This is a genomic window from Kitasatospora sp. NPDC101183 (assembly GCF_044767945.1).
Classification (GTDB): domain Bacteria; phylum Actinomycetota; class Actinomycetes; order Streptomycetales; family Streptomycetaceae; genus Kitasatospora.
Window position 1 is genome coordinate 334,703 of the sequence record NZ_JBIWOW010000005.1, and the last position, 48,106, is coordinate 382,808.

At 70.9% G+C, this 48,106-nt stretch carries 34 protein-coding genes (1 of these 34 only partly in view); 16 read left to right on the forward strand and 18 right to left on the reverse strand.

The features are described 5' to 3' along the window. From ACIRRS_RS09080 to ACIRRS_RS09115, 8 genes are all read right to left on the reverse strand, one after another. Window positions 1–1,593 carry the 5' portion of a TniQ family protein gene (locus ACIRRS_RS09080; protein ID WP_402966977.1) on the reverse strand. It extends 282 nt beyond the left edge of the window, so only the first 1,593 of its 1,875 coding nucleotides appear in the window; its start codon is at window positions 1,591–1,593; its stop codon lies beyond the left edge, outside the window. Next, entirely contained in the window at window positions 1,593–2,849 is a 1,257-nt protein-coding gene (locus tag ACIRRS_RS09085) for an AAA family ATPase (RefSeq protein ID WP_402966979.1), read from the reverse strand. Before ACIRRS_RS09085 ends, ACIRRS_RS09080 begins: the two co-directional genes overlap by 1 nt. After that, the gene (locus tag ACIRRS_RS09090; protein ID WP_402966981.1) at window positions 2,846–5,089 is read right to left on the reverse strand and encodes a transposase; all 2,244 of its coding nucleotides are present in this window, start codon (window positions 5,087–5,089) and stop codon (window positions 2,846–2,848) included. The genes ACIRRS_RS09085 and ACIRRS_RS09090 overlap by 4 nt, the downstream gene beginning before the upstream one ends. Continuing rightward, a complete protein-coding gene (locus ACIRRS_RS09095; protein WP_402966983.1) occupies window positions 5,086–5,922 on the reverse strand; it encodes a TnsA-like heteromeric transposase endonuclease subunit in 837 nt (278 codons plus the stop codon). Before ACIRRS_RS09095 ends, ACIRRS_RS09090 begins: the two co-directional genes overlap by 4 nt. A 156-nt stretch (window positions 5,923–6,078) precedes the next feature. After that, window positions 6,079–7,716 carry a UvrD-helicase domain-containing protein gene (locus ACIRRS_RS09100; protein ID WP_402966985.1) on the reverse strand — a complete coding sequence of 546 codons (1,638 nt, stop codon included), beginning with the start codon at window positions 7,714–7,716 and terminating at the stop codon, window positions 6,079–6,081. Then, window positions 7,704–9,707 carry an ATP-dependent nuclease gene (locus ACIRRS_RS09105; RefSeq protein WP_402966987.1) on the reverse strand — a complete coding sequence of 668 codons (2,004 nt, stop codon included), beginning with the start codon at window positions 9,705–9,707 and terminating at the stop codon, window positions 7,704–7,706. Before ACIRRS_RS09105 ends, ACIRRS_RS09100 begins: the two co-directional genes overlap by 13 nt. 312 nt (window positions 9,708–10,019) lie before the next feature. Then, entirely contained in the window at window positions 10,020–10,211 is a 192-nt protein-coding gene (locus tag ACIRRS_RS09110; RefSeq protein WP_402966989.1) for a hypothetical protein, read from the reverse strand. A 31-nt stretch (window positions 10,212–10,242) separates the two neighbouring features. Continuing rightward, on the reverse strand, window positions 10,243–12,936 hold the full coding sequence (locus ACIRRS_RS09115) for an ATP-dependent RecD-like DNA helicase (protein ID WP_402966991.1): 2,694 nt from the start codon (window positions 12,934–12,936) through the stop codon (window positions 10,243–10,245). 830 nt (window positions 12,937–13,766) lie between these two features. On the opposite strand from ACIRRS_RS09115, the gene ACIRRS_RS09120 reads away from it, so the two are divergent. The 4 genes from ACIRRS_RS09120 to ACIRRS_RS09135 are packed head-to-tail and all read left to right on the forward strand — an operon-like array spanning window position 13,767 to window position 19,978. Further along, window positions 13,767–14,630 (forward strand): TnsA-like heteromeric transposase endonuclease subunit, encoded by an 864-nt coding sequence (locus ACIRRS_RS09120; RefSeq protein ID WP_402966993.1) that lies wholly within the window; start codon window positions 13,767–13,769, stop codon window positions 14,628–14,630. Next, window positions 14,627–16,906, forward strand: a complete 2,280-nt coding sequence (locus ACIRRS_RS09125) for a transposase (RefSeq protein ID WP_402966995.1) — start codon at window positions 14,627–14,629, stop codon at window positions 16,904–16,906. Before ACIRRS_RS09120 ends, ACIRRS_RS09125 begins: the two co-directional genes overlap by 4 nt. Further along, a complete protein-coding gene (locus tag ACIRRS_RS09130; RefSeq protein WP_402966997.1) occupies window positions 16,903–18,168 on the forward strand; it encodes an AAA family ATPase in 1,266 nt (421 codons plus the stop codon). The genes ACIRRS_RS09125 and ACIRRS_RS09130 overlap by 4 nt, the downstream gene beginning before the upstream one ends. Next, complete coding sequence (locus ACIRRS_RS09135; protein WP_402966999.1) at window positions 18,161–19,978, forward strand: TniQ family protein; 1,818 nt, start codon at window positions 18,161–18,163, stop codon at window positions 19,976–19,978. Before ACIRRS_RS09130 ends, ACIRRS_RS09135 begins: the two co-directional genes overlap by 8 nt. Before the next feature lies 1 nt (window position 19,979). On the opposite strand, the gene ACIRRS_RS09140 is transcribed toward ACIRRS_RS09135, so the two are convergent. After that, a complete protein-coding gene (locus tag ACIRRS_RS09140) occupies window positions 19,980–20,492 on the reverse strand; it encodes an Imm21 family immunity protein (protein ID WP_402967001.1) in 513 nt (170 codons plus the stop codon). 323 nt (window positions 20,493–20,815) lie between these two features. Here ACIRRS_RS09140 and ACIRRS_RS09145 point away from each other — a divergent pair, with 323 nt between their 5' ends. The 4 genes from ACIRRS_RS09145 to ACIRRS_RS09160 are packed head-to-tail and all read left to right on the forward strand — an operon-like array spanning window position 20,816 to window position 27,283. Then, window positions 20,816–22,534, forward strand: coding sequence for an acyclic terpene utilization AtuA family protein (locus ACIRRS_RS09145; protein ID WP_402967003.1), 1,719 nt, complete (start codon window positions 20,816–20,818; stop codon window positions 22,532–22,534). Continuing rightward, window positions 22,531–24,129, forward strand: a complete 1,599-nt coding sequence (locus ACIRRS_RS09150; RefSeq protein ID WP_402967005.1) for an acyl-CoA carboxylase subunit beta — start codon at window positions 22,531–22,533, stop codon at window positions 24,127–24,129. The genes ACIRRS_RS09145 and ACIRRS_RS09150 overlap by 4 nt, the downstream gene beginning before the upstream one ends. A gap of 11 nt (window positions 24,130–24,140) precedes the next feature. Beyond that, window positions 24,141–26,114, forward strand: a complete 1,974-nt coding sequence (locus tag ACIRRS_RS09155) for an acetyl/propionyl/methylcrotonyl-CoA carboxylase subunit alpha (protein WP_402967007.1) — start codon at window positions 24,141–24,143, stop codon at window positions 26,112–26,114. Next, window positions 26,111–27,283, forward strand: coding sequence for an acyl-CoA dehydrogenase family protein (locus ACIRRS_RS09160; protein ID WP_402967009.1), 1,173 nt, complete (start codon window positions 26,111–26,113; stop codon window positions 27,281–27,283). The genes ACIRRS_RS09155 and ACIRRS_RS09160 overlap by 4 nt, the downstream gene beginning before the upstream one ends. A gap of 893 nt (window positions 27,284–28,176) precedes the next feature. Here ACIRRS_RS09160 and ACIRRS_RS09165 read toward each other — a convergent pair. The 3 genes from ACIRRS_RS09165 to ACIRRS_RS09175 form a co-directional block, all read right to left on the reverse strand. Beyond that, window positions 28,177–29,313, reverse strand: a complete 1,137-nt coding sequence (locus ACIRRS_RS09165; RefSeq protein WP_402967011.1) for an FAD-dependent oxidoreductase — start codon at window positions 29,311–29,313, stop codon at window positions 28,177–28,179. A 168-nt stretch (window positions 29,314–29,481) separates the two neighbouring features. Continuing rightward, on the reverse strand, window positions 29,482–30,180 hold the full coding sequence (locus ACIRRS_RS09170; protein WP_402967013.1) for a class F sortase: 699 nt from the start codon (window positions 30,178–30,180) through the stop codon (window positions 29,482–29,484). Continuing rightward, window positions 30,167–30,859 (reverse strand): hypothetical protein, encoded by a 693-nt coding sequence (locus tag ACIRRS_RS09175; protein WP_402967015.1) that lies wholly within the window; start codon window positions 30,857–30,859, stop codon window positions 30,167–30,169. Before ACIRRS_RS09175 ends, ACIRRS_RS09170 begins: the two co-directional genes overlap by 14 nt. Before the next feature lie 235 nt (window positions 30,860–31,094). Here ACIRRS_RS09175 and ACIRRS_RS09180 point away from each other — a divergent pair, with 235 nt between their 5' ends. From ACIRRS_RS09180 to ACIRRS_RS09190, 3 genes are all read left to right on the forward strand, one after another. Continuing rightward, window positions 31,095–32,696 carry an AMP-binding protein gene (locus ACIRRS_RS09180; protein WP_402967017.1) on the forward strand — a complete coding sequence of 534 codons (1,602 nt, stop codon included), beginning with the start codon at window positions 31,095–31,097 and terminating at the stop codon, window positions 32,694–32,696. Window positions 32,697–32,776: 80 nt separating this feature from the next. Then, window positions 32,777–33,397 (forward strand): TetR/AcrR family transcriptional regulator, encoded by a 621-nt coding sequence (locus tag ACIRRS_RS09185; RefSeq protein WP_402967019.1) that lies wholly within the window; start codon window positions 32,777–32,779, stop codon window positions 33,395–33,397. A 148-nt stretch (window positions 33,398–33,545) separates the two neighbouring features. Next, entirely contained in the window at window positions 33,546–36,011 is a 2,466-nt protein-coding gene (locus ACIRRS_RS09190) for a SpoIIE family protein phosphatase (RefSeq protein ID WP_402967021.1), read from the forward strand. An 89-nt stretch (window positions 36,012–36,100) separates the two neighbouring features. Here ACIRRS_RS09190 and ACIRRS_RS09195 read toward each other — a convergent pair whose 3' ends face one another. The 5 genes from ACIRRS_RS09195 to ACIRRS_RS09215 form a co-directional block, all read right to left on the reverse strand. Next, a complete protein-coding gene (locus ACIRRS_RS09195) occupies window positions 36,101–37,657 on the reverse strand; it encodes an MFS transporter (RefSeq protein ID WP_402967023.1) in 1,557 nt (518 codons plus the stop codon). 29 nt (window positions 37,658–37,686) lie between these two features. Next, the gene (locus ACIRRS_RS09200; RefSeq protein ID WP_402967025.1) at window positions 37,687–38,256 is read right to left on the reverse strand and encodes a TetR/AcrR family transcriptional regulator; all 570 of its coding nucleotides are present in this window, start codon (window positions 38,254–38,256) and stop codon (window positions 37,687–37,689) included. A gap of 149 nt (window positions 38,257–38,405) precedes the next feature. Next, window positions 38,406–38,798, reverse strand: coding sequence for a cell division protein SepF (locus ACIRRS_RS09205; RefSeq protein ID WP_402967027.1), 393 nt, complete (start codon window positions 38,796–38,798; stop codon window positions 38,406–38,408). Between the two features lie 292 nt (window positions 38,799–39,090). After that, complete coding sequence (locus tag ACIRRS_RS09210) at window positions 39,091–39,606, reverse strand: DinB family protein (protein WP_402967029.1); 516 nt, start codon at window positions 39,604–39,606, stop codon at window positions 39,091–39,093. Between the two features lie 62 nt (window positions 39,607–39,668). Continuing rightward, a complete protein-coding gene (locus ACIRRS_RS09215; protein WP_402967031.1) occupies window positions 39,669–40,400 on the reverse strand; it encodes a TVP38/TMEM64 family protein in 732 nt (243 codons plus the stop codon). Window positions 40,401–40,545: 145 nt separating this feature from the next. Between ACIRRS_RS09215 and ACIRRS_RS09220 the strand changes: the two genes are divergently transcribed. From ACIRRS_RS09220 to ACIRRS_RS09235, 4 genes are all read left to right on the forward strand, one after another. Further along, complete coding sequence (locus tag ACIRRS_RS09220; RefSeq protein WP_402967033.1) at window positions 40,546–41,646, forward strand: hypothetical protein; 1,101 nt, start codon at window positions 40,546–40,548, stop codon at window positions 41,644–41,646. Window positions 41,647–41,795: 149 nt separating this feature from the next. Continuing rightward, on the forward strand, window positions 41,796–42,899 hold the full coding sequence (locus ACIRRS_RS09225; protein WP_402967035.1) for a hypothetical protein: 1,104 nt from the start codon (window positions 41,796–41,798) through the stop codon (window positions 42,897–42,899). 144 nt (window positions 42,900–43,043) lie between these two features. Continuing rightward, window positions 43,044–44,102 (forward strand): YncE family protein, encoded by a 1,059-nt coding sequence (locus ACIRRS_RS09230; RefSeq protein WP_402967037.1) that lies wholly within the window; start codon window positions 43,044–43,046, stop codon window positions 44,100–44,102. A gap of 108 nt (window positions 44,103–44,210) precedes the next feature. Beyond that, window positions 44,211–45,317, forward strand: a complete 1,107-nt coding sequence (locus tag ACIRRS_RS09235) for a YncE family protein (protein WP_402967039.1) — start codon at window positions 44,211–44,213, stop codon at window positions 45,315–45,317. A gap of 91 nt (window positions 45,318–45,408) precedes the next feature. Here the strand turns inward: ACIRRS_RS09235 and ACIRRS_RS09240 are convergent, their stop codons facing one another. Then, window positions 45,409–46,650, reverse strand: coding sequence for an MFS transporter (locus tag ACIRRS_RS09240; protein WP_402967041.1), 1,242 nt, complete (start codon window positions 46,648–46,650; stop codon window positions 45,409–45,411). 92 nt (window positions 46,651–46,742) lie between these two features. Here ACIRRS_RS09240 and ACIRRS_RS09245 point away from each other — a divergent pair, with 92 nt between their 5' ends. Next, window positions 46,743–47,957 carry an ROK family transcriptional regulator gene (locus ACIRRS_RS09245; RefSeq protein WP_402967043.1) on the forward strand — a complete coding sequence of 405 codons (1,215 nt, stop codon included), beginning with the start codon at window positions 46,743–46,745 and terminating at the stop codon, window positions 47,955–47,957. Window positions 47,958–48,106: the final 149 nt, after the last annotated feature.

The window sequence follows — 48,106 nt, forward strand, 5'->3', positions numbered from 1 at the left end:
CAGCCGGTCCAGGACGGCCTGCCATTCGTCGGGCCGGAGGTGCCAGAGCGTGAGGTTGAGCCTGCGGTGGTGGTAGTCAACGGGCTTGGGGAGGCCAGCGATGTGCCGGGCGAGGACTTCGAAGGCCTCGGCGAGAGACTGCTGCTGGTCCTGGCGGCGGTGGTGGTCCCGCGAGGTGCTGGACAGCCTGTTGTCGGACGTGTGGACCCAGGAGGCGGGGATCCCCAGGAGCCTGGCGGCATCCGGCAGCGAATCGCCGGTCGCGGCCCGGACGAGGTGGACGGCCGCCGTGCGACGGAACGTCTCATTGACCGAGTCCTGCCATGACTTCTCGGCGCCGTGCTCGAACAGGATGCTCATCCAACTGCCGGGCAGACGTTGGGGGATGTGTTCAGGCAGGTAGCCGCGATTGCCGACCGGGAATGAGGGACCGGCGAAGGGCCTGGGCAGTCGCTTCCTGGGAGGCTTGGGGATACAGGTGGCAGCGGCGTGCTCGACGTCGAGCCGGGTCGCAGGTGAGCACTGTTCCTTCAGCCGGGTCCAGGTCTGTCCCCAGGTGCTGATCGACTGGGGCACCGCGGCCGAGAGGAGGCGATCGAGGTTTTGCCGAAAGACGGTGCGGGGCTGATCAAGGAGGGCGTCGGCCATGCCGAGCAGAGCCGCGGTGGCCTCGGGCCCGGCCGGTGGAGTGTCCCATCGCGCGGTGGTTGCAACAGCGGCTCGGCGGTCCAGCAGCGCGTCCAGGCCCGGCGGAAGGTCAAAGGGCGCATGGACGGCGGCGCGCGGCCAGGTCCCGGCGACGATTGCGGCCATGACCTGCAAGTCACTGATCCTGGCCGCAGCGGCTGGCTCGGTTCCTGACACCAGGACGTCGAGGATCTTCGCCTGAAGTGAAGCGAGTTGGGGGGTGAGTGGGCGGGCGGCGGTGCTGTCCAGACGTTCGCCGCAGGCATGGGCTTTCGCATTGGCGAGGACACCGTTGCGGCACTGAGTCGGATGGAGTCCGGGTGCGCTGAGCGCCGACAGGAGCAGGCGCCGCCTGTCCCAGCTGTGAGGGCTGAACGGGGGGTTGCGGCATGAGGGGCAGAGGTGTTCCAGCAGGACACCGTGTTCCAGGCAGGCGAAGACGGTCGCGAGGCGCCAGTGCAGCTTCCAGGGCCCGCCGTGGCGGTTCTGGACGTCGCTGCCGTCGCCCGCGAGGCACTGGGGGCAGTATCGGCTTGAGGTCAGCAGCAGCCAGGGCGGGACCAGCAAGCGGGAGTGCCGGTTGCCGCCGGGCCGCTTCAGAGCCTCGGTGACCGCGGGATCGCGGCCGATGAACCGCTGCAGAGTCAGCGCCTGGGCCTCGTCGGTAGTCAGCCGCGTGAGGCGGGCGAAGGATTCCAGCAGGCCCGGTTGCAGCATCAGCAGGTGTCTCACCGGCGCGGCGTTCGACGTGTTCTTGCTGTTCGTCAGGCCGGCCAGACGCATGAGTCGCCCCGGGTCCTGGTCGAGGCGGTGGGAGAGCCGCAGGATGAAGCCGGGCAGGCTCTCGTCGGGCAGCGGGATGAGACTGCGCGGCAGCGGGTGCAGTCCGTCCAGTGGAGCCAGCATCAGAGCGTCGCTCCGACAGCGCGTGGGCCGCCGTCATCGTAAACGGTGTTGCGCGCCCGCTTGCGGGCTGCGGGCTGATGGTTCGCTGCTGGGGCAGCCATGGCGGTGTTGATCACAGGAATCTCGCCGGCATCCGGGTCCCGGCTGGGGTCGTCGAGGCTGAGGACGATCTCGTCCAGCAACTCCTCGTCCAGCAGCTCGCGTTCGCTATCGATGGCTTCGTGGGCTCCGTCCTCGATGAGGCGGGTCAGCAGGCCGACGACGCCGCCGGTGCGGCGCATCAGGTATTCGGGCATGGTGCCGTCCGTGAGCATTCCCGGTCTCGCGTCGAACAGCCGCAAGCCGTCCTCGATGCCGGCGAGGTGGTCCTGGAAGGCCTGGATCTGCTTGGGAGTGGTATAGCGGAAGCGGTCGAGGTCGACTAGGTCGAAGCGCCGTTCGGTCTGGGTGGGTTCCAAGCCGAAGGTTCGGGCGCTTTCGGAGGGTGGCATCACCCACTGGCGGTGGCGGGCGTCCCATGTAGCCTCCCGCAGCAAGCCGGAGCCGGGGATGTCGACGCCGACCAGGACCAGAGTGACGTTGATGCTCATGAACGCCCGGATGAGGTCGAGGACGTCCTGATCGTCCGCGCGGTGCATCCGCAGGCGGGTGATGTCGTCGAGGATCAGCGCCTGCACTCCGTGGTCCTTCACCGACTGGGCGACCTGCCGGACCAACTCGGGTAGCGTCAGACCCTTCGTGGGGGCGCCGAAGAAGTCCAGGATCGCCTGGCAGGTGCTTTTCGGCTTCGCCGTCACCGGGGTCTGGACGTATGCGACGGGGGCGTGAAGGTCCCGGCGCGGGTTGACGTGGGCGTGCAGGTCCAGCCACTGATCCTCGAAAGAGGCGGCGACCTCACACGTGGTCTCGGTCTTGCCGTGGTAGCCCAGGCCGTTGACCATCACTCCGGAGAGCGTGGAGGAGTTCCGCTTCCACGCGTTGTTGTTGATCCTGCGGTTCACCAGGCGCGACACCTTGAGTGACATCGGTGTCTCCTGCAGGGGCAGGTTCACGTGGGTTGCGGTGCGGTGCATGTTGTGAATCGCCTGGTCCCGCGGGCTCATCGTCCGCCACTGGTCGATCGTGATTACCGGTGCGGGTGCGAACCTATGCCGCGTGGTGCGGAATTGCTGCCAGCCCTCGAAGGTGTCCCTGCGGAGCGGCTTGTTCTCCAGCAACTCGGCCAAGACCTCGGCCGAGCTGGGGCCGTCACTCACACGTTCTCCCTGGTCGCCCCGGTTTCGCTGTCGTCGTCCGGCAGCAGGAACAGATTTCGTCGACGCAAGGAATCGCCGAGGCGGGGCGGCGGCGTCGGCCGGCCCGTGACCGCGGCCTCGCGCCGACGGCGCCGGTCGGCATCCACCGCCGCCTGGACGCCTGCAGCCTGGTGCGGCCAGGGGACCACCTTGGCGTCCGAGGTCTCGCTGATGGCGGGCGCTGGCGGCCCAGGCCGGTCGGCGGCGGCCTGCGCGGCCTGGGTGGCCTGGCGCGAGCGCGCGGTCTTCTCCCGCTTGGTCATCTGCGAGGGCCAGTCGGCCACCGGGATCACTGAACCGAGGATCTCCAGCAGCACTGGAAGCAGTTCGGCATCCGCGAGCGGCTTCAGCCCGCGCCTGCGGACCTCGCCGAGGAGAGCTTGGGCATTGACGTCGGAGAACGCCGGGACCTCGCCCTCGGGCGGGAGCCCGGTCCAGCGCAGGGCGTGCCACTTCTCCGGGTCGTCCGGGTCCTGGAAGAACACCTGGCGCCGGTCCCTTCGGTCACTGCGGACAACCCACCGTCCCTTGCGCCGGCCGCCCCGCGGCGACGGGCCGCGGAAGCGGTCCTCGCCCAGCACCGGGTCGTAGTAGTAGAGCCCGAGGATCTTCACCCCCCGATTCGGATGGATCATCACGTGGTGGGAGCGCAAGACCTTGTAGTAGAGCTCCGGCGCGGGGATCTCCAGGTCGAGGCCGCCCTGCGCGGTCGCGGCCGCGAAGAGCGAGTTCGGGCTGTGCTTCTCGCCCGGCGCCCAGCTCGGCGCGTACTCGCCCAACTCACGCCGCTGCCAGACCCTCACAACCCAGGTCGCGATCAGGTGTTCCATCTGCTCGATCGTTAGCACCGCGTCGGCCTCCGGGTCCGCGCCGCAGTCGGCGACGTCGGTGCCGGTGAACCCGAGCAGGTGCTCCAGCAGCAGGGTCTTGACGGATGAGAACGCCCGCTCGACTGCGTACTTGTCGTGCGCCCGCAGCGTCCGGGCCGGCAGGATCGTGCAGCCCAGTGCTCCCTCGGCGGCGACGATCTCGTGGTTCTTGTAGGGGCCGCCGTGGTCCGTGGTGACCGTCTCCGGTGCGAAGAACGGCAGGGCCGCAACCCGGTGGCCGGCGAACTCGGCAACCAGGGTGGCTGGGGCGCCCGGGTAAGGCCACTCCATGTCCTCACCCCAGCCCTCGCGCATCGGCAGCGGCATCATCACGTCCCGCAGCAGCATCGCGATGTCCACCGACGTGTCCGACACGAGCGTGAGGCGAAACGCGACGATCGAGTGCGTGTAGAGATCCAGGGCCAGCGACAGGACCACGGACACCGCCTCGCCGAACACGTGCTCGCGGACCTTCACCGGCAGCGGCGTCGAGTCCAGCGCGACGACCTGTCCGGGCCGGTGGACCACCACCCGCCGCCCGGCCTCGGCGATCTCGGCGGTGCGGACATAACGCTGCCGGGAGCCGTCCGGCCCGAACAACTCCCGCCAGACCCGTGCCAGTGTCTTGCGCCCCGGAATGTCGCCGGCGGGGAAGTCGGGAAACGTCTCGTGGACGTACTGACACATCAGCCGGTGGCGGGCCATCATGCTCATCCGCGACCGGCGCAGGAACTCCGTGCGGACCGCGAAGATTGCCTCCCGGATCTCTTCCGTCACCGTCGGGTGCCCGCCGCCCCGCCGGGTCCAGCGGCCGTCCGCACAGGCCAGCACGACGTCCTCACCAGGCTCCCGGCTGCCTAGGCGCTCCAGCGTCCGGAAGCTCAGGTACTCAAGCCCCAGCCGCTTCGCCTCCCCGGGCGGCATTTCCTTGATCTCGCGGGTCTTGGCCCGGCGGCGGTCCTTGAGGAGGGTCGTCGCCGGGTCGAAGCCCGGCCTCGGCTCGTGTCGCAGAGCCCGCTCCGCGCTCCCGCTGCGATAGCCGGTCTCCGCCTCCAGCACGTGCTCCGCCCGCAGCCGAGCCCGCACCAGTTGGTCTTCGGTCAGGTCGGACAGCAGGACCGGCTGCCGCGGGACCGCAGGACCGTCCTCAACCGTCGCTGGCCGCAGGCATGGGTGGTTCACCAGCCAGCGGAGTGAGCGTCGTTCGCGTTCGCCGTCCGGACCTGCCAGGACGATCCGTCCCAGGTGCAGCTCGATCTCCTCGACCGTCCAGTCAATATCGTCCAGCCGCAGTCCCGTCCCCGGCGCGACCAACACGGCGGCCCGGCTCACGACCGCCCCCGGACGGTCGGCTGCCCGAGCCAGACGACGGATCCATTCTGAAGCGGCGAACCGAGGTCCACTCCCAGGCGCCGGTGCCAGAGCAGATGGACCGCCTCAACCCGGGCCAGGGCCGGCCACTCGGTCGATCCCACCAGCTCGGCGAAGGACCGCAGGCGTTCAGCGGCCACGGCCAAGAGCTGAGGCTGCAGGCCCAGCAGGTCCTTGCGGGGGCGGCGCCTGGCGGACAGCGCGTCCAGCACCCCCTGGACGTGCGGCCGCCAGCCGCCGACGACGGTGTAGCGCCAGCCCGCCGCGGCAGCGACCTCCCGCGTAGCGGCGAACTTCACCGCATCCTCGTCCTGGACCAACTCCGCCGGCCGGACGTCGAACAGCCAGTTGCCGTCCGGCATGAGCGCCAGAAAGTCCGGGATGTGAGCCGAGCGGCCGCCTGTGTACTCGAAGTCCAGGCGGAACGGCTGCGGCAGCACCTCCCGGGCCCTTACGAAGTCCAGCCCCCGTAGCAGGGCCCGCTCCTCCAGCGACTCGAAGCCGTGCTTTCTGCCGGTCGAGACCATCGGCTCCAGCCCAGGCCGATTCCGCTGCCGGGCTCGCCAGGTGAACCGGCGGACCGGCTGTGAATCCAGTACCGGCACGCTCTCCAGATCCCGCACCGGCCAGACGACCTGGCTGCCGTCGATCAACCAGGTCGTCGGCCAGCGTCGTGGCCAAGAGGGGTCGAGCACCAAGTTCTGGCGGAAGTCGGCATCGCCCGTGAACGGTGTGACCAGCTCCGCCAGATCGCACACATCGGAACGGAGCTCACTCCCGGTCGTCGCACTCATGCGGCAAGGACACCACTTATGCCAGAGCGGTGCGATGGAGATCCCCGAAAGAGGACGCCGATCCGATGATGGTCATCCCAACGAGTGAACGATGCTGGCGGCGCGCGACTTGTAGCGGCCAGTGTTGACGTGAGCTGGCAGCCCCTCGGGTATGGCTCAGCGATGGATAGTGCCTGAAGCAAACCAGTCGTGGAGCGTGGATTCTGCCCCGTCTGGGAGATCGCTGATGAATACCACTGCCAGGCCGTGCTGGGCCCGCGAGCAGCAAACGTAGAACAGGTTGCGAGAGCGCTCGGTACGGTCGGGTTTGTCGGTGCCGGCGAGCATCTTGCCGATGCTGTACCTGTTCCAGGCGAGGTCGTCGATCACCACGACGACGTTCTCGAATTCGTCGCCCTTCACACCGTGTTGAGTGGAGAACGGTGTCAGTTCATCTATGAAGTGAGTGACGCTGATGAGTTCCCGGTAGGACACGTCACGGATGTTGTTCGAGAAGTCCGCTCGTCGCTTGCCACGCTCATCCAAGTCTTCTGCGGTTCTTCGGCGTTCGAGGTCTTTGAGCTTTCCAGGCATGGCGAGGAGGTGGCCGTCGGCCATGAGGTCGAGCACGTCGCCGATGGTGCCGGTCGTGCGTACAGCGTCGAGCTCACGGATGGCCCCGCTGATAGCCCGCTTGTGGGCGTGGCGGGTGATCCGTGTCCGTCCCTCGTCCAGCAGGTCGGTCAGCCCGGCGAGGTCGTGGTTGCGGAAGGCGGCGCACATGGCCTCGACGCGTGTGAGGTACTGGATGTAGGGCTCCTCGCGGGCCATGAGGTCGTCGGGGCCGTAACGGCCCAGTTGCCGGTACCGTTCGAGGAGGTTGGCGTACTCGAGCGTGCCTGCGATCCCACGGTGGGTGAGTAGCAGGTACTTGCTGTTCTCCCGTGCCCAGCCGTTCCGGGCGAGCGTTGCTTCCGCAGCGGTGAGTCGTTCTGGACCGGCCGGGATGCCGCTGTTGAGAAACAGATGAACCTCGCCTGTCTGCTGTGTGCCGACCGCATCCTGGATGAGCCCAGGCCGCATCCGGTTCAGCACCTCGACGACGGGAGGCGAGCACCGGTAGTTCTCGTGCTTGGTGATCTCGGTGAGCAGGTCGGGTCGTTTCACCGCTCCGACGCCGGACTCGTAGATCTTCTGCATGGAGTCGCCGAAGAGTCCGATCACGCATTTCTCTGGGCCCGCAGCTGCCAGGTGGTCCAGCAGGAGCTGCATCGTCTTGGGCGAGGTGTCCTGGTACTCGTCAACGAAGATGACCGGGTACTTGCTGGTGATGATCCGTATGAGCTTGGGATGGGCCTTGACGAGCCCGTGCGAGAGCGCGATGACGTCGTCGTGGGAGATGCGCCCCTCACTCAGCCTGCGCCCGCGGTCGGAATACTCGATGGCGGGGGGCGTGGGGACCTCGTCCAGGTCTTCAGGTTTTTTCAAGTCCTTGTTGTACTTGAGGATCTGCTGCCAGAGCTCGCGCTGGTAGGGCTGGATTGCGCTCCAGAGGAATTCATGGATGGTGCCTACATCGACGAGGGGGTCCGCGGCGATGCGTTCGATAATCTTCCTTTTAGCTCCGTTTGTGTACGTGATGCAGGCGATGCGACGGCCGTGCGCCTCGAGGTCTGCGCGTTGGCGTGTCAGCAGGTGCTGAAGGGCGCGAACCAGGGTGGTCGTTTTGCCGGCGCCGGCCCCTGCTTCGACGAGGAAGCTGCGCCGAGCCTCCAACTCCACTGCGACGGCTTCGAGGGTTTCTAGGCGAGCCATTGCAGTCCCTCCGCGATGTAGCGGGGCACGGTCCAGTCGTTGAGGAGCATGATGTCAAAGGCGAAGTCGGTCTTGTGATCGCTGAGACGCTGGGCGATGTCGTAGGCCTTGACTTCGATGTCGTTGGGAGCGGGGTCGGCGCCAGCCTCCTTGACGAAGGCGGTTTTGAGAGCGAGTTGGCGGTAGTTGCGGGCGAGGAGTTCTGCGTTGGCGATGATGAAGGCGTCCTCGAAGCTCCGTGCACAGGTTCCCGACTCTCGCTCGGGGATCTGATAGGCGACGCGGACGTGTCCCTGTTCCTTGCCATCCGGGGCGACGGCGAGAAGTTCGGCGACGTTGGACTTCGCGGGTAGCCAGTTCTTGAGCGTTGAGTTCGCGGTGACCGTTTGCCCGTTGCCAGGAGGGCATGCAACGCGATGCCTGGAGCAAACGGAGTCGATGTCGGTGATGACGAGAGTCTTGACGTTCAAGAAGGCGAGCAGTTCCCGGAATCGGACTGCGTAGGCGTCGCCGACCTCGATGACTGACACGTACTGGTGTAGCAGCTCCTTCGCGCACCGCTTCGCCATTTCGGGCAGGAGCAAGCGTTCTGCCGTGCCCTCAATTAGGATCACCTTGTCGGCGAAGAACATGTCGCACCGGTGCAGGACCATGTACTGGCGTAGGAACCGCAGGGTCTCGTCGCCCTGCGGCGTGGCCTTGACGTTGGCCTGGAATGTCGACAGGTCTTTGACCGTCAGCTGCGGCTCGGAACGGTCGAAGTAGCGCACGGTGTGGAAGCCGCTGCTGGCGACGATATGGGAGGAGTGCGTGGTGATGACCACCTGCACCTTCCATCCCGTCTTGCGGTCGATGAAGTCCTGGATGTTCTTGATAAACGTCTCCTGCATCTGAGGATGCAGATGGGCTTCTGGTTCCTCGATGAACAGCACCTGTAGCGCCGGCCTGGGCGTGGTGCGTTCGTAGGTCTGGTGGAAGCTGATGACCTGGAGGATCGTGAAGATCAGCTTGCTGTAGCCAAGTCCGTTGTGACCCTCGGGGAGGTGGAAGTCATCGTCCCCGGACGGGTATTGGATGCGGGTGCTCCCGCGGAGGATTCCTGAGGCCTCGATGAAGGAGACGATGCGTGGTTTCTGAACCGGCGTGATGGTACCGACCCCGAACAAGCGCAGGTCCTCGAAGATGGGGTCAAACAGGGTGGCGTAGTTGTCATCGAGCTGCTTCGAGGCAGACGCCAGGGCGGTCTCGATCTGCTCGATGCTCTGGTGACGGTCTTCTCGCACGCTGTTGACCTTGTAGTAGGTCTCGAACGTCTTCGACAAAGTGCGGGCTTTGTCGCTCGGCGTGTCATCCATCTTCGTCTGCGCGTAGACGAACTTGACCGACAGGATGGACTCCGCGACTCCGCGTTTGATGTCCCTGCGGACGCTTTCGTCCAGAAGGCTGACCGCTCTATATGTTGGGGTGAAGTAGTCCGATAAGTTCCTGCGGAGCCACTTGACGCGGTCGAACTGTGCTCGCTGGCTGGCCGTCCAAAAGGCCGAAAGGAAGTCATGGGGACGGGCAGCCTCCAGCGCCGCCGCGATCTTGACCTGAAAGCAGGCGTCGTCCAGGTCGAGGATCACACCCGCAAGGGGAGCGAGATCGTCCTCCTCCGTGTAGTCGATCGTGAGGACCAAACGGATGGCCGGGACAAGGGCATATGCCTTGGCCAACAGGTCCTCGCTCGTCGCAGTGTCACCCCGGGCAGCGTGCGCCTGGGCCTCGGCGAAGATCTGCCGCGCCTGCTCGATGTCTGCGATCCGACCGGTGGAGAAGTCCTCCAGGACGAACCTCGTGTCTTCCTCGCCGAAGAACTTCTCGAAGAGGTTGACGAACGAAGTCTTGCCGCTGTTGTTGCGCCCGACGATGAGGGTGGCCTTCGGATCAATCCGGACGTCCACCCGATCCAAGGCGCGAAAGTTGATCACTTCGGCATGGGTCAGCTGCATGGCACTCCCGACATCGTCCCCAACCCCAGGTCTCGGAGCGCCACGGACGTGCCGTTACCGAGGGTCAGAGCGTACTCCGAACTTGCGGATCAACGTGGGTCGTTGATCCGATGTCGACTCGCTGGCTCGGCACTGCCTCTGGTCGCAGGCTGACCTCCGTGGCTCACAACCGTCTCCACCGGCCCACTTGAGCCGCTCGTCATGGTGTAAGCGCCAACGGCAGCAACTGCTTTTGGAGCAAGCAGCAGCTCATCTGCGACGGCGACGGCAGCCCTCTCAAGGTGATCGCCGCTGCGATGAACGTCAACGACGTCACCAGACTGTGGCCTCGGCCGACAATGTCCCGCCGGCCGTAGACGCCTGGATGCCCTGCTCGGCGACAACGGCGACGACAACGAAGCCGTTCACCGGGAGCTGCGACACATCGGCATCCTGCCCAGGATCTCCCGCTGCGGCCGTCCCGACATCCACTGCCTGGGCAAGCTCCGTTGCGTCATCGAGCAAACCGTCGGCACCTCCAAGTCGACACAGCGGATCACGGTGCCTGCGTCAGTCCACGTCGACTTGAAAGCAGACCGACATCCTTCTTGTTGACACTCCGCTGCAAGCTGCCCAAGACGGCATGTTCGGTCTCAGGTGTCCAGAAGATCTGGAGATGCTCGCGCGCTCGGGTGATCGCTGTGTAGAAGATGTTGTGCGAGATGTCGTCCTCGTTGGCGTCCGTGATCACGACCTTCACCGAGTCGTACTCAAGGCCCTGTGCCTTGTGGATGGATACCGCGTAGGCAACCTGGAACGGTACGGACCCGGTCGTCGATTCATCATCGTCGTCGCCGCTGCCACGCTCATAGACGTCGAACTGCACCGTGGAGTCATGGACGTACCGAAGTTGGACGCCATCAACGTCGAAGGCGGTCACTGGTCGATCGAGTGACACATCGAACTGGATCCGACCAGGGAACGCCTGGATCGCTACGATCTTTCCTTTCAGATTGTTGTAAATGACCGGCCTGAACCGATCAGTCTCATTGAACAGCACTGGGTCGCCGACCTTGTAGGTTGAAGCACCCCAAAGGGTCGCTGCGCCAGGATTGGTGCTCTGGAGGAACCGGTTAACGTTGTTGATGCCGTACAGGCCGTCGTAGTTCAGGCAGAGGATGATCTCGTCGTTTCGCTGTGCTGTGAACAGAGAGTTATCCAGAACCGTGGAGTAGCTGTTACGTGCCAGCGTCTCCGTGATGTCTTCCTTCAGCTCACGAACAGTTGACCATAGGTCCAAGAGATTCGCGTTCTTGGTCCTGAAAGGTGTCTCGAGTTCGAATACTGCGGTGCTCGGGATGAACGACCGGGAAAGCCCAAACCAGTTTCCGAACTGAATCGACTCAATCTGGAAAACGTCCCCAACTAGCACGAGGAGCTTGAAGGACGTCCGCTCAAGCACCTTGAGCAGGTCGGAATTGCTGACCGTACTGCACTCATCGATAACCAAAACGTCGTAGTCGGTCGCGTCGTTGCGGCCGATGTGGCTGTTGATCGTGCGAAAGGTGGACTTCTGTGCATTGACCCGACGCTTGAGGTTGTCGACGGCCGGGTTCGTGTGAGCGAGGAAGAGCTTCTCGTTGCCGTTGAAATAGTTGGCGATGAGGCCGACCATCGTTGACTTGCCCGTGCCGGCGGCCCCGTAGATAAGTGCAACTTGCGAATCAGCGAAGAGCTTCTGGAGTGCCTGTATCTTAAGTGGGTCGTCGGAGGTGGGGGGCGCCTGAGCAAGCCATTGCTTGACCGCAACCTCATACCCAGCAATCCCCGTAGTCGCAAGCTGCTGGAGCTCGGCGATTATTTCGACGATGCCGTCCTCATAGCCCTTGATGAAGACGTGTCCCTTGTCCTTGAGCAGCTTCCGATCGGTGTGCTTGTAGTAGACCTTGCCGTTGTAGGTCGCTGCCAGCTGGTCTACGTCTCCGAGATCCTCCAGGTCCTTTGCCAGCGTATAGAGCATGCCGCGGTCTTCGACGTTGGTCTTCACGCGTCGAGCTAGAAGCTCATGAGTGCGACCGCTCGTGTCCAAGCTTTCGAGAAGGTCGGATATCCGGGGGTTATGCTTATACAAGGACGTGCAGAAGGGCATGTCGTCGAACGGCTTACATCCGTACTGCAGATGAAGGTTCGATAGAACGCCGCAGGCGGTCGGCGTGAACTGCCACTTAATGAGTTGGTTGTTCATTCGCAGCATGAGGTAGCGGAGCACGTTGGATCCGGCGGCCTTCGACTGGATCATCTGGCGCGCCATGTCAAGTACAGGGAAGATCTGGGGGCGATCCGACCGTCGCGTTGCCCAGGTCTTCACTTGCGAGTACTGATCGTCTGCAGTGTCGACGAGGTCGAGCAGGCTCGATGAAGTTGTGGTCAGATACTGCGCCAGGTTGCGATACTCGGAACTGTTGGACGACACCGTGATGGACTGGCCGAAGATCCTTGCGAAGTTGTCGAACTCGCATGGACGGATCGAAACCTCCCACTCGCGGATGATCGTGATCGGCATCGTCTGCCCGAGTACCTGAATCGAGTCGCTTGCAAGCGTTAGATTGGCCGCGTGCTTGTCAGTGATGTCGATGTCCGTGAAGCCGATGATGCGATCGAACTTACTAACCCTGTTAACGGCGTTGTAGAAGGTCACCTCGTAGTAGATATGCCCGCCCGCGAAGAAGGGGCGCACTGCGTGGATGTAGTAGCGAGCCTTGGGGGCTTGGCCGAGCGGTAGCGAGCGCGAGGCCAGAAGCCGAGCCGAGATCTTCTCGTGGTACTCCCGAAGAGACGGGTCAAGGTCTACGGGAAAGTCTTCCAGATTCGGAAGAATATCGAGACTGAGCTGGGTATGAGCCAAGTCGCGGATTCGGTGCAGGTAGTCGTAGTACTTCAGCATCAGCCGTTCGGAAGGGTCACCGCCCATCGTGTAGTGCGACGCGCTGATCTGAAGCAGCTTATGGAATCGTGTGAGGAAGTTGAGCTTGGCATTCGAACTCACGTGGTCCGCCGCAGGCCTGACGGAAGAGTACTGGAAGTCCACAGCCCCGCTGCCGGCGTGCACTCGCACCATCACTCCCTCGACCAGATTGCGGAGCTGGCTGAGGATGTTCTGTGCCAGCAGTGCTCGATCGTGCCCCAGGGACGTAATGTTCGAAGAGATCGTACTGGCGGCGCTGCGAATCTGTTCGTCTACAGTTCCCATGCTGTGGCCTCCGACTGCCCTCTATCCGCTTCCAAGTCGGCTGCGGCACTCCCACTTCGTCCAATGGAACCGAGGTCGAAGTGCCGCGCGGGGAAGTCGCTGAGCTTGTTCAACGCGCTCTGCTCCCGTTCACCGTTGCCGCCGTCAGCCATGAAGCATCAGACAGGCGTAGGCGCCTTGATGTCTAGCCAGCTTCACGGGCAAGTGCGACAGCTTCCTATTCTGCCCCAGAAGTCCAACTGCCATCAAACGTCGCTGCTTTGGGTGGCGTCGTTGGTGTTGTTGGCGCGGATCGGTTGGTGCTTGCAGCTGCTCTTGCGGAGGTCGGCGGGGGACAGGCCGGTCGCAAGTCCGCATGTGGGAGGCGTCAAGGCATGCGTGGTTCCAGGAATGATCTCCGACCGCGTGTAGCTCCGATGGGAGGTTCGGTGGAGCTCGTCGAGGACGCCTGCACCCAGTCGGCGCCACCGGGTCTGCATGGAGTCGAAGGTCAGCACTATGAGCACTGCCTCCAAGGGGGCCCGCTGTAGTGCACGAAGACTGCCCCTTATAGACACCGTCGCTCCGACGCTGGCCGAGCCTGGCCTGACGCATAGGTCGGGGTGGTAGTGCCAGCTCGTTCACTGTCCATAGCACTGTTGGTCACTGAGCCGGGACACGATAGTTGGAACCAGGGTGGTGCGCTGACCTGACGATTCTGACCTGTCGGGACACGCTTGTTGGAACCGTCTGGTCATGCTTCTTGCAACCTGCGGTGGATTGCCATTCATGTTGGAACCAGTTCCGAACATCCCGGGCTCGCCGCGTCCCTGGCCGCTCTCCTGAGGGGCATGGAACCAAGCGAGCGCGTACGCAGGGCAGCGGGTGCGGCGGGGACGACAGCGGTTCAGCCGTTGTGGTCACACCGCGCCGCTTGGGACGAACTTCTCGTCCCGGTCTCCGTAGAAGCCGGCCGGGTTGGCCTGGACCTGGGCGAGGGCTGGACCGAGCGGTGGACGGTGACGTGGAAGACCGGCGGCGGTCAGGTGTCCTGTCCGGTGCGGGACCTCGTCCGGACGCCGGTGGTGGACGGTGATCCGATCCGCTGCTTCTCCTGGCAGCGGGACCAGCGTCACCGGCCCGGCCTGCAGTTCCTGGTCAGTACCGGCCGCCACCACGGCGCCGAGAGTCTGGAGGAGGCCCGGCTGCTGCTGGCGCTGGACTTCGCCGGGGACCTGATCGACGTCGTCTCGCAGCCGATGAGGCTGCGGTTCGGCACCGCGGACAAGCGCCGGAGCCATACACCGGACTTCCTCGCGGTGACCCGGCGGGGCGTCTGGCTGATCGACGTGCGCCCTGAACCGCTGATCGAGGAGAAGGATCGGGAGTCCTTCGCCGCGTCGGCTGAGGTCGCCCTGGCCTGCGGCTGGCACTACGCGGTGGCCGCCCGCTGGGGTGACCACATCTGCTCGACCCTGGACGCGCTCTCCTCGCAGCGGCGACCGTTGTCCGATCCGCTGGGGCTGCGGCCTGCGCTGCTGGAGTCCGCGCGGCAGGGCCTGACATTCGGCGCACTCGCCGCCACAGCGACTTACGAGCCCCTGGCCCGGGCTCAGCTGCTGCACCTTCTCTGGCATCGGCGACTGGGGGTCGACCTGGCCGAACCGCTGGCTGACCGCTCGGTCGTGGTGGTGGCTGCGGGAGCGGTGGCATGAGGGCGGCGGGGGCGGTGCTGGACCTCTCACCAGGGGCAGGGGTGGTGCTGGACGGTGCTGAGTGGACGGTCGAGCGGCGTGAGCCGCACCTGGGCCGGGTCCAACTCGTCGCTGCCGACGGTGTCCGTCAGCAGGTGAGCTTCCGGTTCCTGGTCAACCACCCGGCATGCCGGCCGTCTTCGCGAACAGCGTCCGCCGGTGCCGACCGGGGGCGCCAGTCCAAGACCGTCGAGGACCTGAAGGAGGGTCGGCTGGCGCTCGTCGAGCTGAGGATGGCCCATCTCCTGGAGGTGGCGACCGGGTTCCGCAGCGGTGATCCGCTGCGGCCGGGAGCGGGTGAGCCCAAGCCCGAGTACGACCCGGACACCACGACGCTGACGGGTCGTCGGCGGGCGAAGGCGGCCGAGCTCGCCGCCGTGGACCGGCAGCAGGCGAGGCTGCTGGGGCTGGACGCCGTCAGCGTCCACACCCTGATCCGGTGGGAGACCGGGCGCCGAAGGTTCGGGTTGATCGGGTGCGCGGACGACCGCTGGCTTCGGGAGAGCGGCGGGCATCGGACGGTGACGGAGGAGGTGCGGGAGGCGATCCTCGCGGTCCGTGAGGAGACCCTGCGCGGAGCGAAAGTGTCGATGCGCACGAAGGACCGCATGATCCGGCAGTACGTCCGCGAGACCTTCGACGCGAAGGACCCGGACACCGGAGAGGAGCCCGAAACGGCGACAGAGGTGCCGAGTTACCGGACGCTCTGCCGGGTCTGGAAGGAGTGGTTCGGCTCGGGCGGCGCACGTCAGCGCTATGCGCGGTCGGCTGAGCTGCCGATGAAGAACGGGCACGTGGTGGTCCACCGGCCGGGCCAGGTTGTCGCGCTGGACACCACGGTCCTGCCGGTCATGGTGCGCGACGGCGTCTTCGGCGATCCGGTCAAGCCCCACCTGACCATCGCCCTCGACACATACACGCATTCGCTGGTCGCGTTCCGGCTCACGCTGGTCTCCGACACCGCGGTGGACGTCGCGATGCTGCTGCGGGACGTGATGATGCCGCTGCCGATGCGCGCGGACTGGGGTGAGGAACTGGAGTGGCCCTACCCGGGCCTGCCCGCGGCCGTGGTCTCGGAGTTCGCCGGGCACAAGGTCGCGGGCCTGCCGTTCTTCACCCCGGAGACGGTGACCACCGACCACGGGTCCGTCTACCGGAACCACCACCTGGTCGAAGTGCAGCGCGTGCTGGGCTGCAACATCCTTCCTTCACGTGTCCTTCGTCCTCAGGACAAGGCCGCCTGCGAACGGGCGTTCGGCACCTGCAGACAGCTGCTGTTCGAGCTGCTGACGGGCTACACCGGGGTCGACATCGCCGACCGTGGCGTCGACCCCGCGGCCGACGCCGTGCTGACGGTGGACGAGATGGAACACCTGGTCGCCACCTGGACCGTCTCGGTCTGGCAGAGGCGGCATTTGGGCGAATACGCCCCCAGTTGGGATCCGGACGGGCTCCACAGCCCGAACTCGCTGTTCGCGGCCTCGTTCGCGCAGGCGGGCCTCGCGATGGAGATTCCCTCCCCGGAGCTGTTCTACGAACTGCTGCCGCCGCACTACGTGCGCATCGACGCCCGGCGCGGGGTGAAGATCCGCGGACTTTGGTACGACGACCAGGACGTCCTGCGGGACTACCGGGGCCAGCGCTCGACACGCGGAGGCAAGCACAAGGGCCAGTGGCTGATCCGGCGCGACCCGCGCGACCGGCGGGCCGTCTTCTTCCAGGATCCGATCACCCACGCCTGGCACCCCCTGGCCTGGAGCGGCCTGCCGGCGGTCGGGCAGATGCCGGCCTTCGGCGACGCCCGCGTCCGCGACCTGCTGAAGAAGGCCGACGCCTGCGGGATGAAGCCGAAGTCCGACACGGAAATGCTGCCGGTGCTGCTGGAGCTGATCGGCTCCAACATCCCGGTCAGCCAGTGGCCCACCCAGCTGAACAAGTCGCAACGCACCGAGCACGCCCGCGAGGTCGCCCAGGCGAAGGCCGCCGAGAGCGACCGCCCCGCACCGGCGTCCTCGCGGGCCGGGAGCGGGAACGAGCGGGCGACGGTGACCGAGCTGCAGTGGCCGCAGCGCGCCCGGCAGACCCGGGAGAGCATCGACGCCGAACGCCGCCGCAGGCGGGAGGCCGCCGTTCCCGGCACCCCGAAGATCCCGCCCCCGCTGGGGTCCAGCTTCCGGGAACGCAACGTCTTCCTGCTGCCCGAGGACGACCAGAACGACGAGGAGGAGCAACGGTGACCGATCGGCCGGACGAAGACGCGAACCCGATCATCCCGTTCCTGCGCATCGGGCCGCCCCCGGACCGCACCAGGTGGGAGGGCTGGCAGCAGTGGCGGCAGATCCGCGACACGTTCGTTCCCGCCCCGCGCCTCTCGCTGCAGGAGTACGCCGACCTCAGCCCACGGCGCCGCGGTCTGCACGACCTGCACCGCACCGCCACGCACGTGAACATGCGGCTGCAGGAGACGCCGATGAGCATCCGGGTCTCCAACCTGATGCGCGGGCGCCTGGAGAACAACGCGGTGAAGTTCATGCCCGGCACCCGCGACGGCCTGATGGTCAACGGCGGCGGCTTCCAGGGCAAGACCGAGACCGCGTGCTCCGCTGCGGCGATCTTCGAGGACCTGTGGCGCTCAATCCACCAGCAGGTCCTCCCCGACCAGCTCCACCTGCCGGGCGCCCGTGATGTGTTCGTGCCGGTCGCCTACTGCCGACTGCCGGTGCGTGCGACCCCGAAGGCGTTGTGCAAGACCATCCTGGACATCTACGGAGACCCCCACCCCAAGAACCTGGACGACCTGATCCGCTCGGTCCGCGATGCCGTCAGGGACCACAACACCACCGCGTTGCTCATCGACGATGTGACCCGGCTCCGGCTCCATCGCGGTGACGACCAGGACACCCTGGACCTGATCCGCGAGCTGATGGACCAGAACGTGACGCTGGTGCTGATCGGCGTCGACATCCCGCACTCTGGCCTCCTGCGCGGCGCCTACATCGACCCGCGCACCAAGCAGTGGGTCTTCCCCGACGTCAAGCGCGGCAAGAGCCACAACGAGGCCGCCTCCACCCAGACCGAGCGGCGCTTCGACATGGTCGACCTCGACCCGTTCGACTACACCACCCCCACCGGGATCACCGCGTTCCTGGACCACCTCGCCGGGATCGAGGACCAGCTGCGGCTGTTCCGCTCCTTCGAGGGGATGCTCACCGAAGGCGAGATGCCCGAGTACCTGTTCCGGCGCACGCACGGCATCGTGGGCCTGCTGCGGCGGCTGATCGAGGACGGCTGCACCGAGGCGATCACCAGCCGCGAGGAACGGCTCACCCCGGAACTGCTGGCCCGGACCTCGATCCGCCTGGGCAACCTCGCCGACCTGGACCCCGAGGCCGGCGAGGTCCCGGAGATCCCGCAGAACGTCCAGCCACCGAAGAAGCCCAGGAGAGGACACAACACGGTCTTCGACGACCACGGCAAACAGCAGGCCGCCGATGGCTGAGCACCCCCGACGCGACCGGCCCCTGGGGCGGAGCCTGGACCCCCTGCCCGACGAATCGCTCGGCGGCTACCTCCTGAGGCTGGCCCACCGCCTCCGCCTCTCACCCATCCGGTTCGCCCGGCTGACCGGTATCAAAGGACCCACGGAGACAGCGCTGGGACGACGGCTCCTGCTCGACCTCAACATCAACCGCTTCGCCCGGGCCACCCGACTGACCCAGGACGAAACCGCAGGACTGACGTTCCTTCCCTGGCAGGACCGCTATCCACCCATCGCCCGGGCACTCACGAGCCCCGACCGCCCACGAGCACGGGAGGACTGGCTGTTCAACGACTTCCCCCGCTACTGCCCGCAATGCCTCGCCGGCGACAGCGGCCCCCTGCGGCAGCACGGCGGGGCCTGGAAGACGACCTGGCACCTGCCCATCACCTTCGCCTGCCCCATCCACGAGGTCTTCCTCCAGCACGGCTGCCCACAGGGCCACGAACTCCGACGGACACTTCCCCACCTGATCGCCCAGGCCGCAGACGGCCCCCTCCACCCGGCCCAGTGCCGGCTCCCTGCTTCCTTCGACGACCCGGACACAACCCTGGGAAGAGGCCGGACGGGCCGCTCCTGCGGAGCTCGCCTGGAGCGGCACGACCCCGCTGGAGCGCTTCGTCCCAGCACCAGCATGCTCCAGACACAGCGGGACCTGCTCGACCTCCTCACCCCCGGCCGACCCACCGAGGAGTCCTCCTCCCGGTTCACCGACCTGCGCGTGATCACCTCATTGCTCTGCACCACCTGGCCCAACAGCCGGGACATGCTCGACCCCCCGGCCCGCGAGGCAGTCGACGAACACGTCCAAGCACTCGGCGCGGGCGGGAAGCAGGCACTCGACAGGCCACCCAGGGAGGCGATCGCGGCAGCCGGCCTGCTGACCGCCGCGTCGGTCCTGCTCGACGCCCCCGACCTCGACGAAATACTGGCCCGGCACACGCGGGAGGCATGGGACGGGAGCCGCAGCAGAACTCCCTGGACGCAGGTCTTCGACCGGCACCGGGCCTCGTGCTCGGAGAGGCTTCGGCAGGCGGCCGCAACGAGTACCCGCTCCTACCGGCGCACCAGCCCGCGCGGGACCAGAGTCCCCGACCGCACCGACGGCTACCGCCCCGAGAACGTCCCAGCGCTCCTGGAACGGGACTGGTTCGACAAGCACCTCGCACCGCTTGAGCCCGGCCCCTACGCCAAGTCCATGCGCCGGCTCGGAGCCGTCCTCCTCGTCCAGTGGACGGCAGGCGGAGCCATGGGTGACGCGGCCGACTACCTCGGCATCAACCCCATGGGAGGCCAGTACAGCACGACAACCGGGCTCCACCGGTGGATGCACGACCACGGGCCGACGGACTTCACCAGAGCCCTACGCAACCTGGCCCGCGACCTGGACGCCATCGCGACCCCGATCAACTACCGCAGACGCCGCGAAGCACTCCACAACTGGGCTCTGACTCGCGACATCTGGCAAGAGATCACCAGCCGCCTACCGTCTGTCCCCGGTCACATCCAGCCCAACCTGGACGACCGAAAGCGCCAAGAGGCATCCGCGTTCGTCTGGGCACAGGTCACACGCGGCGAGCCGCTCTTCGCGCCCCGCCCGATCGAGGCAGAACAACCCGAAGAACTCCGGAGAGTATGGCTCAACCAGCGCAGCAGTACCTGGGCCAAACTCGCCCGCCCAGGTCGAATCCATCACTTCACGGCATTACGCGGACTCCTGCTCGAACACGCCGAGCACCTCATCCAAGAGATCGAATGCGACGCTTCGTGAACTACGGGAGGCAACGCAACTGCACCAGAACGAGCGAGGTCAACGGATCGGACTCCACATACGCCGCACGCACGGCATAACGTCCGGGCTCCAGTGGCACACGGACGTGATCCTCTCCCTCGAACTCGCTGCCTGCCCACACGGCATCGAACAAGACCACCGATCCCGACACGTCCCAGAACAGCTCTGACTCCCAGTCGGCCACCTCAACCGCAGCGCCAACTCCTTCCAGGAACTCTGCCTCCGACTCTGCGGCGCACCAGCGCACGAACAGTCCGTGCTCAGGAAGGAACGCTGTCGAGGCGGGTTCGCCGCCGAGAACCAGGCCAGCCTCGCCGCCAACTGGGATGAGGCCGATCCAGTCATCAACTTCACAGGCGCTGTCGTAGTCGGCCCCGGGCTCGTCGCTGTCCGACCCGAGCCAGGACGGCAGCGCCGACTCAGGAATGACCACCAACGGACCACCGCTGGACTCCACCCATTCGACCGCCCCTGGATCCGCATACCTGGCCATGCAAGGAAGCTACATGCAGGCAGCGACAAGAAGCCTCCTCCACGGAGACCAGACGCCGGCGCCTCTGGTTCCAACATGCATGGCCAGGTTCCAACTAACGTGTCCCGGCTCATCATCACACGGCGTAGCGGAGCTAGTGATCCGCCAACTATGCCTTCCAACCGCCAACTACGACTTCCAGTCGCACCGGATCCAGCGCCCACGCAGGCGACGGATGCTGGGAAACAAGCAGGCTTGATTGCTTTTTTCTTTCACCGGTGCCACGCTGCTGCGCGGCGGCGCTCGTGTGGGAGCGCCGCCAACCCAGGGGCAGGGGAGGCGTTTTGGCGCACGGGCGGACGGTTCTGCGGATCGGGAACGCCTCGGGGTTCTACGGGGACCGGTTCGAGGCGGTGCGGGAGATGCTCACCGGTGGGCCGCTGGACGTGCTCACCGGGGACTACCTGGCCGAGCTGACCATGCTGATCCTGGCCCGCGACCGGCTGAAGGACCCGTCGCTCGGGTACGCCCGGACGTTCCTGCGGCAGATGGAGGAGTGTCTCGGCCTGGCGCGCGAGCGCGGCGTGAAGATCGTGGTCAACGCGGGTGGGCTGAACCCGGCCCGGCTCGCCGAGGAACTGCGGCGGCTGGCGGGGCGGTTGGGGGTCGAGGCGGCCGTCGCCCATGTCGAGGGCGACGACGTCCTCGCCCGCCGCGCCGAACTCGGCTTGCCCGAGGGCCTGTTGGCGGCCAACGCCTACCTCGGGGCCTTCGGCGTCGCCGCCTGCCTCTCCGCAGGGGCGGACGTGGTGGTCACCGGGCGGGTCACCGACGCCGCGCTGGTCGTCGGCCCCGGGATCGCCCGCTTCGGCTGGACGCCCGCCGACCTCGACGTCCTCGCCGGGGCCGTCGTCGCCGGGCACGTCCTGGAGTGCGGCGCCCAGGTCACCGGCGGCAACTACGCCTTCTTCCGCGAGTTCTTCCGCGAGCACGACCTCACCCGCCCCGGCTTCCCGGTCGCCGAGCTCCACGCCGACGGCTCCAGCGTCGTCACCAAGCACCCCGGCACCGGCGGCGCCGTCACCACCGGCACCGTCACCGCCCAACTCCTCTACGAGACCGGCGGATCGCACTACCTCGGCCCCGACGTCACCGCCCGCCTCGACACCGTCCGCCTCACCGAGGAGGGCCCCGACAGGGTCCGCATCGACGGCGTGCGCGGCGAGGCCCCGCCGGCCACCCTCAAGGTCGGCCTCAACCGCCTCGGCGGCCACCGCAACGAGGTCGTCTTCGTCCTCACCGGCCTCGACATCGAGGCCAAGGCCGCCCTCGTCCGCCGGCAGTTCGAGGAGGCGACGCCCCCCGGGGCCCGCCCGGCCGAGCTGCGCTGGACCCTCGCCCGCACCGACCACCCCGACGCCGACACCGAGGAGGCCGCCTCCGCGTACCTCCGGCTCACCGCCCGCGACGCCGACCCGGCGAAGGTCGGCCGCGAACTCGGCAAGACCGCCGTGGAGTTGGCCCTCGCCGGATACCCCGGCTTCCACCTCACCGCCCCGCCGGGCCCGGGCGCGCCGTACGGGGTGTTCACCGCCGCGCACGTGGACGCGAAGCTCGTCGAGCACACCGCCGTCCTGCCCGACGGCCGCCGCCTCGCCGTCCCGCCCGCGCCCCGCACCTCCCAACCGTCCCCGGTGGAGCACGAGTTGCCGCCACCCCTCCCCGTAGGCCCGACCCGCCGCGCCCCGCTCGGCCTCGTCGCCGGCGCCCGCAGCGGCGACAAGGGCGGCGACGCCAACCTCGGCGTCTGGGCCCGCACCGAGGAGGGCTGGCGCTGGCTCGCCCACACCCTCACGGTGTCACGATTGCGCGAACTCCTGCCCGAGACCACCGAGTTGCCCGTCACCCGGCACCTGCTGCCGAACCTGCGCGCCCTCAACTTCGTCGTCACCGGCCTGCTCGGCGAGGGCGTCGCCGCCCAGCACCGCTTCGACCCCCAGGCCAAGGCACTCGGCGAGTGGCTGCGCGCCCGCCACCTCGACATCCCGGAGGTCCTCCTGTGACCGTCCTTCCCACCCGCGTCGACCCGGCGGGCGCCGAGCACGCCGAGCACCGGGCCGCGATGCTCGCCAAGCTGGCCGAGCTGGACGCCGAGCACGCCAAGGCCCTGGCCGGCGGCGGCGAGCGGTACGTCGAACGGCACCGGGGGCGCGGCAAGTTGCTCGCGCGCGAGCGCATCGAGCTGCTCGTCGACGAGGACTCGCCGTTCCTGGAGCTGTCCCCGCTCGCCGCCTGGGGCAGCGACCACCCCGTGGGCGCCGCGCTGGTCACCGGCATCGGCGTGATCGAGGGCGTGGAGTGCGTGATCACCGCCAACGACCCCACCGTGCGCGGCGGCGCCAGCAACCCGTGGACGCTGCGCAAGGCCCTGCGCGCCCACGAGATCGCCCTCGCCAACCGCCTCCCGCTGGTCAACCTGGTCGAGTCCGGCGGCGCCGACCTGCCCAGCCAGAAGGAGATCTTCATCCCCGGCGGCGCCCTCTTCCGCGACCTCACCCGGCTCTCCGCCGCCGGAATCCCCACCGTGGCCGTGGTGTTCGGCAACTCCACCGCCGGCGGCGCGTACGTGCCCGGCATGTCCGACCACACCGTGCTGGTCAAGGAGCGCGCCAAGGTCTTCCTCGGCGGCCCGCCGCTGGTCAAGATGGCCACCGGCGAGGAGGCCGACGACGAGTCCCTCGGCGGCGCCGAGATGCACGCCCGCACCTCCGGCCTGGCCGACCACTTCGCCGTGGACGAGGCGGACGCGCTGCGCCTGGCCCGCCGCATCGTCGCCCGCCTCGACCACCGCAAGCCCGGCCCCGGCCCGGACCCGTACGCCGAGCCACCCCGGTACGCCGAGGAGGAACTGCTCAGCATCGTCCCAGGCGACCTCAAGGTGCCCTTCGACCCGCGCGAGGTGATCGCCCGGATCGTCGACGGCTCCGACTTCGACGAGTTCAAGCCGCTGTACGGCAGCAGCCTGGCCACCGGCTGGGCGCGCCTGCACGGGTACCCGGTCGGCGTCCTCGCCAACGCGCAGGGCGTGCTGTTCAGCCAGGAGTCCCAGAAGGCCGCCCAGTTCATCCAGTTGGCCAACCAGCGCCACACCCCGCTGCTGTTCCTGCACAACACCACCGGCTACATGGTCGGCAAGGACTACGAGCAGGGCGGCATCATCAAGCACGGCGCGATGATGATCAACGCCGTCTCCAACTCCACCGTCCCGCACCTGTCCGTCCTGATGGGCGCCTCCTACGGCGCCGGGCACTACGGGATGTGCGGCCGGGCGTACGAGCCGCGGTTCCTGTTCGCCTGGCCGAGTGCCAAGTCCGCCGTGATGGGCCCGCAGCAGCTCGCCGGGGTGCTCTCCATCGTCGCCCGCCAGTCCGCGGCGGCGAAGGGCCGCCCGTACGACGAGGAGGCGGACGAGGCGATCCGGGCGATGGTCGAGCAGCAGATCGAGGCCGAGTCGCTGCCCGTCTTCCTGTCCGGCCGGCTCTACGACGACGGCGTGATCGACCCGCGCGACACCCGGACGGTGCTGGGCCTGTGCCTGTCGGCGATCCACAACGCGCCCGTCGAGGGCGCGCGCGGCTACGGCGTCTTCCGGATGTGAGGGAATCCCTGATGATCACTAACCCGCTGATCGGCAACCTGCTGGTCGCCAACCGGGGCGAGATCGCCCGCCGCGTCTTCCGCACCTGCCGGGAGCTGGGCATCGCCACCACCGCCGTCCACTCCGACCCGGACGCCGGCGCCCCGCACGTGCGCGAGGCCGACACCGCCGTACGGCTGCCCGGCGCGGCGCCCGCCGACACCTACCTGCGCGGCGACCTGATCGTGGCCGCCGCCCTCGCCGCCGGGGCCGACGCCGTCCACCCCGGGTACGGATTCCTCGCCGAGAACGCCGAGTTCGCGCAGGCCGTCCTCGACGCGGGCCTCACCTGGGTCGGCCCGCCGCCCGCCGCGATCGCCGCCATGGGCTCCAAGACCGCCGCCAAGGCGCTGATGGCCGAGGCGGGCGTGCCCGTGCTGACCGCCCTCGCCGATCCCGTCGAGGCGGACCTGCCGCTGCTGGTCAAGGCCGCGGCGGGCGGCGGCGGGCGGGGGATGCGCGTCGTCCGCCGACTCGCCGACCTGCCGGGCGAGTTGGAGGCCGCCCGGGCCGAGGCCGCGAGCGCCTTCGGTGACGCCGAGGTGTTCTGCGAGCGCTACCTGCCCGACGGCCGGCACGTCGAGGTGCAGCTGATGGCCGACGCCCACGGCACCGTCTGGGCCGTCGGCGACCGGGACTGCTCGCTCCAGCGCCGCCACCAGAAGGTCGTCGAGGAGGCCCCCGCCCCCGGCCTCGCGCCCGCCGTCCGGGCCGCGCTGCACACGGCCGCCGTCGACGCCGCGCGGGCGATCGGCTACCGGGGCGCCGGCACCGCCGAGTTCCTCCTCGGTGGCGACGGCCGGTTCTGGTTCCTGGAGATGAACACCCGCCTCCAGGTCGAGCACCCCGTCACCGAGGCCGTCACCGGCCTCGACCTCGTCGCGCTCCAACTCGCCGTCGCCGAAGGCGAACCGCTGCCCGGGCCCGTCCCTCCGCCCACCACCGGCCACGCGATCGAGGCCCGCCTCTACGCCGAGGACCCGGCCCACGGCTGGCGACCCTCCACCGGCACCCTCCACCGGCTCGAACTCACCGGCCCGCACGAGGAGTTCGGTGGCGCGGGTCTGCGCCTGGACGCTGGGTTCCGATCCGGCGACGAGATCACCCCCCACTACGACCCCATGCTCGCCAAGGTCATCGCCTGGGCCCCCACCCGCGCCGCCGCCGCCCGCCGCCTCGCCGACGCGCTCGCCCGCGCCCGCGTCCACGGGCCCGCCACCAACCGGGACACGCTGGTACGCGCCCTGCGCCACCCGGCCTTCCTGGACGGGCGGTTGCACACCGGCTTCCTCGCCGAACACGCGGCGGAGCTCACCGGACCGGACGAATCGGGCGTGCCGCGCGCCGCCCTGGCCGCCGCCCTCGCCGACGCCGCCGCCCGGCGCACCCCACTGCCCTCCGGCTGGCGCAACCTGCCCTCCCAGCCGCAGGTCAAGCGCTACCGGGCCCCGGGTGGCGGGGAGGTGGAGGTGCGCTACCGCCACACCCGCGACGGCCTGCGGGCCGAGAGCCACCCAGGTGTCGAACTCCTCAGCGCCGAGCCGGAGTTCGTCGTCCTCCGCGCGAACGGCCTGCGGCGCGGCTACCACCTCGCCCGCCACGGCGACCAGGTATACGTGGACACCGCCACCGGGTCCGTCACCCTCACCGCCCTGCCCCGCCACCCCGAACCCGCCGTCCGCACCGACCCCGGCGCCCTGCTCGCCCCCATGCCCGGCACCGTCGTGCGGACCACCGCCGCCGTGGGCGAGACCGTCACCGCCGGGCAGAGCCTGCTCGTCCTGGAGGCGATGAAGATGGAGCACCGCATCACCGCCCCCGCGGACGGCGTCCTCGTCGAACTCCGCGCCGAACCCGGCCGCCAGGTCGAACTCGGCGCCCTGCTCGCGGTCGTCAAGACCACCTCCGAGACATCCGAGACCTCCGAGACAGAGGAACCCGCATGACCAGCATCGGCAGCCAGCTCCTCGAAACCCCCGAACGCCGCGACCTGCGCAAGGCCGTCGGCGACCTCGGCCGCCGCTACGGCTCCGCGTACTACCTCGCCAAGGCCCGCGCGGGCGAGCCCGCCGAGGAGCTGTGGGCCGAAGCCGGCAAGGCCGGCTACCTCGGCGTCAACCTGCCCGCCGAGTACGGCGGCGGGGGCGGCGGCATCACCGACCTCGCCATCGTCCTGGAGGAACTCGGCACCGCTGGCTGCCCGTTGCTGCTGCTCATCGTCTCCCCGGCCATCTGCGGCACCGTCATCGCCCGCTACGGCACCGAGGAGCAGAAGCGCCGCTGGCTGCCCGGACTCGCCGACGGCACACGGAAGATGGCCTTCGGCATCACCGAACCCGACGCCGGCTCCAACTCCCACCGCATCTCCACCGTCGCCCGCCGCGACGGCGAGGACTGGCTGCTCACGGGCCGCAAGGTCTTCGTCTCCGGCATCGACCACTCCGACGCCGTCCTGTTCGTCGCCCGCACCGAGGACGCCCGCACCGGCAAGCTCAAGCCCTGCCTGTTCGTCGTCCCGCGCGAGACCCCCGGCTTCGAGTACCGGGCGATTCCGATGGAACTCATCGCCCCCGAGAAGCAGTTCCAGGTCTTCCTCGACGACGTCCGGCTGCCCGCCGACGCCCTCGTCGGCGACGAGAACGCGGGCCTGCTGCAGCTCTTCGCCGGCCTCAACCCCGAGCGCATCCTCACCGCCGCCTTCTCCCTCGGCCTCGCCCGCCAGGCCCTCGGCAAGGCCGTCGACTACGCGAAGACCCGCACCGTCTGGTCCACCCCCATCGGCGCCCACCAGGGCCTCGCCCACCCCCTCGCCCAGTGCGCCGTCGAGATCGAACTCGCCCGCCTCATGACCCAGAAGGCCGGCCTCCTCTACGACGCCGGCGAGGACCTCGCGGCCGGCGAGGCCGCCAACATGGCCAAGTACGCGGCCGGCGAAGCCGCCGCCCGCACCGTCGACCAGGCCGTCCAGACCCTCGGCGGCAACGGCCTCACCCAGGAATACGGCCTCGGCGCCCTCCTCGCCGCCACGAGGGTCGGCCGCGTCGCCCCGGTGAGCCGCGAAATGATCCTCAACTACGTCGCCCAACACACCCTCGGCCTCCCCAAGTCCTACTAGCCCACCCCAACAGGCCTCCTGCGCAGGAAGTCGACCTGGCCGACTTCCTGCGCAGGCGGGGCGGCTGCCGCTCAGGGTGACCTCGGTTGCTTGCCTGTGCACGGGAAGTCGATGTGGCCGACTTCCTGCGCACAGGTGTGGGGACGGGCTGCGCGCCCCATGGGGGGCGACCTCGGCCGCTCGCTCGCGCGAGGGCTGGCTTCTTGCGCGGCCACTTTCCCACGGGCCTGCCCTTGGGGAAGGTCGTCACCTGCCTGGTGTGGCCGGGCCGCGTGGCTTGCCTTGCCGTCCCCCTCATGGCGGGGGACGGCGGCTACCGGTCGTGCTTGCCCAGGCCGCCTTGCTTGGTTCGCTCGCTTGTACGTGGCCTGGCTGGCGTCCGCCGCGCCAGCCAGGCCACCGGTGTGCGCGGGAAGTCGACCGGGCCGACTTCCTGCGCCATTGCGGGGGATGGCTACTGCCGCCCGGGGTCACCTCGGTTGCTCGCCTGTGGGCGAGCTGGCTTCCTCTGTGCGTAGGAAGTCGACGTGGCCGACTTCCTACGCACGCGTCGCCCCCGGGGGCGACGGTCGCCTGCCTGGGTTGTGGCTTCCGTTGCCGTCCCCCGCGCTCGTGCTGGGGACGGCTGCTATCGATGCGCGCTCAGGGCGTCCGGCCCGGAGCGCATCCTCGGTGGCACTTCTTCCCCTCGCCTTGTAGCTGCCGCCCACCTTGGGGCGAGGTGGTCAATGTGCGCTGGGGCAGCGAGTGGTGGGGGAGAGGCGCTCCGTTCGGGGGTGGGTTTGCGTGCGGGTTGGTGGTCAATTCGCCTTGGAGCAGCTGGTGGTGAGGGCAATGCCGCCCCGCCCGGGGGCGGGCGGGGCGGCGGGGGAAAGAGGGCGGGCGGGGAAGGTCTAGGCGGTCTGCGGGGTGTACGTGAAGAAGTCGATGACGTCCTGGAGGGCCGGGTCGACGGCGGTCCCGGGTTCGGTGGTGGGGCCGTGGTCGGCCGAGCGGGGGAACATGGCGCGTTCGTAGGTGGCGATGGCCGTGTCAGGGGCGTCGGGGTGGGCCGCGAGGGCCTGGGCGAGTTCGGCGGCGTCGAGCATGGCGAGGTTGGCGCCCTCGCCGTCGGGCGGGGAGAGGTGGGCGGCGTCGCCGATCAGGGTGGTGCCGGGCACCTGGTCCCAGCGGTGGGGGATGGGCAGGGTGTGGATGGGGCGGAAGAGCGGCGGGGTGTCGCTCGCGCTGATCAGCGCGGTGAGGTCCGGGGCCCAGCCGTCGAACTCGCGCAGGATGCCGGCGGTGGCGGCGGAGGGGTCGCCGAAGTCGATGGCGTCGAACCACTCGCGCGGCTTGCGCAGCGCGACGTAGGCGTGCAGCGTGGAGCCCTTCTCGCGGTGGGCGCCGAGCTGCCTCTGGCCGGGGTCGATGGCGAACATCCCTCCGTCGCCGACCAGTTCGGCGGCCGCGGGGTGGCGGGTGTCGGCGTCGTGGAGGTAGGTCTCGACGAAGGACATGCCGCTGTACCGGGGGACGGCGGGGGAGAGCAGCGGCCGGACGCGGGACCAGGCGCCGTCCGCGCCGACCAGCACGGTGGTGGTGACGGACGGGTGGTCGGTGAAGCCCACCTCGTGGCGGCCGCGGCCCAGCGCGCGTACGCCGCTGACCTTGTGCCCCCAGCGGACGGTGCCTGCCGGGAGCGAGTCGAGGAGCATCCGGCGCAGGTCGCCGCGCTGGACCTCGGGGCGTCCGCCGGTGCCGTCGTCACTGCGTTCGTAGCGCAGGTTCGCGTTCCGGTCGAGGATGCGCATGGCCTGGCGGCCGTGGAGGACGAGGGCGCGGAACTCCTCGTCGAGGCCGGCGGCGCGCAGGGCGATCCGGCCGTTGTGGTCGTGGATGTCGAGGAGGCCGCCCTGCGGGCGCGCGTCGGGGGAGGCGTCGGCCTCGTAGACGGTGGCGCGGACGCCGTGGACGTGCAGGACCCGGGCGAGGGTGAGGCCGCCGAGTCCGGCGCCGATGATCGTGATGCCGGGGGTGTCCGTGGTCATTGAAACTCCTTGGCCGTCGCGGCCTGCCGGGCGGGTTGCCCGGCGGGCTCTGCGACCAAGGTTGCGGGGCCGCGCCGACACCTCACCGGCAGCGGGCTCACAGCCCCGGCAGCCGACTGACACGCCACTGCCACCCCGCTGCCACCTCCTGCCACCCGGCCGTGGCGGTCAGCCGCGGGTGGCGCTGAGGTGGGCGAAGACGACGGTGTTGGACTCGTACCCGGTGCGGCGGTCGAAGCGGCCGCCGCAGGTGATCAGGCGCAGGTCGGAGCGGGTGGGGACGCCTCCGTAGACGAGGGTGTCGGGGAAGTCCTGCTTCGGGAAGACCCGGACGGCGTCGACGGTGAAGACGGCCGTGCGCCGGTCCTTGCGGGCGACCTCGACGGTGTCGCCGGGGCGCAGCAGCCCGAGGCGGTAGAAGACCGCCGGGCCGCTGCGGTTGTCCGCGTGGCCGACGACGAGGGCGGCGCCGGCGGCGCCGGGGGCGGGGCCGTCGCGGTACCAGCCGGTGAGGTTGCGCTGGTCCATGGGCGGGGTGGCGATCTGGTGGGCGGGGGTCAGGCCGAGGCCGGTGACCGGGGCGTCGACCTTGATGGCCGGGATGCGGATGCGGGTCGGTACGGAGGCGGCCAGGGGCGGGAAGGAGGGCGGGAGCGACGGGGCGGGAGCGGGCGTCGGAGTGGGGGCGGCGCTGGGCGTCACCGAGGGAACGGGCGCGGGTGCCGGCAGCGGGGGCCCGGTGCGGTCGGCGGTGCCGTGGAGGACGAGCCACCCGCCCCCCGCCGCGAGCGCCAGCGCGAGGGCCCCGGCCGTCCAGCGGCCGGGGCCGACGCGCGGTGCGCGGGCGGGTCGGTCAGGACGCGGCATTGCGCCCGTTGCGGCGGCGCAGCGCACGGACGCCGAGCGCGCCCGCACCGGCGAGCAGCACGCCGCCGCCGAGCACCTCGGCCGCGTCGGGCCCGGAGGTGCCGCCGCCGCCGGTGCCGACCCCGCCGTGCGGCCCGCCGCTGGGGGAGGCGCCGGGGGAGGTGCCCGGGGAGGTGCTGGGCGAGGCGCCGGGGGATGTCCCGGGGGAGGTGGACGGAGACGGCGAGTGGGAGCCGGAGGGAGAGGAGGACGGCGACGACGAGGGCGACGGCGAGGAGGTCGCACAGGAGACCTCGAAGACCTTGTGCTTCGCGCTGCCGTTCTCGCCGACGAACGTCCAGTCGAGCTTGTAGTGCCCGTCCGGCAGGCTGAACAGGCCCGTCGCTCCGGTGCCGCCCACGAGCGTGATCGACCCGGCGAGCACCTGGGCGGTGCCGGTCGGCGGTTGCTGCTCGATCGTCCAGTTCACCTGCTGGATGGTGTCGAAGTTGAAGGCGTCCAGGTAGAACTTGCAGACCTTGGGGTTGTCGGCCTGGTCGGTCACCGGCGTGGTGCTGTCGTGCACCTTGACGTCGCCGTTGTCGCCGGGTGCGGCGAAGGCGACGGGGGCGGCGGCGAGGGTGAGGGCGGCCGCGGCGGTGGCGGCGGTGAGGATGCGGGCGGGGAGGACGGCTCTCACGAGGGTGACTCCAGGGTCCGGGGCCGCTCCCGGGGGGCGGGCGGCCGTGGTGCACCACCGTCCGTTCGGGCGCCCGCCGGGGCAACTGTGCCACGCGCGCGCCCTCCCGGGTTCCTCACAATGGCCCAGCGGCGGCCTACGGTCCGTATGCTCCTGAACGCGCCCCGGGCCGGCGCCGCGAACCACCCTTCGCCGGCCGTCGTTGATTCGTCAACTTCCGTACTGGAGGCTTACCTTGGTGTTCCACAGCGAGTTCCCGGACGTCCCGCTGATCGACCTGCCGATCCACGACGCCGTCCTGCGCGACGCGGCCCGCCACGGCGAGCGGCCGGCCCTGGTGGACGGCGTCACCGGAGAGGCCGTCAGCTACGCGCGGCTCCTCGCCGCCGTCGAGCGCGTGGCCGCCGGGCTGGCCGCCGCCGGGGTACGCCAGGGGGACGTCCTGGCCCTGTTCAGCCCCAACAGCACCGCGTACCCGATGGCCTTCTACGGGGCCACCCGCGCCGGAGCGACCGTCACCCCCGTCTCCTCCCTGACCACCCCCGCCGAGCTGGCCCGCCAGCTGGGCGACGCCGGGGCCCGGTGGATCGTCACCGTCTCCGCGTTCCTGCCCACCGCCCGCGCCGCCGCCGAGACCCTGGAGGCCGAGGGCCGCCCGCTCGCCGGGACGGTCGTCCTGGACGGCGCCGACGGCCACCTCTCCCTCGCCGACCTCCTCGCCGCCCCCGGCCCCGCCCCCGCGCTCGCCGTCGACCCCGCCCGGGACGTCGCCGTGCTGCCGTACTCCAGCGGCACCACCGGCCTGCCGAAGGGCGTGATGCTCACCCACCGCTCGATCGCCACCAACCTCGCCCAGTGCGACGCCCTCTACCGCCCCGCCGAGGGCGAACGCGTCCTCGCCGTCCTGCCGTTCTTCCACATCTACGGCCTCACGGCCCTGCTCAACCAGCCGTTGCGCTGCGGCGCCACCGTCGTCGTCCTGCCCCGCTTCGACCTGGAGCAGTTCTGCCGCACCATCGAGGAGCAACGCGTCCAGGCCCTGTTCGTGGCCCCGCCCATCGCCCTCGCCCTCGCCAAGCACCCGGTCGTCGACCGCTTCGACCTCTCCTCCGTCGAGTACCTGCTCTGCGCCGCCGCCCCCCTGGACCCGGACCTCGCCGCCGCCTGCGCCGGCCGTCTGGGCCTGCCGCACCTGCTCCAGGGCTACGGGATGACCGAGCTGTCGCCCGTCACCCACGTCGTCTCCCCCCAGGAGCGCGACCCCTCGCCCGGCTCCTGCGGCCGGATGGTCCCCTCCACCGAGCTGCGCGTCACCGCCCTGGACGGCACCGACGACGACCTCGGGCCCGACCTGCCCGGCGAACTGCTCATCCGCGGCCCGCAGGTGATGAAGGGCTACTTCGGCCGTCCCTCCGACACCGCCGCCGTCGTCGACGCCGAGGGCTGGCTGCACACCGGGGACGTCGGCTTCGTGGACGGGCGCGGGTACCTGCACATCGTCGACCGGGTCAAGGAGCTGATCAAGTACAAGGGCTACCAGGTCGCCCCCGCCGAGCTGGAGGCCGTCCTGCTCGCCCACCCCCAGATCGCCGACGCCGCCGTCATCGGCGTCACCGACGAGCACGGCACCGAGTGCCCCAAGGCCTTCGTGGTCCGCGCCCCGGGCAGCGGCCTGACCGCGGAGGACGTCACCGGGTACGTGGCCGGGCAGGTCGCCCCCTACAAGAAGGTCCGCGCGGTGGAGTTCGTCGACGCCGTCCCCAAGTCCGCGGCCGGGAAGATCCTGCGCCGCGAACTGCGCGCCCGCGAGGCCGCCCACGCCGAGGCCGCCCACTGACCCCCGCCGGGCGAAGACCGCGGCGGGTCTGTGAAGATCGACCGACCACGCCTCCGCCGAAACAGGACGTACCGCCCGCCATGACCAGCCAGCACCCCGCCCGCGAGCCGCAGCAGGACCGCAGCCGAGCCACCCGGGCGCGGCTGCTCGCGGCGGCCGTCGAGTGCCTGGCCGAGCTCGGCTGGCAGGGCTCCACCGTCACCGTCGTCGCCGAACGGGCCGGCGTCTCCCGGGGCGCGGCCCAGCACCACTTCCCGACCCGCGAGGACCTCTTCACCGCGGCCGTCGAGCACGTCACCGCCGAGCGGCTGGCGGCCGTCCGCGCCCACGCGGACGAGCTGCCGGCCGCCGGCCCCGACCGCACCCGCGCCGTCGTCGACATGATCGTGCGCCTCTACACCGGCCCCGCCTTCCGCGCCGCCCTGCACCTGTGGACGGCCGCCGCGACCGAGGAGGCCCTGCGCGAGCGGATCGTCTCCCTGGAGGGCCGGGTCGGACGCGAGGCCCACCGGGCCGCCGTCGAGTTCCTGGACGCCGACGAGACGCTCCCCGGCGTGCGCGAATCCGTGCAGGCCACCCTCGACCTCGCGCGCGGACTGGGCCTGGCCAACCTGCTCACCGACGACAGCCATCGACGTTCCGGGGTGATACGGCAGTGGGCGGGCGTTCTGGAGAGTACGCTGCGGCCGGTACGCCCATGACGCCCGTACACCCGGAGCGGCCGGACGCCCCCAGACCAAGGGGTCGCCGGGCGGCCGATGTCCGTGCAGTCTGGAGAAGAACCCCGGCCGGCACGGACCGCGAGGCCCACCCGGCCGGGCACGAGCCGAACCGGGGTGCTGCCTGATCATGCACGGACACGACTGGGACGCCACCGACGCCGCCGGCCCCGCACCCGGCGGCACCTTCGCACGCCCCGAGGGACACCGGCTCGTCCCGTTCGCGACGGCCCTGCTCCAGGGCGACGGACTGATCCTGCACTGGAGCGAGGACGCCGAGGCCCTCCTCGGCTACAGCACGGACGAGGCCGTCGGCAGCTACGCCGCCCACCTGCTGACCGACGAGACCGACCGGCCCGAGGTGCTCGCCCTGTTCGCGCGGATCATGACCGGCAGCGGCTGGACCGGCGTCTTCCCCGTGCGCCACCGCGACGGCCACAAGGTCGACCTGGAGTTCCGCACCTACCCGATCGCGGGCCCGGCCGGCACCCTGCTGCTGCTCGCCACCGCCTCCGACACCCGCGCCCTGCACGCCGTCGAGGCCGACCTCGCCGTGCTGGACGGCGTGTTCGCCCGCTCGCCGATCGGCATGGCCGTCTACGACACCGACCTGCGCTTCGTCCGCCTCAACGAGTCGCTCGCCCGGATGAACGGCGTGCCGGTCGCCGCCCACCTCGGCCGCCGGATATCCGCCGTCCTGCCCGGCATCAACACCGCCGAGATCGAGCAGACCATGAGACAGGTCCTCAAGACCGGCAAGCCCGTGGTCGACGCCCGCTCCCACGGCCGCGTCCCCGGGGACCCGCGTCGCGACCGCGCCTGGTCCGCCTCCTACTTCCGGCTGGAGGACTCCACCGGCCGGGTCTTCGGCGTCTGTTCCTCGATCATCGACGTCACCGAGCGCTTCCAGGCCGAGGCCCGCGCCGCCCGCGCGCAGGAACGTCTCTCCACGATCGCCGAGGCCACCGCCCGCATCGGCACCACCCTCGACCTCCAGCGCACCGCCGAGGAGCTCATCGAGGCCGTCGTCCCCCGCTTCGCCGACTTCGCCACCGTCGACCTCCTGGAACCGGTGGTGCGCGGCTCCGAGCCCAGCGCCATCCCCACCGACCGGACGATCACCCTGCGGGCCGTCGCCGTCGGGGAGTCGTACGAGTCCGGGCTCTCCCACGCCGTCGACGTGATCGGCGAGACCAGTGAGTACGCCCCCGACCGCAGCTACACCCAGTGCCTGCGCAGCGGCAAGCCCCTGCTGCGCGCCCACGTGGACGAGGAGGTGCTGCGCGGCCTCGTCGCCAGCGAGGACCGCGTCGCCCCCGGGATCGCGGCCGGCATCCACTCGTACATGCTGGTGCCGATCACCGCCCGGGGCATGGTCCTCGGCGGCTCCGAGTTCATCCGGATGCGCAACCCCGAGCCGTTCACCGACGCCGACGTGGCGCTCGCGGAGGAGCTCGTCGCCCGCACCGCGCTGGCCCTGGACAACGCGCGCCTCTACCGGCGCGAGCGCGAGACGGCCCTGACCCTCCAGCGCAGCCTGCTGCCGCAGGAGGTCAACCGCACCCTCGGCCTGGAGATCGCCTACCGCTACCTGCCCAGCAGTGTGGTCAGCGAGGTCGGCGGCGACTGGTTCGACGTGGTCCCGCTGTCCTGCGGCCGGGTCGCCCTCGTCGTCGGCGACGTCATGGGCCACGGCATCCGCGCCGCCGCCACCATGGGCCAGCTGCGCACCGTCGCCCGGACGCTCGCGACCCTGGACATGCCGCCCGAGCAGGTCCTCACCCGGCTGGACGAGACCGCCTCCGGCATCGGCGAGGGCCAGTTCGCCACCTGCATCTGCGCCGTCTACGACCCGCTGGAGCGCACCGTGCAGGTCGCCTCCGCCGGCCACCTGCCGCCCGTGTGGGTCGGCCCGGACGGCATCGCCCGCCGGGTCGACGTGCCGCCGGGGGTGCCGCTGGGCGTCGGCGGGGTGGCCTTCGAGTCGATCGAGTTCACCCTCCCCGAGGGCGGGCTCGTCACCCTCTACACGGACGGCCTGGTCGAGCGGCGCGGCGAGGACCTGGACGCCGGGATCGACAAGCTCGCCCGCACCCTGGCCGGGACCGGGCGGACCCTGGAGGAGAACTGCGACGCCGTCGTCGCCGCCCTCGTCACCGACGGCACCGAGGACGACATCGCGATGATCATGGCGCGGGTGCTGCCGCTGCCCGCCGACCGGATCGCCACCCTCCCGCTCACCGGCGGCGGCAGGGTGCCGGGCCAGGCCCGCCGCTTCACCCGCGCCACCCTGGAGACCTGGGGCCTGAGCGCGCTCTCCGACTACGCCGAACTGCTCGTCAGCGAGCTGGTCACCAACGCCCTGCTGCACGCCGACGCCCCGCGCCGGCTGCGGCTGTTCCGCGACCGGGTGCTCACCCTGGAGGTCTCCGACGCGGGCGGCCAGACCCCGCAGCTGCGCCCCTTCGCCGAGCAGGACGAGGGCGGGCGCGGGATGTTCCTGGTCAGCGAGCTGGCCCACCGCTGGGGCAGCCGGCTCACCCGGGACGGCAAGGTGGTCTGGGCGGAGCTGGAGATGCCCTTCGGCGTGAGCTGAGGGACGGACGGAGCGCGCACCGAGGGACGGACGCGAGAAGGCCCCCGTGGAGGTTCCACGGGGGCCTTCCGGCTGTTGCGCGGCGACTGTTACGCGTCGACCTTCTGCGGGTCCTGGGCCACGGTGACCTCCTCGACGGCGCCTCCCCGGCGGGGGAGCCCGCGCAGCAGGCGCCAGGCCATCAGGGCCGAGGCGGCCAGCAGCAGGGCCGCGAGGATCCCGGCGGTGTTCATGCCCTGGACGAACGCGTCCCGGGCGCTGGCCAGCAGCGGCCCGGCGACGTCCGCCGGCAGTGCGCCGGCCGTCTCCACGGCCGCGCCCAGCGACTCGCCCGCCCGGGCGGTGGCCTCCGCGCCCGCCCCGGCGGGGACGACGAGCCCGTTCGCGTAGATCGAGCCGACCACCGAGCCGACCAGCGCGATGCCGAGCGCCGTGCCCAGCTCGTACGCCGTCTCGGAGACGGCCGAGGCGGCCCCGGCCTTGTCGGCGGGCGCGGCGGTCAGCACGAGGTCCGCGCTGAGGGTGTAGGCCACGCCCTCGGCCGTGCCGACCACCAGGAAGGAGGCGGCCAGGGCCAGGTAGGTGGTGTCCTGCTGGAGGAAGCCGAGGACGGCCATGCCGGCGCCCATGGCCAGCAGGCAGACGGTCAGCAGCAGCCGGGCGCCGAAGCGCCGGGCCAGCCGGGCCGTCAGCAGACCGCCCGCCACCGAGCCCGCGAAGGCCGGCAGCTCGGCCAGGCCCGCCTGCAACGGCCCGTAGCCGCGCACCAGTTGGAGGTACTGGGAGCTGACGAAGATGACGCCGGAGACGCCGACCAGCGAGATCAGCGAGGCCGTCACGGCGGCGGTGAAGCGCCGGTCGGCGAACAGCCGCACGTCCAGCAGCGGGTTCTCGAGGCGCAGTTGGCGGCGGACGAAGACGGTCAGCGCGGCGGCGCCGAGCAGGAAGGTGACCGGCACGTCCCAGCGGGCCACGCCGTGGGCGGCGGCCTCCTTGATCGCGTACACCGTGCCGATGACCCCGGCCATGGACAGCACCACGCTCAGCACGTCCCAGCGGCCCGGCTTCGGGTCCTTGGACTCCGGCAGCAGCCAGGCGCCGAGGCCCAGCAGCAGGAGCAGCACCGGGATGTTCAGCAGGAACACCGAGCCCCACCAGAAGTGCTCCAGCAGCACTCCGCCGACCACCGGCCCGAGTGCGGCGCCGGCGGTGGCCGCCGCGCCCCAGATGCCGATGGCGGTGGCCCGCTCGCGGTCGTCCGGGAAGAGGGAGCGGATCAGCGAGAGGGTGGAGGGCATGATCGTCGCCCCGGCCACGCCGAGCAGTGCGCGGGCCAGGATCAGCCAGCCGGCGCTGGGCGCGTAGGCGGCGAGCAGGGAGGCGGCGCCGAAGGCGGCGGAGCCGATCAGCAGCAGCTTCTTGCGGCCGATCCGGTCGCTGAGGGAGCCCATGCTGACCAGCAGGCCGGCGAGGACGAAGGAGTAGGAGTCGCCGATCCAGAGCAGCTGGGTGCCGCTGGGGCGCAGCGTCTCGCTGATGGAGGGGATGGCGAGGGAGAGGACGGTCGCGTCGAGGGCGACCACGGTGACGGCGAGGACGAGGACGGCGAGGCCGGTCCAGCGGGTGTGAGCGCGGGTGTTGCTCATGGGGTATCGGTTTCCGGTTTCCGGTCCGGTCAGGAAGTGGGCGCGGTGGTGGTCCCCGGGCGGCGCAGGGCGCCGCCGAGGAAGAGTTCGGTGAGGGAGAAGGAGGCGTCGCGCGGGGCGAGGCGGCCGTCCTGGATGGCCCAGCCGACGGCGGCGACGAGGTCGAAGAACGCCTCGCTGAGCCAGCCGGCGCTGAGTTCGATCCTGAAGACGCCCTGCTGCTGGCCGCGCAGGAAGAGCGCGTGCAGCCGGGCCTGCTGGAGCTCCCAGAGGTCGTTGATCTCGTCGTTCTCGTAGAGCTGGTTCTCGCCCGCGAGGAAGGCGCAGAGCGCCGCGTCCGGCACGGAGGCGTCGACCAGGCGGCGCAGGGCGGCCTCGGCGTCGCCGTCGTCGACGGCGGCCGTGTCCAGGGCGGCGGCCATGCGTTGGAGCCCGAGGAGGCCGACCTCGCGGATCAGGGCCTCGCGGCCCGGGAAGAGCCGGTGCAGGGTGGCGCGGCTGATGCCGGCGGCGCGGGCGATCTCGTCGAGGTGGGCGCCGGGGCGGCGGGAGAGCACGCCGACGGCGGCTTCGAGGACGGTGTCGCGGTCGGTGGCCATGAGTCGAGTGTAGAGCAGATGAGACACCTATGTCTCAATATTACTGCGTGAGTCTCATATGAGCTGCTCGGGCACCGTGCGCGGACGACAAAAACCGGGGACGGCGGGTGTGCCGTCCCCGGTGGGGTGCCCTGGTGCCTCGCGGCCGCTCAGCTCTGGTTGTAGAACCCGGTGTCGTCCATCGGCCGGTCGATCACCATCACCTCGACGTCCGCCGGGGTGAGCAGGAACACCCGGCGGGCGATCCGCTCGATGCCGCCGCGGGTGCCGAAGATCAGCCCGGAGGCGAAGTCCACCATGCGCTTGGCCTCGGCCTCGTCCATCTCGGTGAGGTCCATGACCACCGGGGTGCTCGCCCGGATGTGCTCGCCCACCGTCCGCGCGGCCTCGAAGCCGGTCGGACGGAGGGAGACGATCTTCGCGGGCGCGGGGACGGCCGGGATCGTGTCCTGATCGCCCCACTCGTCCTCGTACACCGCGGCCGGGTAGTTCCCGGAGGGCATCAGCCACCCGTTGTGGTGCTCGTCGCGAAGTGCTCCCATGCCGCGCCTCCCTGCCTCGTCCCGTCCTGGTCCCCCGGGGGCGCGTGTCCTTTTTGACACGTCATCCACTCGTCGGAACTGTCCGAGTATCGCACTGTTCACCGGTCCTGTGCCCGCTCGCGGCCTCCGTACGAGTCGCGCCGTGCCGGAAACCCGGGTCGACCCGGGCACCAATCACCGACGCGCAGGTGCACCGTACGGTTGCGCGCGTAGACCATATCGGTCACGGTCACCGCGCAATTGACCTTCTGTCAACAATGCGGAAACGATTTCACCCGCGTTCGATCACGGCTCATTCGCCGGTCGAACCGTCCACCAGTTCCCGCAGAAGATCCGCGTGTCCGTTGTGCCGGGCGTACTCCTCGACCATGTGCACGAGGATCCAGCGGAGCGTCACCTCCTCGCCCCGGCGCGGCTTCATGCCGAAGGTGTCCAGCGACAGGCCGGCGGCCGCGACGCGCGACGCCTCGACCTCGGCACGCCAGAGGGCGAGGTCGGCGGCGACGTCGGCGGTGTCGACGTCGTCGAAGTCGCCGTCCGGGTTGTCGGGGCCGCAGAAGTGGCCGGTGCCGATCTCCTCGCCCAGCAGGATCGACTGGAACCAGTACCGCTCCACCTCGGCCATGTGCCGGACCAGGCCCAGCAGGGAGAGGGTGGAGGGCGGGACGGAGCGCAGGCGCAGCTGGTCGTCGGTGAGGCCCTGGCACTTCAGGGCGAGGGTGTTGCGGTGGTAGTCGAGCCAGGCGTTGAGCGTCGGGGTCTCGTCGGCGGCCATCGGCGGGTCCACCCGCGGTTCGAGTTCGGTCATGGTCGACCATCCTGGCGCCGACGCGGCGGCCCGGCCAGCGGATTTCGGGCGGCGCCCGTCGGTCAGGCGGCGGCGCGGCGGCCGCGGCGCCGGGCGAGGGCCGCCCGCCACAGGCCCACCAGGGTGCCCAGCACCAGCAGGGCCACGCCCCCGGCCGACACCAGGAAGGCCGGCGAGCCCGGGTGGCTCGCGCTGGCCGCCGCCGCCACGTACACGGCGGTGGTGGGTATGACGCCGATCGCTGTGGCGGTCAGGAAGGGCAGGAAGCGCACCCCGGAGAAGGCGGCGCCGTAGTTGCCCGCCTGGAAGGGCATCCCCGGCAGCAGCCGCAGCACCAGGACGCTGCGGAAGCCCTGCTCGGTGAAGCGCCGGTCCAGCGCGCCGAGCACCTTGCCGCGCAGGTACGGGCGCAGCGCCTCCCGGCCGAGCCGGCGGCCGAGGCCGAAGGCCGCCACCGCGCCGAGCGTCGTCCCGGCGACGGCCAGGGCCACGCCCTCCTGGATGCCCAGCAGCAGCCCGGCGGCGGCGTTCAGCGCGGGGCGGGGGACGAAGGCGAGCGTGCCGACGGCGTAGACGAGGGTGAACAGCGGCGCGAACCAGTAGCCGGGGAGGCGGTCGGCGAGGCCGCCGTCCAGCACCTCGGCCGGGCTCCAGAGCAGCAGCGACCCGGCGGCGGCGCCCAGCAGCACGACGAGCAGCCCGAGGCGCCACCAGGCGGCCGCGCGCCCCGGCGGCGTCTCGGCGGGGGCGTCGGCCACGGGTGCGGGTGCGGGGGGAGCGTCGGTCGCGGGCACCCGCCGAGCCTAACCCGGGCTTTGTGGGGGCTGGATGCCCGGGTCGTGGAGGAGGTGTGGGGAGGGGGTATTGGCACGGTGGAGGTTCCCCCGTAGCCTGTGCGGTCCACCGCGGGCGTCGCGGTGCTCGGAGGGGAGAGAACGCGTGAACTCACTTGCCACGAAGGCTCGTTGGTTAGGTGCCGCGGTTGCGGCGGCGGTGCTGCTGGTGGCCGGGGCGGGCACCGCCGGCGCGCGTACGGCGGACGGGGGCGAAGGGCCGGTGCGGGGCGTCCCGCAGACCGTCGCCCTGCACGGGGGCGGCCAATCGGTGGCGGTCAGCCCGGACGGTCGTACGGCGTACGTCTCGACCAGTTCCCGCGGCCGGGGCTCGGGCCTGGACGTGGTCGACACCCGCAGCGGCGCCGTCACGGCGAGCCTGCTGCTCAGCGGGGGGTTCAACGCCGCCTCCGCCGAGGTGGCCGTCAGTCCGGACGGTTCGCAGGTGTACGTGCTGTACGGGGTCGGCCACGGCTCGCCGGTGTCCCTGCTGGGCGTGGTCGACACGGCCACCAACACCCTGGTCGCCAGCGTCGCGCCCCCGGCCCAGACCACCCCGGCGGGCTACCTGGCCGGCAACCTGAGCAAGCTGGCCGTCAGCGCGGACGGGGGCCGGGTGTACATGACGCAGTTCGGCCCGACCTCCCCGCAGCGCCCGACCGAGGAGGGCACCCGCGTCCTGCAGTTCGACACCGGTCAGCAGGCGTTCACCGGCGCGGTGACGGTGCCCGGGCACTTCACCGGGTCGGTCGTCGCGCGGCCGGCCGGCGACGACGTGTACGTGGCCACCGACGAGGGCCTGACGCACCTGGACACCGGCGGTGCGACCCCCGTCGTGGAGAGCACCGACTCCACCGTCGGCGGCGCCTTCGCCGCCCTGGTGCTGTCCCCGGACGACACGAGGCTCTTCGGGGTCAACGGAGCGGGCCGCGGCTTCACCGTCGACGTCGCCACCGACGCCGTCACCGCGAGCTACGACATCACGCCGCACCGGTGGCTGCGCTCCCTGGCCGTGAAGGCGGACGGCACCCGGCTGTATGCGCTCGGCCAGGACTACGCGATCGTCGCGGTCGACACCGCGACCAACACCGTCGTCCCCGCCGAGGGCGTTCCGGGCCTGTCCTACGCCACGGCCCTGGTGCTGGGCCCGGACGGGCACACCTTCTACGTGGTGGCGGGCGCGGAGCTGCGGATCATCGGCGTCTGACCCGGGCGTGGACCGTTCGTGCACCGGTGTCCGTTCGCGCCACCGGTGCACGAACGGTGTCCGGGAAGTCGTTGTTGGCGGCCCCGGCCCCTCCCCGTAGCGTGTGCCCTCGACCGCGGGCAGCGCGGTTTCCTTTGGGGAGGAAACACATGAACTCGATTGCTGTGAAGGCTCGTTGGCTCGGCGCCCTGGTGGCGGCGGGGGTGTTGCTCGCGGCCGGTGCGGGCACCGCCGGTGCGCGGACGGCGGGCGGGGAGGACGGGCCCGCGCGCGGTGTCCCGCAGGCCGTCGACCTGCACGCCGGGGCCCGGTCGGTGGCGGTCGCCCGGGACGGGCGCACGGCGTACGTGTCGGTGAAGGAGGGAGGCCGGCACGGCGCCGGGGTGAAGGTGGTCGACACCCGCAGCGGGGCCGTCACCGCCGATGTGACGCTCACCACCGGGTTCGACGCCTCGGCCGGCCCGGTCGCCCTGAGCCCGGACGGCTCGCGGGCGTACGTCCTGTACAGCCTGGGCCACGGTCTGCGGCTGTCCCTGCTGGGCGTGATCGACACGGCCACCAACACCCTGGTCGCCACGGCCGCCGCCCCCGACCAGCCCCGCCCCGCCGGGGCGCAGCCCGGCTCCCTCGGCGCGCTCTCCGTCAGCGCCGACGGCTCGCGGGTCCTCGTCACCCAGTACGGCCCGGCGGGGGACAACGGCCCGACCCTGGAGGGCACCCGCGTCCTGCAGTTCTCCCCGGCGCAGCTGGCGTACACCGCCGCCGTGACGGTGCCGGGCCACTTCACGGGGGCGGTCGTCTCCCGGCCCGGCGGCGGGGACGCGTACGTGGCCACCGACGAGGGCCTGGTGCACCTGAACACCAGCGGCGCGGCCCCCGTCGCGGCCGACACCGTCGCCTTCGCGGACGGCGCCTTCGCGGGCCTGGCGATCTCCCCGGACGGCAGCCGCCTGTACGGCGTGAACGGCAGCGGCCGGGGCCTGGCCGTCGACCTCGCCACGGAGACGACCGTCGCGGTCTTCGACGTGACCCCGGGCACGTGGGTCCGCGACCTGTCGGTGAGCGCGGACGGCACCCGGCTCTACCTGCTCGCCCAGGACTCCTCGGTGCTGTCGATCGACACCGCGACCGACGCCGTCCTGCCCGGTGAGGGCGTCAAGGGCCTCACCGGCACGGGTGGCCTGGCGGTGGGACCGGACGGCCACACCTTCTACGTCACCTCCGGCACGAGCCTGCTGATCATCGGCTTCTGACGGGTGGGCCGGCCCCGCCGAGGGCGGTATTGGCGGGGTCGGCCATCCCCCGTAGCGTGAGCCCTCCACCGCGGGCAGCGCGGTGTTCCCAGGGGAGGGTTGAGCGTGAACTCGCTTGCTGTGAAACGTCGTTGGTTAGTCTCATTGGTCACGGCGGGGGTGCTGCTGGCGGCCGGTGCGGGCACCGCCGCCGCGCGGACGGCGGGCGCGGGCGGCCCGGTGCGGGGCGTCCCGCAGACCGTCCAGCTGAAGCTGCCGGCCGACTCGGTGGCCGTCAGTCCGGACGGGCGCACGGCCTACGTGTCGGTGGGCCACAGGACGAGCGGCGCGCGGCTGGACGTGGTCGACACCCAGAGCGGGGCCGTCACCGCCGAGGTGGTGCTGAACCCCGGGTTCGAGATCGCGGTGGGGAAGGTGGCCGTGAGCCCGGACGGGTCCCGGGTCTACGTGCTGTACGGGCTCGGCCGCCACCTCCAGCTGTCCATGCTGGCCGTCCTCGACACGGCGACCAACACCGTGATCGCCAAGGTGGCCGCCCCCGACCAGCCCCGGCCGGACCGCACCCAGACCGGGCGCCTGAGCGCGCTGGCCGTGAGCGACGACGGCTCGCGCGTCTTCGTCGCCCAGGGGGGACCCGTGCAGGGCAACCGCCCGAACCTGGAGGGCACCCGGATCCTGCAGTTCTCCCCGCAGCAGTTGGCGTACACCGCCGCCGTGACCGTCCCGGGCAAGTACTCCGGGGGCATCGCCGTACGGCCGGGCGGGCGGGACGCGTACATCTCCACCGACCGGGGGCTCACGCACCTGGACACCAGCGGCGACACCCCGGTCGTGCGGAGCACCGTCGCCCGCGCGGGCGGGGAGTTCGCCGGGCTGTCCGTGGCCCCCGACGGCTCCCGGCTCTACCGGGTGGACGGCGGCGGCGCGGGCGCGGTCGTCGACCTCGCCACGGACTCCGTCGCCTCGACCTTCACCGTCGACAAGGGCCGGTCGATCCGCTCCCTGCCCGTGAGCGCGGACGGCAGCCGCCTGTACACGCTCGCCCAGGACACCACGGTGCTGTCCATCGACACCTCGACCACCGCCGTCGTCCCCGGTGAGGGTGCGACCGGGATCGACGGCGCGATGGACCTGGCGGTCGGCCCCGACGGCCACACCTTCTACGTCGCCGCCGGCAACAGTCTGCGGGTCATCGGCTTCTGACCGTAGGGCGCGCCCGGCCCCGCCGGAGACGGTGTTGGCGGGGCCGGGCTTCGCCCGTAGGGTGTGCCCCCACCGCGGGCAGCGCGGTGGTCCCAGGGGAGGAAAAGTATGAACTTAACTGCTGTGAAGGCTCGTTGGTTAGGTGCGCTGGTCGCGGCGGGAGTGCTGCTCGTCGCCGGTGCGGGTACGGCGGGTGCGCGTACGACGGACGGGGACGAAGGGCCGGTGCGGGGTGTCCCGCAGACCGTCCAGCTGAAGCTGCCGCCCAAATCGGTGGCCGTCAGCCCGGACGGGCGCAAGGCGTACGTGTCGGTGGGCCACACGACCAGTGGCGCGCGGCTGGACGTGGTCGACACGCAGAGCGGGGCCGTCACCGCCGAGGTGGTGCTGAACCCCGGGTTCGAGATCTCCGTCGGGCAGGTGGCCGTCAGCCCGGACGGCTCCCGGGTCTACGTGCTGTACGGGCTCGGTCGCCACCTCCAGCTGTCCATGCTGGCCGTCCTCGACACGGCGACCAACACCGTGATCGCGAAGGTGGCGGCCCCCGACCAGCCCCGGCCCGACCCGGAGCGCACGACCACCGGGCGCCTGAGCGCGCTGGCCGTCAGCGACGACGGCTCGCGGGTCTTCGTCGCCCAGGAGGGCCCCAAGCGGCCCAACCGCCCGATCCAGGAGGGCGCCCGCATCCTGCAGTTCTCCGCGTGGGACCTGACGTACACCGCCGCCGTGACGGTGCCGGGCAAGTACACCGGGGGCGTCGCCGTGCGGCCGGGCGGCGGGGACGCGTACATCTCCACCGACGAGGGGCTGTCGCTCCTGGACACCAGCGGCGACACCCCGGTCCTGGAGAAGACCCTCGCCGACAGGGACGGCTGGCTGGCAGGCCTGGCCGTGTCCCCCGACGGCTCCCGCCTCTACCAGGTGCACACGGGCGGCGCGGGCACGGTCGTCGACCTCTCCACCAGCACCGTCGACTCGACCTTCACCGTCGAGTCGGGCGCCTCGCGGTGGTCCCTGGCGCTGAGCGACGACGGCTCCCGGCTCTACTCGGTCGCCCAGAACTCCAAGGTCCTGTCGATCGACACCGACACGAACGCCGTCGTCCCCGGCGAGGGGGTCACGGGTCTGAGCGGTGCGGCGGGGCTGGCCCTCGGCCCCGACGGCCACACCTTCTACGTCGTCTCCGGCGCCGGTCTGCAGATCATCGGCCACTGACCCGGGGAACGGGCCCGCTCCCGCCGTGCGGGGAGCGGGCCCGTTCGGCGCGGGCGGGCGGACGGTCGCTCCCGGGCGTTCCGGGCGGCCGTCAGAGTGCGGTGGCGTCCTTCACGTACGCCTTCTCCGGGGACACCTCGGTGACGGTCTTCGGGGCGGAACCCCTTTCCGCCAGTCGCAGCGCCCCCGCGCCGAGGACGAGGGCGAAGGCGAGGGCCGTGACGAGCCCGAAGGAGACGGTCAGCGAGGTGGCCTGGGCAAGGGCGCCGATCACGGCGGGGGCGATCAGGCCGGAGGTGTAGGTGACGGTGGCGACGCCCGCGATGGCCTGGCTGGCGTTGGTGCCGATCCGCCCGGCCGCCGCGAAGGCGAGCGGGACGATCACGGCGATGCCGACGCCGATCAGCGCGAACCCGGGGATGGCCAGGGCCGGGCTGTCGGCGGCGACCACCAGCAGTCCGCCGGCGGTGGCGACCGCCCCGCCGAGGCGGGTGGTCCGTACGGGGCCGAGGCGCCGGATCGCCGCGTCCCCGGCGAGGCGGGCGGCGGCCATGGTGAGGGCGAAGGCGGTGTACGAGGCGGCGGCGACGGTGGCGGAGGAGCCGGTGACGTCCCGCAGGTAGACGCCGCTCCAGTCCATCGAGGCGCCCTCGGCGAACACCGCGCAGAACCCGACCAGGCCGATCACCAGCGAGCTGCGCGGCGGCAGCGCGAACCGCGGCGGGGCCTCGTCCTCCTCGGTGGCCCGGATGTCGGGCAGTCCGGCGCAGACGGGCTGGGCGAGGATCAGCAGCACCAGGGCGGTGACGGCGAGCTGGAGCCGGGCGTCGAGGTCGAGGTGGGCGGCGAGGATGCCGAAGCCGGAGGCGACCAGCCCGCCCGCGCTCCACATGCCGTGCAGTCCGGACATGATCGAGCGGCCGAGGCGCTCCTCGATCTCCACGCCCTGGGCGTTCATCGCGACGTCGGCCATGCCCGCCGTGGCGCCGTACAGCAGCAGTGCGACGCACAGCACCGGCAGCGCGGGGGCGAGCGGGGGCAGGACGAGGCTCAGGCAGCACAGGGAGAGCAGGCCGCGCACCGCCGCCCGGCCGCCGTAGCGGTGGACGAAGCGGCCGGCGAGCGGCATGGCCAGGGAGGACCCGATGGCGGGCATCACCAGGGCCAGGCCGAGCAGGCCGGGGGAGAGGTCGAGACGGTGCTGCAGCCAGGGGATGCGGGTGACGAAGGTGCCGCCGACGGCGCCGTGCACGGCGAAGACGAGGGCGATGTGCGTGCGGGCGCGGCGCGGGGCGGAGAGCGGTTGGAGTGCGGGGGCGGTGGGGTGTGTCATCCGGTGTTCCCTCCCGTTCGGGCGACGGGCGATAAATTATCAGGAAGGGACCCTGATAAAAAGACTCCGGAAGTCTGGAAGGATGAACGGCCATGACCACCGCGCGCACGGCCACGCCGAGCACCGCCCGGGCGATCAACGACCGGCTGGCCCTCAACCTGCTGCTCGAACAGGGCCCCCTGACCGCCACCGAGCTGCGCGACCTCACCGGGCTGTCCCGGCCCACCGTCGCCGACCTGCTCGACCGCCTCCAGCGCACCGGCCTGGTCGCCGTCGTCGGCGAGCGCGGCGAACGGCGGCGCGGGCCCAACGCCCGGCTGTACGCGCTCGTCGCCTCCCGCGCCCACCTCGCCGCCATCGACGTGCGCTCCGGCGGGGCCAGCCTCGTCGTCGCCGACCTCGCCGGGCGCGGCCTCGCCTCGGCCGAGGTCCCCGTCGAGGGCGCCGGCTCCCCGGGGACGGCCGCGCGGATCGTCGAGGTGCTGCTGGAGACGGCGCGCGGCGCCGGGGTCGAGCGGCTGCACACCGTCGCCGTCGGCGCCCCCGGGCTCGTCGACCCCGCCACCGGGCGGCTGGTCAGCACCGGGGACCTGCCCGACTGGCACGGCGAACTCCTCGCCGCACTGCGGGAGCTGCCCCGCACCCAGGTGATCCTGGAGAACGAGGTCAACCTCGCCGGCCGGGCCGAGTACCGCGTCGGCGCCGCCCGCGACCGCGACACCTTCGTCCTGATGTGGCTCGGCCACAGCGTCGGCGCCGCCGTGATCATCGACGGCCGGCTGCGCCGGGGCTTCTCCGGCGGCACCGGCGAGATCTGCTTCCTGCCCGTCCCCGGCACCGCCGCGCTGCCCAGCGCCGACAGCTGCGAGGGCGGCTTCCACGACCTCGTCGGCAGCGCCGCCCTGTGCGCCCTCGCCCGCGCCCACGGCCTGCCCGCCGCCCCGGCCGACGACGCGCCCGCCGCCGAGGGCGCCGTCCGGGCCGCGCTGGCCTCACTGGCCCCGCTGGACGGGCCGGCGGCGCCGGACGGGCCGGGCGCGGCCTTCCTGGACGAGCTGGCCGGGCGGATCGCGATCGGCGCCGCCTCCGTCTGCGTCGTCCTCGACCCCGGCTGCGTGGTCCTCGGCGGCGAGATCGGCCGGGCCGGCGGCGCCGAACTGGCCGGGCGCGTCGAGGCGCGCCTGGCCGGGCTCTCCCCGCTGCGCACCGAGGTCCGGGCCGGGACGGCGGGCGGCGGCGCGGTGCTCGCCGGGGCGGTGCTCACCGCCGGGGACGCCGTACGGCGGGACCTCTTCGGCGAAGCCTGAGCCCTTTGCGGCAGGATGGCGGGGGGGGGCCCCCCCCCCCCCCCCCCCCCCACAACCCCCCCCCCCCCCCCCCGCGCCCGGCCCCCCCCCCGGGCCCCCCCACCCCCCCCGCGGCGGCCCCGCCCGGGGACCCGGCAGCCGCCCCCCCC

Excerpts from the sequence above, each read along its gene's own strand:
- ACIRRS_RS09095 (WP_402966983.1), bottom strand. The coding sequence starts at position 5,922 with ATGAGTGCGACGACCGGGAGTGAGCTCCGTTCCGATGTGTGCGATCTG.
- ACIRRS_RS09100 (WP_402966985.1), bottom strand. The coding sequence starts at position 7,716 with ATGGCTCGCCTAGAAACCCTCGAAGCCGTCGCAGTGGAGTTGGAGGCT.
- ACIRRS_RS09105 (WP_402966987.1), bottom strand. The coding sequence starts at position 9,707 with ATGCAGCTGACCCATGCCGAAGTGATCAACTTTCGCGCCTTGGATCGG.
- ACIRRS_RS09115 (WP_402966991.1), bottom strand. The coding sequence starts at position 12,936 with ATGGGAACTGTAGACGAACAGATTCGCAGCGCCGCCAGTACGATCTCT.
- ACIRRS_RS09120 (WP_402966993.1), top strand. The coding sequence starts at position 13,767 with ATGGAACCAAGCGAGCGCGTACGCAGGGCAGCGGGTGCGGCGGGGACG.
- ACIRRS_RS09125 (WP_402966995.1), top strand. The coding sequence starts at position 14,627 with ATGAGGGCGGCGGGGGCGGTGCTGGACCTCTCACCAGGGGCAGGGGTG.
- ACIRRS_RS09135 (WP_402966999.1), top strand. The coding sequence starts at position 18,161 with ATGGCTGAGCACCCCCGACGCGACCGGCCCCTGGGGCGGAGCCTGGAC.
- ACIRRS_RS09140 (WP_402967001.1), bottom strand. The coding sequence starts at position 20,492 with ATGGCCAGGTATGCGGATCCAGGGGCGGTCGAATGGGTGGAGTCCAGC.
- ACIRRS_RS09155 (WP_402967007.1), top strand. The coding sequence starts at position 24,141 with ATGATCACTAACCCGCTGATCGGCAACCTGCTGGTCGCCAACCGGGGC.
- ACIRRS_RS09160 (WP_402967009.1), top strand. The coding sequence starts at position 26,111 with ATGACCAGCATCGGCAGCCAGCTCCTCGAAACCCCCGAACGCCGCGAC.
- ACIRRS_RS09165 (WP_402967011.1), bottom strand. The coding sequence starts at position 29,313 with ATGACCACGGACACCCCCGGCATCACGATCATCGGCGCCGGACTCGGC.
- ACIRRS_RS09170 (WP_402967013.1), bottom strand. The coding sequence starts at position 30,180 with ATGCCGCGTCCTGACCGACCCGCCCGCGCACCGCGCGTCGGCCCCGGC.
- ACIRRS_RS09185 (WP_402967019.1), top strand. The coding sequence starts at position 32,777 with ATGACCAGCCAGCACCCCGCCCGCGAGCCGCAGCAGGACCGCAGCCGA.
- ACIRRS_RS09190 (WP_402967021.1), top strand. The coding sequence starts at position 33,546 with ATGCACGGACACGACTGGGACGCCACCGACGCCGCCGGCCCCGCACCC.
- ACIRRS_RS09195 (WP_402967023.1), bottom strand. The coding sequence starts at position 37,657 with ATGAGCAACACCCGCGCTCACACCCGCTGGACCGGCCTCGCCGTCCTC.
- ACIRRS_RS09200 (WP_402967025.1), bottom strand. The coding sequence starts at position 38,256 with ATGGCCACCGACCGCGACACCGTCCTCGAAGCCGCCGTCGGCGTGCTC.
- ACIRRS_RS09205 (WP_402967027.1), bottom strand. The coding sequence starts at position 38,798 with ATGGGAGCACTTCGCGACGAGCACCACAACGGGTGGCTGATGCCCTCC.
- ACIRRS_RS09210 (WP_402967029.1), bottom strand. The coding sequence starts at position 39,606 with ATGACCGAACTCGAACCGCGGGTGGACCCGCCGATGGCCGCCGACGAG.
- ACIRRS_RS09225 (WP_402967035.1), top strand. The coding sequence starts at position 41,796 with ATGAACTCGATTGCTGTGAAGGCTCGTTGGCTCGGCGCCCTGGTGGCG.
- ACIRRS_RS09235 (WP_402967039.1), top strand. The coding sequence starts at position 44,211 with ATGAACTTAACTGCTGTGAAGGCTCGTTGGTTAGGTGCGCTGGTCGCG.
- ACIRRS_RS09240 (WP_402967041.1), bottom strand. The coding sequence starts at position 46,650 with ATGACACACCCCACCGCCCCCGCACTCCAACCGCTCTCCGCCCCGCGC.
- ACIRRS_RS09245 (WP_402967043.1), top strand. The coding sequence starts at position 46,743 with ATGACCACCGCGCGCACGGCCACGCCGAGCACCGCCCGGGCGATCAAC.